The organism is Xanthomonas hortorum, from assembly GCF_011305375.1.
Taxonomy (GTDB): domain Bacteria; phylum Pseudomonadota; class Gammaproteobacteria; order Xanthomonadales; family Xanthomonadaceae; genus Xanthomonas; species Xanthomonas hortorum_E.
In genome coordinates this window covers 251,388-309,058 of the sequence record NZ_VCME01000001.1, presented here as the reverse complement: position 1 = coordinate 309,058, position 57,671 = coordinate 251,388, and the positions used below count along the sequence as shown (strand labels likewise).

Sequence of the window (57,671 nt, the reverse complement as noted above, 5' to 3'; positions counted from 1 at the left end):
GTGACACCGGTACCCATACCGCTATCGCATAGATACCGCGTCACCTGCCGATGCTGGCCACCGACATATTCCACACCTTCCCGATCGCCGTCGGTGCGGTACGACCACACGAATGGCGTCATGCGCCGCGTTGCGCGCTGCTGAACAGGGTCATGTTGGTAGTAACCGTGCTCGCACCAGACATGCCGCATGTCGCCCGGCGCGTTGCGCTGCATGAACACCGATGGCGTGATCAGCGCGCCCTCCATACTCAACGGGACCGGGGCGTAGTCGTAAACCAGCGACTGGAAACCAAACGCACAGACGTCGCGAAACACCCGATCCAGGCAGGCATTGAGCGTATGCAGCGCCTGCAAATCTCGGCCCAGGCTGGCCAGCGTGTCGAACATGGTGGGTCCTTCGATGACAGCAGGTGCCGCTGGACGACATCCAGCATGGAAAACCTAGCACTTTTACCAATGGATGGGCTTGCCGGCCGCATTATCGTCACAATGCCGGTCAGCTAGCTGCAACGCAGCATTCACGTACAAGCACTCAATCGCGCCTGTCGTGCGACCCGGCATTCCTTTCAGCGGACACCTGCATGACCGACACACCACGCCGCGACGACGCGGCCGCGCTGGAACGCTTTGGCTACACCCAGGAGCTCAAGCGACAGCTCACGCTCAAGGATCTGCTGATCTACGGGCTGGTGTTCATGGTGCCGACCGCGCCGTTTTCCATCTTCGGCGGCGTATTCGATATCAGCGCCGGGATGGTGCCGCTGACCTACCTGGTCGGCTTCGTAGCGATGCTGTTCACCGCCTTGAGCTACCAGCAGATGTCGCAGGCGTTTCCGGTGGCCGGCTCGGTGTATGCCTATGTCGGGCGCGGATTGAGCAGCGGCATGGGGTTTCTCGCCGGCTGGGCGATCCTGCTCGATTACCTATTGGTGCCGACCCTGCTCTACGTGGTCGGCGCCAACGCCATGCACAACGTGTTGCCGGCAGTGCCGCAGCCGGCGTGGATCGCGTTCTTCGTGGTGCTCAATACGGTGGTCAATCTGCGTGGTATCGAAACCACTGCGCGGGCCAATCGTTTCTTTCTGTATGCGCAGTTGCTGGTGCTGGCGGTGTTTGTGGTGCTGGCGAGCCTGGCGATCCAGCGCGGCGTCAACGGTGCGCACTGGAACCTGCGTCCGTTCTACAACCCGCAGGCATTTTCGCCGCAACTGATCTTTAGTGCGTTGTCGGTGGCGGTGGTGTCGTTTCTGGGCTTCGATGCGATCTCCACGCTGTCGGAAGAAACCCGTGGCGGCAACCGTGTGGTCGGGCGCGCCACCTTGATGGCGCTGCTGATGGTGGCCGGCCTGTTCGTGCTGCAGACCTGGCTGGCGGCGCTGCTGCAGCCGAACCTGCAGCGCTACCCCAGTGCACAGGCCTCCAACGATGCGTTCTTCGAGATCGGCCGGCTCATCGCCGGGCCGTGGCTGCAGATCGTCATCGCGCTCACGGTGGCAATCAGCGCCGCGATTGCCAATTCGCTGGTTGCACAGGCGGCCACCTCGCGCCTGTTGTTCGCCATGGCACGCGACCGTCAGCTGCCGGGGTTCTTGCGCTACATCCATCCGCGTACCGGCGTGCCGCAGCGCGCCATCCTGCTGGTGGCGGGTTTGAGCATGGTGTTGGGCGAAGTGTTCGTGGGCCAGATCGCGTTGCTGTCCTCGTTGTGCAACGTCGGTGCGCTCACCGCCTTCATCCTGCTGCACGTTGCGGTGCTGTGGCACTTCCGTGGGCAAGGCCGCAGCCTGCTGTTGCATGGTGCGACGCCGTTGATCGGCATCGTGATCCTTGGCTACGTGTTGATCAATGCCGACCGGCACGCGCAACTCGGCGGTACCGCGTGGATGGCGGTGGGGCTGTTGGTGTTGGCGTTTCTGAAAGTCAGCGGTCGTTCCACCGAGTTTCGCGCCAGCGACGCGTTGGAATAAGCGCTGCTGCCGGTGTCGCTGTGCAGCAATGCGTTGCTGTGCAGTCGCTCGTCGGCAATCGACCTTGAGCATCGGGTCGTGCAGCGCGCATGGGTCTGCACGCTATTGGCCTTGCGCTGCCGCGCCGCGCCGTGCTGAATGCTTGCGCATGCCTCGTTTACCCCACCAGTTCGATGACACCTTGCAGGCGCATCGCGTCACACGGTGCGTGCGTGATGAAACGGAGCGACGCTCCCGAAAGCGATGATCTTTTTATCGATTGCCGACCTCTGAACGAGATTTTCAGCACATATTCAGATGTAAACATTCGCTAGTCTCGTTCGGCGCCACTGATGGCGCCCGCACGCTGCGGCCCCCGCCGCAGCCTGTCGTTCCCTGACGAGTAAGGACTACCCATGAATCGCAAGAATGCGTTGTACCTGGCGCTGTTTTCCGCAGTTTCCGGCTCCGCACTGGCAGCGCCGCCAACCGAGATGGACGCAGCGCCGGTCAGCACTGCGCCGCAAGCGGCCAAACTCGGCGCGGCAACATTGCAATCGGCAAGTCTGCGTGGCGGCATCCTGCCTACGCGCGTGGTGCAACTCACTGCGCCCACCAGCACCGAGATCGGTCGCGTGCGTGAGCGCCGCATTGCACAGGTCAAACATGGGCAGCCCTTGCAGATCGGTTTTTCGCGTGCGGTTGCCAAACCTTTGGTGAATCTGCGCACGCTCGATTGGCAGATGGCAGGCGATGGATCGCGCGTTGCGACCCTGAAGGTCAGCTCTGCACAGGCGGCCTCCTTGCGTGCATCGCTGACGCTGCGTGGTGCCGGCGCAACGCCGGGCGATCCATCCAAGGTGACGCTGCGCTTTGCCGGCGACGACGGCCGCGTGTTCGAGCAATCCGGTGCAAGCTTCGCCGCTGGCGGCAGCGACATCGGCTGGTCGCCGACCGTGAGCGGCGAGAACCTGTTGATCGAGCTGTCGCTGCCGGCCGGCCAGTATCCGGAGAACTTCAGCCTGAGCATTCCGCAGCTCTCGCATCTGGACATCAGCCCCACCGCCAGCGCACGCGACATGATGACCATTGCCATTGGCGAGAGCGATTCCTGCCAGAACGATATCGTCTGCCGTGCCAACCCCACCGCCGGCTTCACCAGTGCGGCAAAAGCGGTGGCACGCATGGTGTTCACCACCAGCGAGGGCTCGTTCTACTGCACCGGCACCTTGCTCAACAACACCAACTCGCCCAAGCGCAATCTGTTCTGGACTGCGGCGCACTGCATCAGCACGCAGACGGTTGCCAACTCGTTGCAGACCTACTGGTTCTACGATGCGGCCAGCTGCAACGGCAACACCGCCAGTTCGCAGGCGACCACATTGACCGGCGGTGCGTTCCTGCGTCACGCCAATACCACCCGTGACACCGCGTTGCTGGAACTGAAGACCGCACCGCCGAGCGGCGCGTTCTACGCGGCCTGGAACAGCGCGGCGATCGGTGCGACCGGTACCGCGATTGTCGGCATCCATCACCCAGCCGGCGACGTCAAGAAGTATTCGCTGGGCAGCGTGAATGGGCTGAGCACCTCCATCGACGGCAAGAGCCCGCTGTACCGCGTGGTCTGGAACGATGGTGTGACCGAAGGCGGCTCGTCCGGCTCGGGCCTGTTCACCGTCGCCAGCGGTGGTGCCTACCAGCTGCGCGGCGGCCTGTATGGCGGCTACTCGTTCTGCAGCGCGCAGACCGATCCGGACTACTACTCGCGCTTCTCGGACGTGTATTCCAGCATCTCCACCTACTTCGGCCCGTAAGCGGTTGCTGCACGTGGCAGGCGGTGCCTCGCCTGCCACGTGCCACTGCGCTTGGCCTGCGTGCAGCACTTCATCTGCATCGGCTTGATGATGCAGACTTGGCAGATCGTCCTTCACCTGGATCGGCATGCCCGTTCAACGCAATCGCCCTCTCATCGCCGCACTTGCACTGGCGACCTTGTCGCTGCAGGTCACCGCCAGCGCAGCCGGCAAGCCCGCCAATCGCGAAGAGGTCAAGGCATACGCGCTGCAGCTGTGCCTGGACAACAACTACGAGCGCAGCGGCAAATACAGCTCTGATCAGCTACGCGATCGCTCGTATCTGCTGACGACCTATGCGCTGGACAATGCCAAGGCCGGCGCCACCGACCGCCTGCATCGCTATGTCGCCGAGCAGACGGCAGACTTCTATCGCGCCGAAGTGCCGATGAAGGACGAAGCGCGCCGAGGCCCGTTCAACAGGATCTTTGCGCAATGCATGGGCTTCTATCGTTCGCCTGCACTGAGCGAGTTCATCGCGCAAAAACTCTGACTGATAGTGCGTATTCGCACGCCTGACGGGCTGGCGCGAGTCTGATACAGCGCCAGCACACTTACTCGATGCGTCGACAGGAGCCGCAATGCCCGCACCTTCTACACGCCGTTCCCGTCGCGAGGTGCTGCGCATCGCGCTGGCTGCTGGCACGCTGAGCGTGGCAAGCCAGCTCGGTGCTGCACTACGCAGCGAGCCGAAGGAAGAAGTTCCGTCATCTGACTTGGCATCGCCAGCGCCCTTCCCGGCCAACCGCAGCGTGCTGGTCCTGCTCGGCACCAAGGGCGGCCCGACGCCCTCACCGCTGCGCGCGGCAGCCGCCAATGCGCTGGTCATCGACAGGCAGCCTTACCTGATCGATTGCGGCAATGGGGTTGCCCAGCAACTGGCCAAAGCCGGCATCCGCCTGCCTGCGTTGCGCGACATCTTCCTGACCCATCACCATTCCGATCACAACGCCGACCTGCTCAACGTGGTGTGGCTGGCGTGGGCGAGCGGGCTGCAGACGCCGGTGCATCTGTATGGCCCGCCCGGCATCGCGAAGATGGTGGATGCGTTTGTCGACATGAATGCCATCGACATCGAGGCGCGCATCCGCGAAGAAGGCCGCCCGCCGTTCAAGCAGCTGATCCACGTGCACGAGTTCGACCAACCCGGCACGGTGCTGCAGAACGATCAGGTCACCGTCACCGCCACGCTGGTGGATCACTACACGCTCAAGCCGGCGTTCGCGTATCGCTTCGAAGCGCGCGACCGCACGGTGGTGTTCTCCGGCGATACGCGCTATCTGCACGCGTTGGCCGAGTTCGCGAAGAACACCGACATCCTGGTGCACGAGGTGATGTACTTGCCCGCGCTGGAAAAGATGCTCAAGACCAACGACAACGCGCCGACCTTGCTCGACCATCTGCTCAAGAGCCATTCCACCAGCGAAGAGGTGGGCAAGATCGCTGCAGCGGCCGGCGCAAAGATGCTCGTGCTCAATCATTTCGTCCCCGGCGGCGACCCGACGATTACCGATTCGATGTGGAGCGAGGGCGCGCGCAAGCACTATGCGGGGCCGATCGTGGTCGGCAAGGATTTGATGCGGTTGTAGCTGGCCAGATGGGCACTACGCCACCACCGGGCTGCGCAGCCCCCACGCGCTTGCGCCAGCTTTGCAGTACGCATCGATAAACGCCTGCTGCGATGGCATCTGTTGCACCGCGCGTTGGATCGGCTGCGCGATGCCGTCCAGCAGGCGATGCAGATCGCGATCGGACACTGCGCGCGCCAGCGGGTGATGCTGCGCAGGGATGATGCCCTGCCCCATCAACACGTGGGTCCAGGAGTCGACGCGAAACAATTCATCGGCAGCTTGCCAGGCATGCGCGCGTTCGCGCCAGGCGCGCAGGCGCAAGGCGAGCGATTCGGGCAGCTCCATCTCACGGCACTGGCGCCATAGCGGTTCGTCGCGCTGGGTGGCGTGGTAATGCAGGATGATGAAGTCACGCACATGTTCCATTTCGGCGCGGCTGATGTCATTGAACAGTTGCACCTGCGAGGGTGCGATGCCGTCTGCGGGGAACAAGCTGATCAAGCGCACCACCGCGGCGATGGTGAGATGGATGCTGGTGGATTCCAGCGGTTCGATGAAGCCGCTGGCCAGGCCCAGCGACACCACGTTCTTGTTCCAGGCCTTGCGCCGGCGGCCGGTGCGGAACGGCACCAACCAGGGATCCTTGAGCGCAGGCGCAGCCGCGTCGCGCAGCAGCTTGGCGTGGGCTTCGTCATCGGAGAGATGGCGGCTTGAAAACACCAGGCCGTTGCCGACACGATGCTGCAGCGGGATATGCCAGCGCCAGCCGGCCTCGTGCGCGATGGCGCGGGTGTACGGCACTGGCGGACCGACGGCTTCTGTCTGCACCGCCACCGCTCGGTCGCACGGCAACCAGTGGCTCCAGTCTTCGTAACCGGTGTGCAACGCCTGCTCGATCAGCAAGCCGCGAAAGCCGCTGCAATCGATAAACAGATCGCCATCGAGCACCTGCCCGTCTTCCAGCACCAGCGTGGCGACGTCACCACTGTCCGGTTGCACCGTCACTTGCTGGATCTTGCCTTCGATGCGCTTGACGCCAAACGCTTCGCTGCGTGCGCGCAGAAACTTGGCATACAACGCCGCGTCGAGATGGTAGGCGTAATTGACCGCAGGCTCGCGCAACAGTGCGAAGCGATCCACGCGCGAGGCCACGGTTTCCAGACAGTAATCGCCGAACGTGCCAGGCATGCCACGCCGCTGACTTTCCAGCCATAGATGGTGAAAGGCGCACACCAGCGTACTTTGCCCGGTGATACCGAACGGATGGATATAGCGCTCGCCCTGGCGACGCCAATGCTCGAAGGAGATCGACAATTTGAAGGTGCCGGCCACTGCGCGCAGAAACTCCTGCTCGTCGATCTGCAGGAAGCGATGAAAGGTACGGATCGGCGGCACCGTGGACTCGCCCACGCCCACGGTGCCGATCTGCTCGGACTCGACCAGGGTGATCTCGAGCAGCTCGCGGAACTGGTGCGATAGCGCGCAGGCAGCGATCCAGCCGGCAGTGCCGCCACCGACGATGACGACCTTGCGAATCCGGGCCTGGGTCACTGCGCACTCCTGTGGGATGGGCTTGGGGCGGTATCGATCATCAGCGATTTAGCCTGCCGATCAGCATCGCGCGCAGTTGTCGCGCGAGCGTGGGATCGATTGGGCCCAACGCATGTCGCGCCTGTTCGGGCAGGTGTTCGCCAGCACGCTCGGCAGGACCGAAGACGTAGTAATCGAACAACGCGCGCCAGGCGTCTTTTTCGGATGCGGGCCGGTCGCGAATCGCCCATAGCGCGTGATACAGCGCAGGCATCGGCGCCGGCAACTGCGCGGGTGCGCTGCTCCACCAGTAGTTGACCAGCACATTGAACGGCTGCAGCGATTGCACGTGATGCCACCACATGCTGGGAATGAACAACGCATCGCCCGGTTTCAGCACGGTGGTGCGCGCACGCGCCAGCGCAGCGGCAAATCGCGGATAACGCTGCAGATCCGGATTGGCAATATCCACCATGCTCACTACCTGCCCGCCCGGCGTGGGATCCAGCGGACCGGGATACAGGTTGGCCACCTGCTCTGGCGGAAACAGCGTAAAGCGGCGCTGCCCCACTGCGCAGCAAGCCAGGTTGTTGGGCGCGTCGTAATGACACGAGGCGATGACGCGATTGCCGATCCAGATGCTTGGCTGTACGCCGATGCCGCTGGCGGCAAAATCCAGATCGTTGCTGGCGCGCAAGCCCGGCAGGTTGTCGTCGACCGGCAACGACGCCAGATAGTACGTCGGCGGCTGCGGGTTATCGCGATGCGCGGCGATGGCATCCAATAGCGTGTTCAAGGTGCCGCGTTGCACATCGAAATTCAGCGCGCTGCAGTCCTCGGTGTAGAACGGGCGGCTGGCGATTTCCGGGCCGCCGTGGGAATACTGCAAGGCACGTCCGTTATCGTGCGCGCGCAACAGCGCCATCGCCTCGTCGGGGCTGCGTAGCCCTGCCTGCACGAGCGACCAGTCGCGTGCGATGCCGCGCAGCACCACCGGCTCGGCGGCGTCGCAGAGCGCGGCAAGCGTCAGTGCGTCGGGATGGCAATCGCTACGCTCTGCGATGGGCGCAATTGCGGCGATTGAAGACATGATGGAGGCGCTCACAGCCATGCGCTCAGGCATACGCTTCAGTAGCGGGCGCGGCCTGCATCTGCTGCAGTCGGCGCTGTTTCTCTGCCATCAACCGGCGCACGTTGTGCAGCGATGCCAGCATCAAGAATGCGCCTTCCAGATAACCGGCCTGGTGCAGTTGATGCAGCGCCTGCGCATCGAGTGCAGCCAGTCGATCGCGGTCGATCGCGAACAGGCCTTGCAGATGGGTGGCGTGGGCGGCATCCAGCGTCACGTCCAGTTGCACTGGCTGAATCAGCCCCAGCGCATCGAAGGCGGCCGCCATCGCCTGACCGGCATCCACACCGTCGCGAATGCCACGCAGCACACTGATGATGTGCTCCAGATACGGGCTATGACCGCCTTGTGGCAGAAACACCGCTTCGCCCTCGTCGCGGCTGACGCGCGGGTGCTCCAGATCGACATGGATCACCGGCTCCTGCACCAAGGCGCCATCGATGCGCTGCTCCTGGAAGCCGATCAGGAACGGGCCTTTGGCGACGATGCCCGGCAGATAACCGGCAGTCCAGCGGCCATCCTGCAGAAACAGGTTCTCGTCGTGCGCAAAGCCCAGCAGCGCCACCGACTGATAGCCGCCGGTGGCAGGGTCATTGCGAAAAAACAGCGGGTATTCGCGTTGCAGCTCGGCGAATTCGGTGACGAAGGCCGGCACCAGGCCGAGCGCATCGCCGAACTCGGCGCCAAAGCGCAGGATGACTCGGATGTCGTGATGCGCCACGTTGTTGAGCACTGCATATCGCGTCATCTAGAACTCCAGCGATGATCGGCGATGGATCACCGCATTACGGGGGTATGAGTCGGTCAGGCGGCAACATGCCGTGCCTGCCGGTGTCGAGCATTGCCAAAAAGCAGGGGGCCGGCAAGCGGCACAGCAGCATTGGTGGCAGACCTGCAGAACCAGCGTCGCGGTGATGCCCTAGCCACCATCGTGCTGGTTGCAGTTTGCGTGTCGGCGATCGCAGCGGATGCGTCTGGGCATCCGGCCCGGCAGTGCGGTCGCGGCCGCCAGCCGGATCGGTGGCCGCGCAGGCATCACGACTTAACTCATCTGCGCGGAGCGGCCAACCAACTCCAATGCGCTACCGTCGGAGCGCACGAACGGTGCGCTCTGAGCAGCATACGCGCAGGCATTTCCACCCCGCTGCACACCGGCCAACGCGCACCTGAGGTGCGCGCAGCGGCTTGTCAGTCGCTCTCAAAACGCATAACGCACACCCAGCGTGTAACGCGGTTGCTGGTCGATCAGGCGGATCATCTGCTTGTCAGAACGCCCATGCCAACGCACGTCTTCGCCGGTCAGGTTGATCGCCTCAAAGCCCACCGACAGCTGCTTGCTGAAGCTGTAACTCAGGCTCAGGTCCCATTGCTGGTAGGCCTCCACGTAGTACGGGTTGCGATTGGCATTGTCCTGATTGGCGGCGATCAGATACTCGTCGCGCCAGTTCCAGGCCAGGCGCGCGCTCCAGCCGTATTTTTCGTACATCAGCATGACGTTGGCGGTGTCGCTCAAGCCGAGCAGTGCGAACTGGTCGCGATCGATCACGGTGTTGTCGAAGCCCACATCACCTTCGACGATGGTGTAGTTGGCGTAGATACCGAAGCCAGTGGTGTCGAAGAAGTACTGCCCGCCGAGTTCCCAGCCATGGATGTTGGCCTTGTTCTGGTTGACCGGCCGCGACACATCGAATTGATACAGCGGGTCGGAGGCATTGCCAACGATGTCGTACGCATTCTCCAGGGCCAGGCTCTGCGCAGAGCTGCCGTTGTAGGCGGCCAATCCGCCGGTGGCCGCGGCGTTGCGCAACAACGCCATCGCCGCGAACAGCGAGGTGTCGTTGGCCGAGCAGGCGCCTGCAACGTCGTTGCCGGAGGCGCCAACCTGCGCAGCGCAGGCACCGCTTTGCAGGAACGCCAGCGCGGACTGCGCATCCGGCCCCGAGGTGGGATCGGTCAATCCGTACAGGGATTCGCGCGAGACCGTGTTGCCGATGAAGTTGCTGACGCGCTTGTTCCAGAACGTGGCCGAGATGTAGCTGGCGTCGGCGAAGTACCACTCCAGCGCCAGATCGAGATTGTCCGATTCCAGCGGGTCCAGCTGCGGATTCTGCGAGCTGCCACCGGCGCGGTTGGACGGGTTGATCAGGATCGATCCATTGGGTGTATTCGGTGTCGGCCCGGCGATCAGGTTGTTGTAGGGCGCACGCGCAATCGTCTGACCAAACGAAGCGCGTCCTTTCAGCTGATCGGTGATGTCGATGCTGAAATCGAGGTTGGGCAGGATGTAGTTGTAGCTAGTCTTTTCGCTGAAGGGCTGCAGCTCGGTGGAGCGCAACAACTGGAAGTCGTTGTTGGCCTGCCAGAGCAACGCAGTGGGCGTGGCCACCTGCGAGGTGGATTCCACATCGGTGCGCTCGTAACGCAAGCCCAGCCGTGTGTTGGTGGTCATACCGGAGATATCGCCCTTCAATTCCAGCTGCACGTAGGCGGCGCGGGTCTTCTCTTCCACTTGATTGTCGGCGCTGTAGTTCGGGTTGTAGCGAGTGGTGGCGCCGTACTGGCTGCCACCCCACAGGGCCAGCTGATCGGCATCGCCGCGCCACGCATTGGGCGCCGCACCGTTGGCGTTGAAGTCCTTGAACATGCCGGTAATGCTCACCGGCCGCAGCAACGCCTGCATGCCGGGCTCGTTGCCGGCATTGGCCACACTCCAGTCGCCAAGCGTCGAGTTGGTGTCGCTGGTGAGCCGGTTCATGGTGGTGTTGGCGCTGCTCACGCCGAACTGAAAGCGGCCGTCGTCGAAGTCGAAGGTGCCATCCATGCGCCCTTCCTTGATCTCGGTCACCTGCGATTGATAGTAGATACGCAGCACCTGCGAGCCGAGCTCGGCGGGGGTGAAGTCCGGATTGAGCACACCGTTGGTGCCAGCCAGGGAATCGGCAGCGGTGGGATACCAGGTGCGTGCGCCGATCGGCAGCCCGTTGTTGAAGCTCAACTCCTGCCCCCACTGCCCGCCGCAGGACGGGCCGTTGACGCAGTTGTTGGTGCCGGCGAAGCTGAAGTAGGTGGCACTGCCGCCGGTGACCGGGTCGTTGGGCATGCTCTTGGTTTTCGAGTTATGCGCATCGAACGACAACTGGAAGCGGTCGCTCACCTGCCAATCGGCATTGAAGCCGAGCGAGCCCAGCGTGTACTTCTGCTCGTTGCGCTGCTGCTCCATGCCGAAGTCCTTGGCACCGTTGGGCACATCGCGCAGATAGATCGGCGTTGCCACTGCCTGGCCGGTATCGAAGGTCAGATCGGTGAAGCTGTTGGCGCGTTGCAACCAGATGCCCTGCTCGCCGCGCTCTTCGCGGATTTCATTGGACGAATAGGTGTAATCCAGGGTCAAGGTCAGGCTGTCGCTGGGTGCGAACTGCACCACTGCCTGGCCGTTCATGCGCTCGCGCTGGAAGTCGGCGAACGCATAACGCAGGTCGTTGGGCATGCCGTACAACTGGCCGATCGCCGGTGCGTTGGTCACCACCGCATCCGGGCGCAGCGCCGGGTCGGTCCCGGTCCAGCGCTGGATGTTCCAGGTGTTTTCGGTGGCCTGCACCGAGCCGCCATGGCGCTTTTGATAACTGCCGCTCAAGCCGATACCGAAGGTCTTGTCGGGATTGGTATAGCTGAAAATGCCCGACACTTCCGGGGTGAGCGAATCGCCGAACGGCTGCGAACGGTCGGAGACCATCTTGGCGCCGGCATTGGCCACCACACCGGAGTGATTGAACGGCTTGTCGGTCTGGATATTGATGGTGGCGCCGATACCGCCGCTGGGCGCGGTGGCGCGGCTGGTCTTGTAGACCTCGATCCCAGTGATGGCCTCGGAGGCGAGCTGGGCGAAGTTGAAGGCGCGCGTGCCCACATCCACGCCGCCGATTGGCGTCTGGCCGGGTGCGCCAAATGCGTCGGCACCGGGAATCAGCCGGCCGTTGAGCGTGACCGTATTGAACTGCGGGCCGAAGCCGCGCGCGGTGACCTGCGCGCCTTCGCCATCGCGGCGTTCGATCGAGATACCGGTGATGCGTTGCAACGACTCGGCCAGGTTGGTATCGGGAAATTTGCCGATGTCTTCGGCGCTGATCGCATCCACCACACCGGCGGCATCGCGCTTGATGCCCATCGATTGATCCAGGCTGCTGCGAATGCCGGTCACGTTGACCGCATCGAGCGTGGTGGCGGTTTGCGCGCTGGATTGCGGCGGCGGCACTGGCGGCGCGGGAACGTCCTGCGCAAAGGCCGGATTGATGACCAACAGGCCACCGACGAAGGTGAACATGGCCTTGGACTTGAAATTGCTCAACGTATGACGCATCGATCTATCCTCGGGTCTGGAGTCCAACACCCACGGCCGTGGTCGCGGAATGCGACGCGGCGATTGTCTGGCCACGCGCCTTGCACGGCACGCGACATACCTTCCGTTGCAGAACGTCATCTGATCCCCCGCATCGAACCAACGGCGGATCCCCCTGATGCCAACCGTGCGCGTGCCACGTCCATGACGGACGCTGCCTGCGACGATCTGTACAGCACGTGCGACTGCCTTCCCTACCCTTGGATCTATTGCCGCCGCAGCCCCTGTGTGCCACGGCGTTCAATCGGCTGCTACCGCTCCATCAAGCGTGATAGCGCTACCACGCGGCGCAGACTAGTCATGCGTGTCGGTGCTTGTCACCCTGCGTTGCAACAAACACGCGGTGACACATCCAGGCACTCAACAACACGCGCGCTTGAGCCCGTACGGCATACGCAGACCTGCCGTGGCTGTAAGCGTTATCAGCAGCGGCTGCAGTGATTGCGCTTTGGTATTGGCGCTTCAGGTCGGGGCGATGATCGCCACAACGCCGCTGTCAAAAGTTGCGCAAAGTGTTATTGCGATCGCACTACGCAAGCGCGGAAAAACGGCACTGTTGACGCTGCAAGGCGACACCATCGCGCAACCATGCGAGCACATCCGTTACAGCAACGCGCGGCTTCGATGGCCATGCAAGCAGATACAAAAACGGCGCAATCGCTGAAATCGATTGCGCCGTTATTCGGTACGCGTCTGTCGTGTGCTGCACTTCGCGCATCCGCGCCATTGCAGCGCGGACGATTGCATCGGCGCCGCTAGCCGATCACGTCCAACTGGTTGTCGCCCCGCTGTGCATCGGGCAACACGTGATCCGGATCCAGTCGCACATGCAGCACTTTCTGTGTGGTCGGCAGCGTCAGCGTGGGTGCGGTGTTCTGCAGCCAGGTTTCCACCGGCACGCGCCGGTCCAGGTGGCTGCCGTCGGCCAAATCCACGCGCACGGTGACCGGCATCACCAGTTTCTGACTGCTGCGCAGCGTGAGTTGCACGCCCTTGGCAGGATCGTGATCGACGTAGTGCGCCTCGCTGATGCCCATATCCAGCTGCCAGTTGTTGAGATACCAACCGCGCCACCACCAGGCCAGATCTTCGCCGCTTTCGCTTTCCATCAACCGGAAGAAATCCGACGGTGTGGGATGTTTATAGGCCCAGGTGGCGATGTACTTGCGAAAGGCCGGATCGAAGCGTTCCGGCCCCAGGATCTGCTCGCGCAACAGCACCAACCCCAACGCGCCCTTGAAATAGGTCAACGAATGACGGTAGGTCTCGCTGGTGGAATCGGCGTTGTCCATCAGCGTCGGCGCGCTGGTGTCGGCCAGCAACGGCAGGATTTCGTCGACCGGGTTTCCGCCCTTGGGCGCATATTCCGAATCGCGCTTGGGCGCGTATTCGCCCTTGTTGAAGGCATCCGATGCGTACACGTCGATAAAGGTATTGAAGCCTTCATCCATGAACGCATGCCGCCGCTCGTTGGAGCCGACGATCATCGGGAACCAGGTATGGCCGATCTCGTGCGCTGTGATCCAGAACAACTCCTTGCCGCTGTCTTCGAAACCATCGAAGACGATGCCCGGATACTCCATGCCCGCGCCGTACCCGCCCAGGTTGATCGCGGCCGGCCACGGATACGGGTACCACTGCGAGAAATGTTCGATCGCGCCTTTGACGTATTCGGTGGAGCGGTTCCACTTGTCCGCGCCCACACCTTCCAGCGGATACACCGACATCGCCAGCGACTGCTTGCCACCCGGCAGCTTGATGCGCGCGGCATCCCACACAAACGCAGGCGATGCAGCAAACGCCACGTCACGGGTGTTGTCCATATGGAAGCGCCAGGTCTGCGTGCCCTTGCCCGTCGGCTTGGCCGCACGTGCAGTCACTTCGGCAGGCGTGCGGATCAGCACCGTGCGATCGCTGCCGCGTGCCTGTTCCAGGCGTTGCTGCTCGGTGCGGCTGAGCACCTCGGCCGGATTGGTCAGCGCACCGGAGCCGGCGACCAGAAAGCCCTCCGGCACGGTCACCGCATAATCGAAGTCGCCGTATTCCAGATAGAACTCCGAGCCCAGATACGGCTGCGTGTCCCAGCCGCGCAGATCGTCATACACCGCCATGCGCGGATACCACTGCGCAATCTCGTAGATCTCGCCCTGCTTGCTGGCACTGAACGCGGTACGCCCGCCCCAGGTACCGGGAATCGTGTAGCGGTAGCGGATATGCACGGTCAGCGCCTTGCCCTGCCCGGCCAGCGGCTGCGGCAGGTCCACGCGCAGACGGGTGTCGTCGACGACGAAGTGGGCCGGCTGGCGGCGCCCGCCATCGTCGATCTCGATGCTGGCGATCTGCATGCCGTCGGTGAACTGGGTGCGCCGCGATGGCCGGCTGGCGGCAGCGCGCGCATCGGCGCGATAGATGTTCTGATCCAGCTGCAGCCACAGTACGTCCAGCGTGTCGGGGCTGCGGTTGGTGTAACGGATCGCCGCCTCGCCGGTGAGCGTGTGGGTCGTCGGGTCGATGCTGGCGGTGAGATCGTAATCGGCACGGTTCTGCCAGAACAGCGGGCCGGGCACGCCGCTGCCGCTGCGGTAGGCGTTGGGTGCATCGGGCAGTTGCAGTGGCGCGAACAAGGCCAGCGGATCGAAAGGGCTGGCCGGAGCGGGTGCTGCGGTTGTGGAACTGGCTGGTGCGGGAGCGGCAAGTGCGGGCGCGGCAACGCACGCCAGTGACAGTGCAACGGTAAGCGATCGGCGCACGGTGGGGGTCATGCGAAATCCTGCGGCGTGGGGGACTCCCATCCTACGGCGCGCCTCGCCGCGCGCGGGAATGCCATTGGTCCCGGATGGCGCTACACGATTCCGCGGCGGCAACGCTCCGCTCGACGATCTGCGCGACAGGCATGCCGGTGATGCTGAGAGCGGCTACCAAAGCTAACCCACGCCTGCCTACCGCAGGGCGGCTGGTCTGTTGATTGGCTGCGGGGCCCTTGCCCGCCCACCATCGCGGGACACGCCGCAAGTACGTCCATGTAGGCTCTTACGCGGCATCCATGCCGCGTAAGGTCCCGCGACAGTGGGCGGGCAAGGACCAGGGGAGATGGTCGGTGTGCATGTTTTCAACAAAGCAGCCGACTCACTCTCTGGTGCGGTGTCCTCGCCGATTGCGGGACCGTGTGGCGGCATGGATGCCACCACCCAGCCCCCAGGGACGGGTTCACGGCGTGTCCCGCGAGCAGCGAGGGCGCCGCGCCCTCGATCCACTCAGCGTTTGACCTGGACTTCTGACGGCATCCACCAAGACGCGGCCGACAACACCAGACTCACCGCCAGGCGCCCGCTCGCTACGTTTTGTTAGCCACTCTTATTCCGCAATCAAGCTGCCCAGTCGCAAAGCCCCATCACCGTCGTGGCCCAGGGTGTCGCCCGGATTGCTCAGCCGGCAGCGGCGCAACGACAGACATCCGCAGCCGATGCAGTCGGTAAGCTGGTCGCGCAGCGCCTGTAGTTCGCTAATGCGCGCATCCAGTTGCCCGCGCCAGCGCGCCGACATGCGCGCCCACTCCGCACGTGTGGGGGTGCGCTGCTCCGGCAACACCGAGAACGCCTCCAGCACCTGCTGCAAGGGCACGCCAAGCCGCTGCGCCACGCGGATCACCGCAATCCGCCGCAACACATCGCGCGCGTAGCGACGTTGGTTGCCTGCGGTGCGCAGGCTGCGGATCAAGCCCTTGCGCTCGTAGAAATGCAATGCCGACACCGCCACGCCACTGCGCTTGGCCACTTCGCCCACGGACAACTCACGCTGCATTGCCTTGACCTCAACCTTGGTTGAGGCAGGATGCTGCGCGGCCATGACCGGTGCAAGTACCGATGTCATGGCTGTGCTCACGCTCGTTCCTGGATCTTCGATGCCCACCGACATGCCTACCGCAATCACCACGCCCGCCACGCCACTGGGCGCCACGCAACCCACTTCCATTCTCGCCGCGCCGTATCGCGCCGCAACGCTGGGCATGGTCGCGCTGGTATCGCTCAATGCCTTCGAGTCGCTGGCGGTTGCCGCCGCCATGCCGACCGTGGCGCGCGAATTGAACGGGCTGCCGCTATACGCGCTGGCCTTCGGCGGCACCTTGGCGACCAGCGTGGTCGGCATGACCGCCGCCGGGCGCTGGAGCGACCGGCGCGGCCCGGGCGGCGCATTGGGTGCGGGACTGCTGGGCTTTGTGATCGGGCTGTTGATCGCCGGGTTGGCGCCAAGCATGCCGCTACTCATCGCAGGCCGCTTGCTGCAAGGCCTTGGCGCCGGCGCGTATTCGGTGGCGCTGTACGTCATCGTCGGGCGGCTGTATCCGGAAGCGTTGCGGCCGCGCGTGTTTGCCGCGTTTTCGGCCGGCTGGGTGGTGCCCTCGTTGATCGGGCCAGGCATCAGCGGGCTGATCGTGCAGCATCTGGGTTGGCGCTGGGTATTTCTGTCGGTGCCGCTGCTGGCGATTCCGGCCGGGCTGATGTTGTGGCCGGCCATCCGCGGGCGCGCATGGTCGGGCGAACCGTCAGCCGACTCCAACGCCGCGTTCGGCTGGGCGATCGGTGCGGCTTTGGGCGTGCTCGGCGTGTATCTGGGCGGGCAGCTGCACGGCGCGCTGGCGTTGCTTGCGATGACGCCAGCGCTATTGCTGACGCTGTTCTGCGCCTGGCACCTGTTGCCGGGCGGCACGCTGCGGCTGGCGCGTGGCCTGCCCAGCGTGATCGCGCTGCGCGGCATTGCGGCGGCGGCCTTCTTCGGGTTCGAGGCGTTTCTGCCGTTGCTGCTGTCGCGCGAACGCGGCCTCTCGCCGCTGCTGGCCGGCGTGGCGCTCAGCGTGGGTGCGCTGGGGTGGTTCAGCGGCTCGTGGTATCAGGGTCATAGCCGCGCCGGTTGGTCGCGCGCACGCCTGCTCAAGATCGGTGCGTTGTTGATGTCGCTGGGCATCGTGATCAGCGCGGGCGCGGTGTGGCCGCTCATTCCGGTGCCAGTGGCGATTGCCGGCTGGGCGCTGGCAGGCCTGGGCATGGGCCTGCTGTATCCGAGTCTGTCGGTGTTGACGTTGTCGTTGTCGCCACCGGCGCAACAAGGCGCGCACAGTTCGGCGCTGCAGTTGAGCGAAGCGATTGCGGTGGCCGGCATGCTGGCGCTGGCCGGCGCGTTGTTCGCCGCGCTGCTGGCTTCCGCGACGTTGGCCGCGTACCTGAGCGTGTTCGCATTGGCGTGGCTGCTGGCGGTGGCGAGCTTTTTCGTGGCGCGGCGAGTGTGATGGCTGTGCAGCCGGCTTTGCCGATCCTGCCGGGATCGTTCAAATCTCGACTGGAAAACCATCGCCGCGAGCGGTTGGTCATTTTTTCGCCACCCATCTTGACAGCGTTGCAGGCCGCGGCCTGCGCTCACTTGTCCACAGCCTTGTGCAACTTCCATCCACAGGGGGTGTGGAAAACCTGCGCTGCTCGGCCTGCAGTGAAGGGCTTGCGCTCCACCAAGGCGTGTGTAAGGCGATGAAGCGCGTTGTCTGCGCTGTGCAGGGCGGGACCATTGCGCAGAGCGCAGCCACGTAGCCGGCAAACCTCACGAACGGCCACAGGTGAGGCAATCGCAATACGCAACACCGCCACCTTGCGGTGGCGATGCGCACTCACTACTGCATCAATCCACGATCACGTGCGGTACGAAGCGCGAGGTGTCGCGGGTGATCGGGCCATCGTCGTCGCGCATGCCCAGCCCGGCGGGGCGATCGGCCACCACCCAACTGCCCAACAGCGCATGCCGCCCGTCGAACACCGGCAGCGGATGGTGCGCCTGCAAAATCGCCGGCCCATCCACATACGGCCCATCGGTCTGCGCAGCATTGCCCTGTGCGGTGACCAGAGAGATATTGGCGCCCTCGCGCGAGAGCAGCGGCTTGCGCACCCAGCCTGCCGTCGGCGCTTCGCCGGCTTGCGCAAAGCGTGCAGGCAGCAGATTGGGATGGCCTTGATGGCGCTCCCACAGCAGCGGCAGGATGCCCTTGTTGCTCAGCACCGATTTCCATGCCGGCTCGATCAGGCGCACACGGTTGGCAATCAATGCCGGCCCGAAGCGCTCTTCCATCATGAATTCCAGCGGGTAAAGCTTGAACAGCGTGTGGATCACCCGGTCCTGCTCATCGGTGAACCAGCCATCGGCGCTCAGGCCGATGTCTTCGATGGCCACTTCCTCGGTGCTGATGCCCACCTGATGCGCGCAATCGCGCAGATACCGCACCGTGGCGCGATCCTCCAGCGAATCGCGTACCGCCGAAAAATGCATTTGCGGGCCGATCGCGCCATCCACCGCCAGCGCGCCCAGCGTTTCGCACAGCAGATCCTGGATCAGGTTGTACTGGTCGGTGCCCTTGGGCAGCACGCCGGCGGCGATCTGCTGCTCCAGCCACAACCACTGGAAATACGCCGATTCGTACAGCGAGGTGGGCGTGTCGTAATTGAGTTCGTACAACTTGGCCGGGCCGTCGCCGGCATACGCCAGATCCATGCGGCCGTACAGGTGCGGGTCGCGGTCTTTCCACGAATTGGCAATCCAGTCCCAGTAGAACGGCGGGATCGCCAGCTGCGTCATCAGTTGTTCCGAGCCGACCACCTCGTCCACCAACTGCATCGCCATATCGTGCAGGTCCTGGGTGGGCGCCTCGATGTCGTCCTCGATCTGGCGCAGCGAGAACGCGTAATACGCGCTTTCGTCCCAATACGGTTCGCCGTCGATGGTGTGGAAATGGAAGCCGAGCGACTCGGCCTGGTCGCGCCAATCGGTACGTTCTGCAATTGCGATCCGTTGCATGTCAGCCGCCGTATCCGGAACTGCGCCCGCCGCTGCCGAACGAACTGCGCGCCGCCGCACTGGAGCCGAAACCCGAGCGCGAGACGGTGATCGCACGCGACGGCATGTCGATGGCGCCACTGCGCCCGCGCACGGTGCCGATACGGTTGCTGGCCAGATCGCCATTGGGTTTGTAGTAACCGCCGCTGCGGTAATCGCGATACAGCGGCATCGCGCCGCCGTAGCGGTAGCCGCCGCCACCGCTCATGTTGCCCAGCGCATAGCCCAGCAGGAAACCGCCCATCGGCGGAATCCAGCTGTGCTGGCCCTGGGTCTGCCCCGGCACCTCGGTGCAGCTGCCGAACTGCGCATCACACTCGTAGCGCGAATTGAAGCGCGGCGCGGCCTGCTGATGCTTGGCCACCGCCTCGTCGTAAGCCTTGAGGCATTGCTGGATGTCGGTCTGTTCCTGCTTGATCTGGTAGCAGTCGGAGGCCGACTGCAGCACCACACCTGTCTCTGGTTCAGAACCACAACCGGTGACGAGGGCGGCCGGCAAGGCGGCCATCAAGGTGAGCTTGAGATTGCGTGAGCGCTTCATGCCTGTACTCCGTTACGGCGTGATCGCCGCAGCATTGATCAGCCCGACCGCGATCGACACCCCGGCCGAAAAAATGCCCGCCGCAGCGACGTTGTCGGTGATCTGCCGCGAGATGCGCCCGGCCACCACGTTGGCCAGCAGATACGCCACGATCTGAATCCCGCAGGCGACCGCGCCCCAGATCAGCGCATCGACCAGGCTCACCGAATGGGTGATGGCCGAATGCAGCGGCAATGCCACACCGATGAAGTTGCCGGCCAGTGCGGTGGCCGCAGCCACGTTGCCCTGCCGCAGCAGGGTGAAATCCTTGTGCGGGGTGACCAGGGTCACCAGCACCACCGCGACGATCAACACGCCCAGACCGGTGCCGAAGTAGGAAAGAAACGCGAGAAAACTCTGCAGGTTGATCGGGTTCATGACAGGACCAAGGTAAGTGGAAGACGAGCGCGCGCGCTCAGGTGATATCCAGATCGGCGACAGTGACATCGATGCCGACCGCATAGGTGACGCAGAATTCGTTGGGGCCGGAATCTTCGCCAGTGACCAGCAGGAATTCTTCACGCTGCAGCTCCGGCACGTCGCGGCTGTAGAGCATGGCGTAGTGGGTCAGATCGCCGTCGCGGCGCGGCGGCTGATAGCGGTACAGCACTTCGTCGTAGGCGATCGGCGGGATCCGCGCGGCATCGTCGGTGGACTGGGTGGCACGCTCCCAGCGTTTGCCGGCGTAGTCGATCTGCGCCGCACCCAGATGCGGATGCTGCATCACGAACTCCTGAAACGCCTGCTTGCTGGGCGGGTTGACCGTCTCGCAATACACGAACGCCTTCATCGCTTCCAGATCGCCGCCCACGGTGGTGACCTGCAAGAACGCATCATCGTCCAGGTAGAACCGATGCAGGGAATAGCCATCGCCCAGATTGACGTGGCCATAGCACGGGATACCTTGATGGCCGCCTGGCAATTCGGCAGTCATGGCCTCCGGCGCCATGCGATACAGGGTGGTGTCGATCTCCACCTGGCCACCGACACGCAAGCCCAGCGGCAGTGTGTGGCCGATCGCGCCGGTGCCGGACGTGGGCGCCGCGGGCGGTTGTGGTTGACCGAACAACTTGCTGAAAAAACTCATCGTCATGCACCTTGTGGCGATGGGGAATGGGGAACGGCGGCAGTGCGCAGGGCGTGCCATGCGATGGCGTGCGCAGGCACGCGCTGCTCGGCCAGGTAATACAGCATGGCACCGGCCGCCACAGCGGTGTGTGCGGGCGGGTTCAACCGCAACGCACCATCGGGCGCGCGCAGACCCAGCAACAAGGCGTCGCGCTGGCTGAAGTCGGCGGCCACGACGCAGTAATCCAGCGGGCCTACATCGGCCGGAACCGCAAGACTGAACTGGGTGGGGCCATCGTCCACCGACAGCAACTCCGCCGTGATCGCCGCACTGCCCGGATCCTGCGCAGCGCGCGCCAGGATCTCGGCGGTCATCGGGCGGGTGCATTCGATGGCCGGATAGTGGCAATTGACCAGCCGCGCGGCGCTGCCCGAATCGAAGTGCGCCACGATGTGCGCACGCGGCGCATGCGCCATCAGCGCGAACACCGCCGCCAGGGTCTGATCGTCAGATGGCGGGTTGACGATCACCCGCGCCGCGCCGGCGATGCCCGCACGCAGATACACGTCCGTGTGCGTATACGACTCGGCGGCGATGAACCGCATGTGGTCTGGCATCGGGTTCTCGGCTACGCCCTCGGCGATCAGCACCACGCCTTCGTCGTCGGTGGCGGTGTCCGAGAGCAACAGTTCCAGCAAACGCGCGGAGGCGGCGCCCTGCCAGCCGATCAGAATGGTGTGCCCGCGCAGATCGGCGTAAGCCATCTTGCCCATGTAGTGGCGCCTCCAGAAAGTGATGAGCACGCCGCTGGTCTTGGCCAGCACCGTGGCGAACAGCGCCACCGCGCCCGGCATCAACACGAACGCGGCGATATAGCGCCCGGCCACCGAGCCCGGCGACAGGTCGCCATAGCCGATGGTGGTGGCGGTGGTCATGTAGTAGTACGGAAACGCGTCCAGGCCGACGAGCTTGTGCTCGCCAGCCATCAACAACAACGCCCAACTCACGCCCATGTGGGCCAGCAGCGCCAGCGCCACCAGGCCCCAGCTGACGCGGCGCACATGGCGCCGCAGTACCCGGAACAACCGTCCGACAATGATCATGGCGCGTCCTGTGCCGTGCGGTGGATCAGCTGTCGCTGCGCGGAACCTGCTGCACGTCGCGCACCTGGCCGATCAGCGGCGCAGTGCCGCTGGCGGTGTCGTGGCCGAGTTGGGCCGGCTTCTTGAAGCGTGCCAGCACTGCGGCAGCGTTGGACTCGCCTTCCATCAGGCCGGCTGCGGCCAGACGCCGGTTCAGATCGCCGTCGCCGCTGGACGATTCGAGTTCTTCGGCCGATTCGATGCGTGCGGAAGTCTCGGCCTGACGCGCCTTGATCCGCTCCAGCGATTCCAGCGCCGAGCCCATCTTGCTGCTGGCACCGGAATGCCGCGCGGCAATCGCCGCCTGCGCCTTTTGCACCGCGTCGGTGGCCTTGACCGTGTCGATCTGCTGGCGCATGCCGCGCAGCTGATTTTCGGTCTTCTGGATGGTGGCCTTGAGCGTCACCACCGACTGGTCCAGCGCCGTCTTGGAGGCCTTGTCGCCGGCGTCTTCGCTTTCCAGCGCGGCGAGCTTTGTCGCCACATCGTGGGCCAGCGATTCGTCGCCCTTGGCCAGCGCACCTTCGATATAACGCGTGTATTCGGCCATCTTGCCGGCGCGCGCGTCGATCTTCTGCTGGGCCAGCTTGCTCTGTGCCATCAGCTTGGTCAGCTCTTCGCGCGAACGCGTGAGCTGGGCGCCGGCATCGCGCATTTCCTGGTCCAGGATGCGCAGCGCATTGGCGTCGACCGCCTTCTGGCCGGTTTCGTGTGCAGTGCCACGCAGCAGCGTGATCAGCTTTGAAAAGATACTCATGACAACACGCCTTTAGGAAAAGTACGGCTTGAGAGATTCGGCGGCATCCAGCGTATTGGCCGCCAGGGTCTGGATTTCCTCGTCGATCTGGTCGAGCGTGGACGACGCCGACAGCTCGCCGAAGACCACATACGCGTCCTTGCCGTCGACCTGCACCAGACCCAGATTGGACAAGGGATTGAGCGGATTGAGCCGCAGGCAGGCGTCGTTGAAGGCCGCGCGGTCGCTGACCTGGTCGGCATTGGCCAGCAGCGTGGACACGAACACCTGCGAGCCGGAGGCGGCGACCTGGATCTGCATGTCGCCGTGGTCGGCCAGGGTGAGGTTGATGGCCGGTTCCAGCCCGTCGATCAGCTCGACCTCAATCGGCTGGTCGCGGTAGCGCTCGGCCAGCAGGCCGTGCAATTCGACAGTGGTGTACTGCGTCATACGATGTCCTGTCCTTTGGTCATGCAGCGGTGGTCGAGCAATGACCGGACATACTACAGACTGTCCGCGACCGGCAGAAAGGGCCGGAAGTCAGTCAATCAGGCCGACGGCGGGCGGAAGCAAACCATCCGTTCAGGTGGCTCGAAGCCACACGCCGGCAGGCGCACTCACGGATACAGCATCCGCTTGCTCCAGCGGCTGGCCGCATCGGCCTCGTAGCGCCAGCGCTCGTGCAGGCGAAACTTGGCGCCGTACCAGAACTCGAACGCCTGCGGCACCACCCGGAACCCGCCCCAGCCATCCGGGCGCGGCACCGCGCGGCCTTCGAAGGTGGCCTCGACCTTGGCGATGGCCGCGTCGAACTCCTCGCGCGAGCCCAGCGTCTGCGACTGCAGCGAGGCCCAGGCGCCGATCTGGCTCATGCGCGGGCGCGAGGCGAAGTAGGCATCGGATTCGTCCGCACTCACCAACTGCACGCCACCTTCGATGCGCACCTGAATGCCGGCCTCGCGCAGGCTGCGCCACAGGAACAGCAGCGCCGCCTGCGGATGGGTCTGCAAATCGCGGCCCTTTGCGCTGTCCAGATGGGTGTAGAACACGAAGCCGCGCGCATCGAAGGCCTTGAGCAACACAGTGCGCGCGCTCGGCCGGCCGTCCACGCTGGCGGTAGCCACGGTCATCGCGCTGGCTTCCAGTTCGGCGCTGTTCTGTGCCTCGGCATACAACGCGGTGAAGGTGGCAAGGGCTTCTGCGTACAGATCGGTCATGACGGTGCGTGGGCAGCAAGATTGGCGCCTATTGTGGGCGCATCGCGTGTGCTTCGCCTATGTCCGCACTGTCGCAGCCATTGATCTGCCCGCGGCGGCGGCAGGTGTCGCTGCCGAGGCACGCAGTCGCAGGTCACACCGCACGAATGGTTTCAGGCCGCGCCGATCGGCCCGGCGCGCGGGCGTGAATGCTACGATCCCTGCGCATGAACCCCGCTCCCAATCTCGTGATGGTCGGCCCGATGGGCGCCGGAAAAAGCTGCATCGGCCGTCGCCTGGCCGAGCGCTTCGGGCTGGATTTTGTCGATGTGGATCAGGCCATCGTCGAGCAGGCGGGCAAGAGCATTCCGGCCATTTTCGAACAGCACGGCGAAGCGCGGTTTCGGCAACATGAAGCCGAGACCTTGCAAACACTGCTGGAGCAGGACAACAAACTGATTTCCACCGGCGGCGGCGCGGTGCTGGATCCGCTCAACCGCCAGCGCATCCGCGAGCGCGGGTTTGTGGTGTACCTGCACGTGAGCGTGCCGGCACAACTGACCCGTTTGGCACGCGATCGCAATCGCCCGCTGTTGCAACGCGCCGACCGCGAGCAAGTGCTGCACGCGATGGCCGAGCACCGCACTCCGCTGTACCAGGAGGTCGCCGACCTCAGCCTGGAAACCGATCACTTCTCCCCCGCCGAGGCCACCGCGCAGCTGGTGCTGCGCCTGGCCGCGCAATGGCGCATGTCGAGTACCCCCGCATGACACTCCCCCGTTCCTCGCGCAGCGTCGATGTCGACGGCGCACAGCCGTACACCATCACCATTGCCCCCGGCCTGCTGGCGGACGGCGCGCATCTGGCCAGCCATGTGCGCGGCCGCCATGTGCTGCTGCTCAGCGACTCGCAGGTGGCCCCGCATTACGCGGCCGGAGTGCGCACTGCCCTGTTGCAGGCGCGCCCGGACCTGCAGCTGGGCGAGCTGGTGATCGCCGCCGGCGAAGCCTCCAAGACGCTGGACAATTTCGGCGCAGCGATCGCCGCATTGGCCGAATTGGGCGCCACCCGCGATGCCTGCGTATTCGCGCTGGGCGGCGGCGTGGTCGGCGACCTGGCCGGCTTCGCAGCGGCCTGTTGGATGCGCGGGGTGGATTGCGTGCAGTTGCCCACGAGCTTGCTGGCGATGGTGGATTCCTCGGTCGGCGGCAAGACCGCAGTGGACATCCCGCAGGGCAAGAATCTGGTCGGCGCGTTCCATCCGCCGCGCGCGGTGATCGCCGACACCGACACCTTGCGCACCCTGCCCGCGCGCGAGCTACGCGCCGGCCTGGCCGAGGTGATCAAGTACGGCGCCATCCGCGACCCGCTGTTCTTCCAATGGCTGCATGCCGAACGCCGCGCGCTGCTGGACAGCGACGCTGCCGCACTGGCGCAGGCCATCGCGCGCAGCTGCGAGCACAAGGCCGAGATCGTGGCGCGCGATCCACTGGAAAAAGGCGAGCGCGCCCTGCTCAACCTGGGCCACACCTTCGGCCACGCGATCGAGACCGAACAAGGCTACGGCGCGCCCGGCAACGACAACCTCAACCATGGCGAAGCGGTGGCGGTGGGCATGGTGCTGGCCGCTCGGCTCTCGGCCGCGCTGGGCATGAGCACTGCGCAGGACACCGAGGCGCTGCGCGCGCTGCTGCGCGACTTCGACCTGCCCACCGAGATCCCGCCCGGCCTGTCACCGGAAGCCCTGCTGGAGCGCATGCGGCTGGACAAGAAGAACATCGCCGGCCGCCTGCGCCTGGTGTTGTGGCGCGGCATCGGCAAGGCCGAGGTGGTGCCCGATGTCGACGAGGCCGCGGTGCTGGAGATTCTGGCGGGCTGAGGCCTGCCAGCAGGCTAGACGGCTGCGCAACGCCGCCGCTCACTGTCTCCAGCGCATTCGTAGGAGCGCCCCCGGGCGCGACAGGTCTTCTCGATAAATCCCATCGCGCCCAGGTGCGCTCCTACGCACTGCCTGCTTGCCAACATCTGCGCGGGCGGGACGTGACGTCGCTCGGGAACGCACTGGCAGACGAGGGCGCCTGCCAACTCGTGCTTCGCAACCGGAGCAACCCGGCGCGCCCACTGCTCCCAGCCTTCAGCACCGCCCGGCTACAATCGGCGCCATGCGTATCCACTTGCAACACGATCCCGGCGGCAATGCGCCGCTGCGTTATGTCCAGCTGACCCTGCAACCGGATCTGTTCGGTGGCTGGGAGCTGCTGCGCGAGAGCGGCGAGATCGGTGGACGCTCGCAGCTGCGACGCGACCAATACCTGCTGCAGGATGAGGCGGACCGGGCCTTCGACAAGGCACGCGACACCCACCTCAAACGCGGCTTCCAACTCATCACCGGCGGCGCCGACGCGCCGCGCTGAGGAACACCATGCTCAAGAACGATCGCCTGTTGCGTGCCCTGAACCGCCAGCCCGTCGACCGCACCCCCGTGTGGCTGATGCGCCAGGCCGGTCGGTATCTGCCGGAATACCGCGCCACCCGCGCGCGCGCCGGCAGCTTTTTGGGCATGGCCAAGAACCCCGAGATTGCCTGCGAAGTGACGCTGCAACCGCTGCAGCGCTTTCCGCTGGACGCGGCGATCCTGTTCTCCGACATCCTGACAATTCCCGATGCGATGGGCCTGGAGCTGTACTTCGTCGAAGGCGAAGGCCCCAAGTTCCGCCATCCGGTGCGCGATGCGGCCGCGATCCATCGGCTGGGCGTGCCGGACATGGAAACCGAGCTGCGTTACGTGATGGATGCGGTGCGCCTGATCCGCCGCGAGCTGGATGGTGCGGTGCCGCTGATCGGTTTCTCCGGCAGCCCGTGGACGCTGGCCTGCTACATGATCGAAGGCGGCGGCAGCAAGGAATACGCGCGCATCAAGGCGATGGCCTTCAACGCGCCGGAGGTGCTGCATCACCTGCTCAGCACCGTCACCGATGCAGTGATCGCCTATCTGTCGGCACAACGCGCGGCCGGCGCGCAGGCGCTGCAGGTGTTCGACACCTGGGGCGGCGTGTTGTCGCCGGCGATGTACCGCGAATTCTCGCTGCCCTATCTCACCCGTATCGCGCGTGAGCTGGAGCGTGGCGACGGCGCCGAGCGCACCCCGCTGGTGTTGTTCGGCAAGGGCAACGGCGCCTACGTGAGCGAACTGGCCGCCAGCGGCGCCGAAGCGGTGGGCGTGGACTGGACCATCTCGCTGGCCGACGCCGCACAGCGCGCTGGCGGCCGCGTCGCCCTGCAGGGCAACCTGGACCCGGCCACCCTGTACGGTTCGCCCGAGGCGATCCGCGCCGAGGTCGGCAAGACCCTGGACAGCTACGCCCAAGGCAACGGCGGCTCGCGCGAAGGCCACGTCTTCAACCTCGGCCACGGCATGTCGCCGGATATGAATCCCGAACATGTTGGGGTGTTGGTGGAAGCGGTGCAGACGCTGAGCAAGCGCTGATCCAGGCGCGATCGACAGCGCGCGAGTAGCGCTGTCGATGGCTCGCTCAGAAGCCGATCAGTCAACCAGACGCCGCTCTCTTTCCTACAGCCACCGGCAACAACCGGTGGTGCTTGCATGCGTACCGGCGTGGGACCTTATGCGGCATGGATGCCGCAGAAGAGCCTACAGGGATTTACTTGCGGCGTGTCCCACGCCGGCACGCGTGCAAGCACCCTTAGTAACCGAGCATTTCGCACACAACCGGCAGACTTCATGTGCGCGGTCGATCGGAGCGCGGTGCCGTATCCGGTGTCGGGACACGCCGTGAATCCGTCCATGGAGGCTCAGTGGCGGCATCCATGCCGCCACATGGTCCCGCCCCCGGATACGGCACCGCGCCTTCAATATTCGCGGCCGCTGCTCGAAAAGCGATGCATTCAACCGGCGTCACGCCTGCGGATTCCAAAGTAAAACCTGGCACGCGTGCAAGCGCCCTCAGTGGCCAATCAACCGCGTACGTTTTTCTGAGTTCGTGCACATCAGCGCGGGGATAATGCGTTGTCCCTTCGACCGCGATCACCATGTCTCAGCCCGTTCCCGTCTTACGTGACTACGACAGCATCAAGCCGTTGCTGTGGCTGGTGTCGCTGGCGATCTTCATGCAGATGCTGGATGCGACCATCGTCAACACCGCGTTGCCGTCGATGGCAGCGAGCCTGCATGAAAGCCCGCTACAGATGCAGTCGGTGGTCTTCAGTTATGCGTTGGCGGTGGCGATGTTCATCCCCGCATCGGGCTGGATTGCGGATCGCTTCGGCACGCGGCGCACCTTCCTTGCCGCGATCATCGTGTTCACGCTGGGTTCGCTGCTGTGCGCGGCCGCGCAACAGTTGCCGCAGCTGGTAGCAGCACGCGTGGTGCAGGGCATCGGTGGCGCGATGTTACTGCCGGTGGGCCGCCTGGCGGTGCTCAAGACGGTGGCGCGCGCCGACTTCCTGCGTGCGATGAGTTTCATCGCGATTCCGGCACTGATCGGTCCGCTGATCGGCCCCACCTTGGGCGGATATCTGGTCGAAGTCGCCTCCTGGCACTGGGTGTTCTTGATCAATCTGCCGATCGGCGTGATCGGGTTTATCGCTGCACTCAAGATCATGCCGGATCACTATGGCGATGCGCGCAAACGCTTCGATCTCATCGGCTATCTGATGCTGGCATTCGGCATGGTGGCGCTGTCGTTGGCCTTGGACGGCATCTCCGAACTCGGCCTGCGCCACGCCTTCGTGATGCTGCTGGCGATCGGCGGACTGGCTGCGTTGGCCGGTTACTGGCTGCATGCGGCCAGCGCGCCGGCGGCGTTGTTTCCGCTGGCCTTGTTCAAGGTGGCCAGCTTTCGCATCGGTATTTTGGGCAATCTGTTTGCGCGTGTCGGCAGCGGCTCGATGCCGTTCCTGATTCCGCTGTTATTGCAGGTGGGCCTGGGCATGAGCCCGATGCATGCCGGGCTGATGATGGTGCCGGTGGCGCTGGCCGGCATGGCCGCCAAACGCGCCGCCGTCAAGTTGGTGGGCCGCTTCGGTTACCGCCGCATCCTGATGCTCAACACCGTATTGGTGGGACTGGCGATGGCCAGCTTTGCCTTGATCGATGTCGGTCAACCGCTCTGGCTGCGCTTGCTGCAGCTGGCGTGCTTTGGCGCGGTGAATTCGCTGCAATTTACCGTCATGAATACCGTGACCCTGCGTGATCTGGACCGCGAACAGGCAAGTCCCGGCAACAGTTTGCTGTCGATGGTGATGATGTTGGCCACCGGCTTCGGCGCGGCGGCTGCGGGCAGTCTGCTGGCCGCGTTCAACACGCATCTGGGCGACAGCCATGGCGCCACCGCAGCGCTGCATGCCACCTTCCTGTGCGTGGGCGGCATCACCTTGTCGTCGACATTGATCTTCTGGCAGCTGGCCGAGACGCGGCCGCATCCCAAACATGTGGAAGAAGTTGCCGAGTAGCCATGCGTGTGCGGCAGTACCTGGTGCAGTACGTGAGCGAATCACCACCCGGGATTTCAAGCGCGGCAATAGTTCTTAAATCTCCTCGCGCGGGCGCTTGCTTCGCAACGCCTCGGCGATGGTGTCGGCGAGCATGTCGCCGGTGAGTGGCTTGCGCAGGAAACTGTCGAATCCGGCTTGCTCCGCAGTAGGCTCGGCTGCTTCATCAGAACGCGCGGTGACTGCAATCAGCGGCATGTCGTAGCCGAACACGCGCAGCTGCCGCGCCAGCGCAAAGCCATCCAGGCCCGGCAGATCCAGATCGAGCAACGCCAGGTCGAAGGTGTTGTCGGCCGCTTCGGTCAGCGCGGCCAGCCCGTGCGGTGCGTGCACCACCGAGTGGCCTTGCGAACGCAACAGGCCAACGATGACCTCGGCGATGGTGGGGTCGTCTTCCACCAGCAGGATGCGCTGCGGGGCGACCGCTCCACCGGCACGCGCCACCTCGCCGCCGAGCGTGGCGTTGGAGGCGACCCAACGCAGCGGTAGATCGACGACAAAGCGCGTGCCGGCGCCGAGGCGACTGATCACTTCGATATGCCCCCCCATCGCCATTGCCAGTTCCTGGCAGATCGCCAGACCCAGGCCGCTGCCACCGTAGCGCGAGGTGGTCCTGGCGCCGTCGCCTTGTTCGAAACGCTGGAACAGACGCGCCTTTTGCTCGGCATTGATGCCCGGCCCGGTATCGGCCACCTCGAAACGCAGGCCTTGATACGAGCCCAGCGTGGTCAGCTTAAGGCCGACAACGCCGCGCTCGGTGAACTTGATCGCGTTGCTGAGCAGATTGAGCAGAATCTGGCGGATGCGGGTGACATCGCCGCTGGCGGTGATGTCGCCGAGCAGGCCCACTTCCAGGCTGAAACGCAGGCCGCGCTCCTGCGCCAGCGGTGACATCAAGCCTTCCACTTCGGCCACCAATTGGCGCACCGAAAAGGGCTCCAGATCCAGTTCCAGGCGCCCGGATTCGATCCGCGCCAGATCCAGCGCATCGTTGACCAACCGCAGCAGATGCGCGCCGGCACGCCGGATCGATTCGGTATAGCTGCGCTGTTTGTTGTCCAACGAGGTCTTGAGCAACAACTCGCTCATGCCCAGCACACCGGTCATCGGCGTGCGTACTTCGTGGCCGAGCGTGGCCAGGAAACGTGTCTTGGCGAGCGAGGCCTGCTCGGCAATTTCCTGCTTGTGCACCGCCAATTGCCAGGCATTCAAGCGACGCAGGCGACGGCGATACAACAACACCGTCGCGGCGATGACGCATAGCGCGAGCAGACCCAAAAAGACCAATCCCCAGGGCGCCAGCCACCACGGCGGCAGCACCTGGAAGCGTAGCGTCTGACTCGCCGACCAGATGCCCTCGGCGGTGCGCCCTTGAATTTCCAGCGTGTAGTGGCCCGGCGACAAACGCGAAAACTGCCGCTCGCCACTGGGCCCGACGTCGATCCAGTCCGGGTCGTAGCCGCTGAGGCGGAAGCGGTAACTATTGGACTCGGAATCAGCCAGGCTGAGCAGGCGCGCAACGATGTGAAGATCGCGATCGGCGTCCTGCATTGTGAGCGGCTCCTGTCCTGTGATATCCAGCCCACGCTCCCCGCGCCGCAAGCCCACTCGCTCGATAATCAATGGCGGCCTGCGTGTGCTGGGTCGCATCGTGGCCGGATCGAACACCACCACGCCATCAGGCGCCGCGCCAACGATCTGCCCGCTGCCCGCCTGCACCAGTGTGTTGATTAGCAACTGCTGATTGGGGAGCCCATCGTGCACCCCATACACACGCACCAATCTGCTGCCAGGATCGATCCGGATCAGGCCGCGCTGACTGGACACCCAGGCCACTCCCCTGGCATCGACCACCATTCCATTGGGCGCCACCATCGGAAACTCCTGGTCTTTTCCAACGGTATCCAGGTGCTTGAGCTGCTTTCCATCCCACAGATATCGGCGTATCTCGCCCGCCAACCCGGTCCAGACCACGCCGCCCTCGCCAAGCCGGAAAAGATAGGTCGGCACGGATGGCGCACCGTCGACGGGGATAAATCGGTCGGCAGTGGGGTCCCAGCGCCTTAGACCGGCATTATTGCTCAGCCATATCTGACCGTCGGGACCAAGGCGTATGTCCAGAATGGTCAATGCTTCCAGTCCATGACTGCCATTGACGATGGTCCGGAGCAACTGTCCATCTTCGTTCCGGATTTGAAGACCATGCTCCAGCACAGTCACCCACAGTCGGCCCTGCGCGTCCTCTGCCATCCAACTCGGTCGGTCCGCAGCACCGTCGGGATCGGGTTCCACATCTTCCCGCAGTTGCCAGCGTTTGACTTGTCGCGTCCGCGGGTCGTAGCGGACCAACGATCCTTGTACACCGATCCAGACGAACCCGCGCCTGCTTTCGAGCATGGCGTCTGGCGGACGAGCTCCGTCGATTTTGGCCAGATGCTTCTGCAGTTGGCCGGTGGTCGGATCGAGATATTCCAGCACGCCCCGGCTACCAGCTAACCAGGCACCGCCCGAAGACGAAGGCGCTGTCGACAGCACGGAGGGATTGGCCAGCGACTGTGGATCATCGCTGTGGTGCGCCAGCACCGCAAAGGTGTCCCAATGCGGAGGCAGGTGCCACAGACCGCCTTCAAGCGCCGCAAACCACAGCCCGCCCTCCCGATCTTCGTAAGCTGTGATCCAGTTTCGCCTGACCAGACCATGCGCCGACAAGCTGTAGATCGGCACGCTGCTGAAGTCGGTTCCTGCAGAAGACAGGGCGATGCCGCCGTTAGTGTCCAGCCAGTAACGCCCGCCACGATCATGCAGCAGGATACCCAGGACACGCTGCTTGCTGACCGCGTTTTTCCATGGCTGAAGACTGACCTGGCCGTTGGCGTTTATGCTAAACGCATCACCTGCGATATCCGAGATCCAAAGCGTGTCGCCACTGCGCTCCATGTACAACCGATTGACGGCTTGCGTGGTTCCAGGAAGCGGCACTCGCTCGAAATGCGCACCATCCCAGCGAGCCAGCCCTCCAGGGGTGCCAATCCACAAGGTCCCGTCGGGCGCGACCTCGAACCCGTTCACGCTGTCGGACGGCAGACTGGCGGAGTCGCCGGGCACGTTGGAAAATCGCTGCATGCTGCCGTCGGGACGTCGCCGGTACAGTCCGTGGGCAGCGGTGCCAAGCCAGATGTCGCCGTTCGGAGTCTGTGCCAGCGCCCACACCGTAATTTCGGCCAACTCTGGGAATTGCGCATTCTGCAGGCGTGTGAAAGCGCGTGTTTTGGCGTCCAGAAAGCCGGCACCGCCATTCTCGAAACCCATCCACACCCGATTGTCGCCATCGACGCAAATGGTCCAGATCGCGTTGCTGGTCAGCCCGTCTTCCATCCGCCAGATGCGATAGTTGCGTCCATCAAATCTAGCTAGTCCGTCATCGCTGGCGAGCCAGAGATAGCCCTGCTTGTCTTCGGCAAGTTCACTGATGGTGTCCGACGGCAGCCCGTCGGCGACCGTGACCTGGCTGGGTACCGGCGTAAGCAGCGCACGTGTATTCGCCAGTGCAGGTCGCACTGCCACGCACAGACACAGCGACACTGCCGCGATTAGCCAATAGGAAAAACACAAAAAAAGGCGCACTGGATACGTTTCACGACAAGTCGCCGCATAGTGCGGGCCAAGCGCGGTGCGGGCAAGCCCGGGCACTCATCGTGCCGCTCATCCATTCTCACTCCACTGGGATTCGGCCGCCGGCATTGCCCGAACTGCGCGCCCCTTGCGCGCAGCCGCAATCGCTCCGACCAACATATCGGCGGTGACCGGCTTGCGCAGGAATCCATCGAAATCTGCTGCTTGCGCCTGGCGCTCCGCATCGCCGTCGGCACGCGCGGTGACTGCGAGCAGTGGGAACCCATGCCCGAGCCGGCGCAGTTGCGATGCCAGCGCAAATCCATCCAGGCCGGGGAGATCCAGATCCAGCAGCGCGATGTCGAAGCCGCCATCGACCGCCTCCGACAGCGCCGCCAACCCGTGCGCGGCATGCACCACCCGATGGCCGCGGCCCATCAGCAGGCCGGAGATCACCTCGGCCACGGTCGGCTCGTCTTCCACCAGCAAGATGCGCAACGACTCACCGGCCACCGCGCCCAGCTCGCCAGAAGCGATGCGCACGCCGGAGCGATCGATCGGCAACGGCAGGTCCACGCTGAACTGGGTGCCGACGCCAAGCCTGCTGCGCACGCGAATCGTGCCCTTCATCGCCACGGTGAGTTCCTGGCAGATCGCCAGCCCCAGCCCGCTGCCGCCGTAGCGAGCGCTGGTGCGCGCGCCGTCGGCTTGTTCGAATCGCTGAAACAAGCGCTTCTGCTGCTCCGGCCCGATGCCCGGCCCGGAATCGCGCACCTTGAAACGCAGCACCTCGCCATGCCGACTGACCGTGAGAGAGACCTCGCCGCGTTCGGAAAACTTGATCGCGTTGCCGAGCAGATTGATCAGGATCTGGCGTACCCGCGTCGCGTCGCCCAGCACCACCAACTGCGCAGGCAATTGATTGCGATAGTGAAAGCGCAATCCGCGCGCTTCGCTGATCGGATGCATGAAATCGGCCAGTTCCTGGGTCAGTTGCGCCGGGTCGAACGGCTGCTGCACCAGCTCCAGTTTGCCGGCTTCGATACGCGCCAGATCCAGTGCATCGTTGACCAACCGCAGCAGATGCGCACCGGCCTTGCGGATTGCGTCGACGTGACTGCGCTGCTTGGCATCCAGTGGCGTGGCCAGTAGCAGTTCGCTCATGCCGAGCACACCGGTCATCGGCGTGCGTACTTCATGTCCCAGGTTGGCAAGAAAGTTCGATTTGGCCACCGAGGCCTGCTCGGCAAGCTGTTGGCGTTGTTGTGCCAGCACCCATTCCTGCTGGCGTCGCACCCGGCGCCGCCAGGCCCACACACCCAGGCATGACAGCAACACGCACAGCAACGCGGCCACCAGCTGCGCCGGTGTGCTCAGCCACCACGGCGGGCGCACTTCCAGCTGCAACGTGGGCGCAGCGACCCAGTCGCCCTCTCCGGCACGCGCCTGCACTTCGATACGGTAGTCGCCGGGCGGCAAGCGCGAAATCACACGTTCGCCGCCGGCGCCCTGCTCCACCCAACGTTCGTCGTAGCCGTCGATGCGGTAACGATAATGCGCAGAGGCCGGATCGACGAACGACAGCAATCGCGCACTGATACGCAGATCGCGATCGCGCGCCTGCAGCACCATCGGCACCTTGTGAGAGACCGGTTGCGAGCGCTCGGCATCGTTACGGCGCACCTGCACCGATTCGATCACCAGCCGTGCCGATGGCGCAGCGGAAAACGGCCGCGATGGGTCGAACAGCACGATGCCGCTGGTGGTCAGTGCCAACACTTGTCCCGTGGGGCCGGTGACCGGTGGACGCATCGAGAATTCGCTGTCGGGCAGACCATCGCGTTGGCCGAACATGTGGATCCGCGGCTGCCCGCGCCGATAGGCGAGCAGGCCACGTGAGGTAGTGGCCCACACTGTGTCCGTACCGCCCAATGCCAAGCCACGGATATCGGTTGCCGGAATCCCCTGCGCGCGCCCGATGCGCTCCAGTAGCCGCGCCTGCGATCCATCCCAGCTGTAGCGCTCCAACGCGCCAGAGCGCCCCGCCCAGAACTCGTGTGGCGATACAAAAGCTAGTGCATAGACCTCATGTCCATCGCCGATTACCTTGCGAAAGCGTTCGCCCTGCCAGACCCACAGTCCATAGCCGGTCGCCGCCCATGCACTCCCATCCGGCCGCACCAACAGCTGCTGCACCATGTCGTCGTCCATGCCCAGATCGGTGCCGAAACGGAATGTCGCCAACACATGTCCATCCGCCGCACGTCGCTGCACGCCGCCCTGCACGATCGATAGCCAGAACTCGCCATCGATACCGGCTGCCATCAGCTCCACGCGGTGGATATCGGGCGTGCCGACATCCACAGGAAAGTCGCGGCGCGCACCCGTGGCAGGGGTATAGCGCGTGATGTCCTCGCGCATTGCGATCCACAGACTGTCATCGCTTGCCGGCAGCACCGATTGCACCGAACCGCCACCCAGCGCATCGCTATGCACCACCGGCACTACTGCACCGTCTTCGCTGACCCGATACACCCCCTCGCCCGTGGTCACCAGAAAACGCTCACCATCTGCGGCAACGTTCACCAGATACAGGCTTTCCAGAGGTTTCCCCTGTGTTTCGAAGAATGTCGAGAAGCGCTGCCAATCCGGCGGCAGGTACGCCATGCCTTGCGAGATCATCCCTAGCCACAGGCCGCCCTGGCGGTCCTGCATGACATCGAGCACACCGCTGTGCGCGGTAAGAAACCCACTACCACGATCGCCTTCCATCACTCGCAGCGCAGTTTCGCCGGGTGCTACTCGAAAAAAACCATCGGCTGCGCCGACCCAGTAACCGCCATGGACATCGTGCACCACAGTGCCGGCACGTACCGCGGCCGACCCGGACCAGGGCGCCGGCTCCAGCACACCTTCAGTTGTCACGCGGTACAAACCCTTGCTGCTGCCTACCCACAGCGTGCCGTCGGGATCCTTGCTCAGCTTGAGCACGGCCGTGCTCAATTGCGTCGGCGCAATGCGCACGAAACGCTCGCCGTCGCGCATCACCAGACCGCTGGCCGTGGCAATCCAGAGCCGGCCGCGCGCGTCGGTCACCATGCTCAGAATGGTATCGCTGGGCAGACCGTCCGGCGAGTCGGGCGTTGCGCGGAACGCGGTAACCCGGCCGTTTTCTTCGCGGCGGCATAAGCCGCCATCGCTGGTGCCGATCCAGATCGCCCCCTGCGCCTGCGCCAACGACCACACCTGCCCTACGCAGGTTTCGGTGATCTCCGGAAACTGCGCAAAATCCTTGCGCCCTGCGTCCAGCATACCCACCGGCGAGCCATTGGCGCCGATCCAGACCCGGTCGCGATCATCGACAAGCAGCGTTTCCACCTGGTTGCCGGGAATCGATCGCGGATCGGCCGGATCATGCCGCCACACCTGCAGGCCGATGCCGTCATAGCGCGCCAGACCATCGCTGGTGGCCGCCCAGATATAACCCTGCCGGTCCTGCGCCAAGGCCAGCACCATGCGCGAAGGCAGGCCTTCGACCGGCCCGAACCGGCGCATGCGCGGGGTCTCGATCTGGTTCACCGCCAACGCATCCACACCGATCAGCAGCAACAAGACCGCAAGCAACGACAGCAGCACCTTCTTCATCTTCATCCTTGTCCCCATCGCCACCTGCACGCTTGCGCGCGCTCCCTGGCGGGACTGCACTGTACCTGCTTCGCTACGGCCGCCCCTAGTCGGCAACCGGGTCTTCCTGTACGTCGCTGGCGTCAGCAAGCGCGCGCGCCAGTGCCTGCGCGAGCAAGTCGCCGGTGACCGGCTTGCGTAAGAATCCATTGCATCCGGCCGCCATCGCCTGCGGTTCTGCATCGGCGTCGGCGCGTGCGGTCACCGCAACGATCGGAAAGCGCACGCCGCGCGCGCGCAACTGTGCCACCAGTGCCGCGCCGTCGATGCCGGGCAAATCCAGGTCGCATAGCCCCGCATCGAAGCTGCGCGTGCTCACCTCGGCCAGTGCCGCAAGACCATGCAATACATGCGTGACCTGATGCCCGCGCGTCTGCAGCAGGCCGACAATCACCTGCGCCACGGTGGGGTCGTCTTCGACCAGCAGCAGCTGCAGCGGCGCCTGATCGTGAAGCGGCGTTGTGCGTGCCACATTCGGCGTCACTGCGGGTAACGCAGCCACCCAGCGCAACGGTAGCTCGACCACGAAACACGCGCCCTGCCCCAGTTCGCTGCTGACCGTCACTTCACCGCCCATGGCCGCTGCCAATTCGCGGCAGATCGCCAGCCCCAGGCCGCTGCCGCCATGCCGCGCAAGCGTGAGCGCGCCTTCGGCCTGCTCGAAGCGCTGGAACAAGCGCCCGCGCTGTTCTGCACTCATGCCGGGGCCGGTATCGCGCACCTCCATCCGGATGCCTTGCTTGTGGCCTTGCGGCAGCACTGAGACACGCAAACTCACACTGCCGCGCTCAGTGAACTTGACCGCGTTGAACAACAGATTGAGCAGGATCTGCTGCACCCGGCTGGCATCGCCGTGCAATGCCGGCGGCAGCGCATCCTCCAGTTCGCACTCGAAGACCAACTGCTTCTGCTCGGCAGTCGGGCGCACCAGCTCGGCCACTTGCCTGATCAGCTGGCGCAAATCGAAATCGCGGTAATCCAGTGGCAGCTTGCCGGCCTCGATCCGCGCCAGATCCAACGCATCGTTGACCAGCCGCAGCAGATGCTTGCCCGCCGACTGGATCGCGCTGGCATAGCCCTGCTGACGTCCATCCAACGGTGTCTGCAGCAGCAACTCGCTCATCCCCAGCACACCGGTCATCGGCGTACGCACCTCGTGCCCCAGGGTCGCAAGAAACCGCGTCTTGGCCTGCGACGCCTGCTCGGCAAGTTCGCGTTTGTGCTGCGCAAGTTGCCATTGCGCACGCATGCGCACACGCCGGCGATAGGCGGCGGCAAGCAATGCGCTCAGCAGCAATCCAAGCAGGCAGATCAGCGCGATACCGAGGTCGCTGCGCCACCAGGGTGGATTGACCGAGAACTGCAGCGATTGCACCTGCGATGCATTGCCGAGTGGATCGATCCCCTGCATCTCCAACACGTAATTGCCAGGCGGCAGCGACGAAAATTCGCGCATTCCCGCAGCACCGTGTTCCATCCACTGCGTCTCGAAGCCTTTCAGACGCGTGCGGTAACGGTTGGCCATCGGGTCGACGAACGACAGTAGCCGCATGTTGATCCGCAACTGGCGATCACTTGGTGCAAGCGAAAACCCGCCGGTGATCGGCAATGCGCGGCGGCGATCCGCAAGCTGGACACTCACTGCCTCCAGACGCATCTCCGGGCTAAACGAAGGCACGTCCGGCGCCTTGGTATCGATCAGCAGCGTGTACCCGTCCGCGGTCCCGCCGACCAAGACGCCATCGCGCGTCATCAACAGGCAGCGGCGACTGAACTCCTGGCTGGTCAATCCATCACGTGCGCTGAAACTGCGGATCTTTGCGCGCGCGGTGCGTGGATCGATGCGCCACAGCCCGCGCGGACCGGACATCCACACGCGCCCAAGATCATCGAGCTCCAGACCATAGGCATCCATTGCCGGAAACCCTTCTGCCGCACGAATCCGGCGCACGCGCTTCCATGCGTCGCCCTCCTTCTGCCAACGGTCCAGTCGGCCGGCGCCGTAAAACCAGAGATGGGTCTGATCCTCGAATACAAAGCGCTGGATGGGATCGATCTGCAGGCCTGGCACCGGCACGAAGCGATGTAATGAGGACTGCCAGACATATAAGCCACCGACGGCGCTGAGCCACAGACGCCCATCCGGCCCCACGCTAAGCTGACCGGGAAGTACCTCTTTCAAGCCATGTGGGTCGGCCGGGGAAATCGTCTCCAATACCCGCCCTGTCACCAGATCGCGGCGCTGGATCACCTGCTCGTAAGCGGTCCACAGCGAGCCATCGCCAGATTCGCCCAACCAGATGACCGCCTCCGCAGGGCCGTCACCGCTGAAATGCGCAAGCGCCCCCGTTTTCAGGTCCAGCCGCGACAGCCGATGCTCTCCATTGCCAAGCCAGAGCTGCCCCCGGCTGTCCTCCAGGGTCGTCATAATCTCTATGTCGCGCAGGTCGGGATGTTGGAACCCGGTCTGCGTGAGTGCTCCGGTGGACGTGTCGTAACGCAACAGCCGCCCACTGCTGTCGAACTGCCAGAGGCCGCCCGATCGATTGGCTGGCGCAAGGCTGCATGCGATGCCCTTGCCCTGGTCGTTTGTCTGCTTGAATGCTGCAGTGCGGCGCCAGTCTTCGCGCAGATAGGCAAGCCCGCGTCCATGCAGCGGCACCCAGATTCCGCCGTGTGGGCTGCGCCAGATGGTGGTCACGTGGCGATTGGAAACCAGCGGGGCATCGCCGTTGTTGACCGGCGTTGGCGGGTGATCTGGACGGGTATGCCATAGCCCCTGTTCGGTACCCAACCAGAATTCGCCATCGCCTGCATCGGCCACCGCCCAGACCCGGTTGCCGGCGGCAAACATCGGTGCCCAGGAGGGCGTATGCCACGCCCCGGAAGAATCCATGTACCGCAGCCCGGTATCCATTGAGGCCCACAGGCGTTGTCCCACCCACTGCAATGCGTTGATCCCGCTTTCGTCCCCGTCCGGCCGCACACGGTGCAATGCCAGACCGTCGTAATAGGCCAGCCCGCCCAGCGTGCCAATCCACATCCGGTCGCGATCATCCAGCGCAAGCGCATAGATGGGACTGGGCGTCAGCGGGTCCTCCATCTTTGCCAGATCGAAGGAGCTGAACCGCCCATTCGCATCCAGACGCAAGACATCGCCTGTCGACATCCCAAACCAGATGTCGTCGCCACGCCCGGCAATCGCGTAGACATCTCCCAGTGCCAACTCCGGAACCTCGTCGGGAAGATACGCGGTCAACTTGCTGCGATCGGCACTCAGCATCGCCACTCCGGCGCCACCCAACGCCAACCAGATGCGATCCTGATCGTCGATATACAGCGCCTGCAGCGCATTGCTTCGCAGCGAATGCCGATCAGTGGGTTCGTTACGCCAGACCTTGAACTCGGCACCGTCGTACCGGACCAACCCGTCGGTGGTGGTCATCCATAGATAGCCGGCGCGGTCCTGCGCAATGGCGGTGATCATGGTCGAGGGAAGTCCCTCGGCCGCGCCGACGATGCGGAAGCGTGGAATCGCCGGAACGCCCGCCAGTGCCGGAAACGCGGTCAGGGCGGCGAGCAGCACGAATAGCAGGTAACGCATGTGGGCATCCTTTCCACGTCCAGCCCGCATGCTCGCAACGGATCGTTGCGAGCGCAAGCCGAGCGAAGCGCAGCGGGAATGCCTAGAATCCGCCCATGACAATCCTCGCCCGCCTGTTGCTGCTTCCCGCCCTGGTCGCGACCAGCCTTGCCGCAACCGCCGCGCCGGTGCGTTACGCGCTGGATCCGGTGCACACGCGGGTGCTGTTCGCAGTCGAACATGCCGGGTTTTCCAAGGCGTTGGGCACCATTTCCGGAAGTAGCGGCACGCTGGTGTTCGACCCGGACGACTGGGCCTCCGCACGGCTGGATGTCACCGTGCCGCTGCACCGCGCCGACCTGGGCGATGCCAAGTGGAACGAGGCCACGCTGGCGCGCAACCTGCTCGACGCCGAGCGGTTTCCCGACGCGCATTTCGTCTCCACGCAGGTGGTCGCAAACGGCGAAAACCACGCCAAGGTCACTGGAAATCTGACCCTGCACGGCGTCACCCGCCCGGTCACCCTAGACGTCACCCTCAACGCGCTCAAACGCCATCCGCTGCCGCCGTTCCGGCGCACTGCCGGTTTCTCGGCCACCGCCACGCTGAGCCGTGCCGAGTTCGGAATCGACGCGTGGAAGTCGATGATCGGCGACTCGGTGGAACTGCGCATCGAAGCCGAAGCCGTACGCGAGGGCCGCGCCGAAGACGACGCACCGCAACCGCAGAACACACCCGCCGCCCCTGACGCTGCCACCAGCCCGGAATCCTGAGCATGAGCCTGAAGAACATCGAACGCTGGGGCGGTGTCAGCCAGACCCTGCATTGGCTGATCGCACTGCTGATTCTGGCGTTGGGCGTGGTTGGCCTGATCATGGGCGACCTGCCCAAGACCCCGAAATATTTCTGGGTCTACACCGCGCACAAGTCGGTGGGCCTGACCGTGCTGGCACTGGTGATCGTGCGGCTGGGCTGGCGCATCTATGCAGGCGCGCCGCCGCCGGTAAGCGGTACTCCACGCTGGCAGGAACGCATTGCCGGGCTCACCCACTGGCTGCTGTACGCCATGATCTTCGCCATGCCGCTGTCGGGCTGGCTGTACGACTCCACCAGCGGCCTGCGCCCGTTCCGTTGGTTCGGCTTGTTTGCCGTCCCCAAGCTCAGCCCGCCGGACGAACAACTGCGCGCGATTGCGCATTTCATCCACGAGTGGGGCTTCTGGTTGTTGATTGCGGTGGTGCTGGCGCATGCCGGCGCCGCGCTCTATCACCACCTGTTCCAGCGTGACGCCACCTTGGTGCGGATGTTGCCGCGCGGTTGGCTTTCTTCCAAACCCTAAAGGATTCCCCATGTCGTCCAGGTTGTTCGCCTCTCCCCTGCTGGTCGCTGCCTCCCTGGTGGCCACGTTCGCTGCCACCCCGGTCCTCGCTGCCGATTACGTGCAGGCGCCCGGCTCGTCGCTGGTGTTTGCCAGCAAGTACGATGGTGAAGTCTTTACCGGCAAGTTCCCCGGTTTCGACACCACGCTGAGTTTCGATCCGGCCAATCTTGCCGGTGCCAAGCTCGACGTGCGCATCCCGCTGGCAGGTGCCGTCAGCGGCAATGGCGACCGTGATTCGACCCTGCAGGGGCCGGACTTCTTCAACGTGGCCAAGTTCGCCACCGCGCGTTACCGCGCCGACAAATTCCGCGCACTCGGCGGCAACCAGTACGCCGCCGACGGCACACTGGAACTGCGCGGTATCAGCAAGCCGGTCACGCTGACCTTCACCTGGACCCCCGGCGCGCAGCCGGTGCTGGCCGGCAAGGCATTGGTGAAGCGGCTGGACTTCGGCGTGGGCGGCGGCGATTGGGCCGACACCAAGACCATCCCCAACGAAACCGCGATCAGCACCAAGGTCGTGTTCAAGGCGAAGTAACGCCACCGGCCGCAACCGGAAGCGGCCACTAAACGGCGGACTACCTCGTCGGGTCCGCCGTTTTTTTATGCCTGGCAGTTGGATGACACCGCGCGACAGTTAGACTCGGCAATCATCCAAAGGACGCCGACGATGCGCACACACGGAACGTTGACCCGCTGGAATACCGATCGCGGCTTCGGCTTCATTACCCCTGCTCAGCCGGGCGATGAGGTGTTCGTGCATATTTCCGCGTTTCCCAAAAGCCCGGATGCGCCGCGTATCGGCGAGCTGATTTCCTTCGAGATCGAACCAGGCAAGGATGGGAGGCAGCAAGCGGTGCGCGTGATGCGCGCCGGAGCGCGTGCACCCGAGCGCAGCCCACGCCGGCAACATGCAGCAGCGCGATCAACATCGGCTCATGGCCCCGTCGGGCTTGGCAAAGTCATGTTGCTCTTGCTGGTGGCAGGCGCTGGCGGCTATGCGTATCTCAATCGGGGCACGCTGATGCCAGACCCAGCTCTTCCTCAAACTTCGTCAGCGTCAGCGGCACCGGCACGAGCACAGGCAGGCAGGACGCTGCCAGATCGCGCAACAGCTCAGAGCTCGCCTGCGGTAACGGCACCTGCATCGGCAAGCAGAACGTCCGCCACGCCCGCTCCCACACCGCGCTACAGCTGCGGCGGGCGCAGGCATTGCTCGCAGATGACCTCCTGTGACGATGCCACTTACGTGCTACAGAACTGCCCCAACACCGCAATGGACGGCGACCACGATGGCGTGCCCTGCGAGCAGCAATGGTGCCGTTGAATCAATGCGGATGACGTCTTGAACGGGCGGCCGACAAGAATCGTTTGTTCGCCGCACCTTGTTGGATGCAGGCAAACACCCAGGTCAAACGCTGAGTCGGTCGAGGGCGCGGTGCCCTTGCCGCCACACGGTCCCGCAAGCGGTGAGGACACCGCACCAGACAGTTTGCTGGCTGTTTTATTGAAAGCTACGCACACCGATCAACTCGACTGGTCCTTGCCCGCCCACCGTCGCGGGACCTTACGCGGCATGGATGCCGCGTAAGAGCTTACAAGGACGTACTTGCAGCGTGTCCCGCGATGGTGGGCGGGCAAGGGCCCTGCAGTAAACCCGCAGATCGGCCGCCCTGCAGCGAAGGCCCAGATCATCCGCTCCGCACCAAACCGGCGTGAAGTCGTTTTCAGCCGCTCTAAATCCAAAATCTGGCGCGTACCGCGTGCACGAGCGCCACATCAGCGCGTGCCGGTATTCAACCACTCCCGCAAAAGCCGGATATCGAACGGCCACCCCAACTCGCGCCCACCCGCATCGCGCAATACCGGCACACGCTCACCATAAGCAGACTCAAGCACTGCATCGCCATCAATGAACACGCTCCTGAACTCGCCCGCGCGCGCCTGCGCCAGCACCTCCACGGCCTGGTCGCACAGGTGGCAATCGTCGCGTTGGTACAGGATCAAAGCCATCGCAAAGCTCTCAATGCTGCGCTGCAGCCGTGCCGGAATCGCCGAAAGACTAGAATAGCCGCCTTTACGCTCACCTCTCCGGCAAGCATGGCTGTCAGCACGTTCGACCTGTTCAAGATCGGCATCGGTCCGAGTTCCTCCCATACCGTGGGGCCGATGCGCGCCGCCGAACGCTTCGTGCATCGCTGGCTGCTCGACGCCGGACGCCTGCAGGACGTGGTGCGCATCCGTGCCGAGGTCTTCGGCTCGCTGGCCCTGACCGGTCGCGGCCATGGCACCGACAAGGCCGTGCTGCTCGGCCTGGAAGGCCACCGCCCCAACCTGATCGACCCGGACATCATCCCCGCTACGCTAGAGCGCATCCGCGCCAGCAAGCGCATCAATTTGATGGGCCAGCACACCATCGCCTTCGACGAAAAACGCGACCTGCCGATGAACAAGCGGCAGAAGCTGCCGTATCACACCAATGGAATGCGCTTCACCGCCTACGACGCCAATGAGACCGTGATCGCCACCCGCGACTACTACTCCGTCGGTGGCGGCTTTGTGGTCAATCAGGACGATGCCGCCGACGACCGCATCGTCGCCGACGAGACGCCGCTGCCCTACCCGTTTCTCAGTGGCGACGAACTGCTGGCGCAATGCGCACGCAGCGGCCTGACCATCGCAGCACTGATGTTCGAAAACGAAAAGAGCTGGCGCAGCGAAGACGAAATTCGCGCCGGCCTGCGCGAACTCTGGGCCGCGATGCAGTCGTGCGTGGAGCGCGGCATCCGCCAGGAAGGCACACTGCCGGGCGGCTTGAACGTCTCGCGACGCGCACCGGCGTTGTATCGCGAACTGTCGTCCAAACCGGAAGCGGCGATGCGCGATCCGCTGACCACGCTGGACTGGGTCAATCTGTACGCACTGGCGGTCAACGAAGAGAACGCTGCGGGCGGCCGCGTGGTTACCGCACCCACCAATGGTGCGGCTGGCATCATTCCCTCGGTGCTGCATTACTTCGATCGCTTCTGCCCCGGCGCATCCGAGCAGCGCATCTTCGACTTCCTGCTCACCGCTGCGGCCATCGGCATTCTCTACAAGGAAAACGCCTCCATTTCCGGCGCCGAAGTCGGTTGCCAGGGCGAAGTGGGCGTGGCCTGTTCGATGGCCGCCGGCGGCCTGGTCGCCGCGCTCGGCGGCAACCCGGGGCAGATCGAAAACGCTGCGGAAATCGGCATGGAACATAACCTGGGCCTCACCTGCGACCCGATCGGCGGCCTGGTGCAGATCCCGTGCATCGAACGTAATGCGATGGGCGCAGTGAAGGCGATCAATGCCAGCCGCATGGCCATGCGCGGCGACGGCAAGCACAAGGTCTCGCTGGACAAGGTCATCAAGACCATGCGCGACACCGGCCGCGACATGCAGGACAAGTACAAGGAAACCAGCCGCGGCGGCCTGGCGGTGAACGTCATCGAATGCTGAGCGGTGGCGGGTCCTGCTCGGCTGCATTGGCAGGCAACTGCGCGCGATCGTGAAGGTGCGCCTGAGTGCGATGAGGCGTTAGCTGCCATGCCTCATCGTCTGCAATAAGAGATTTGCGGCCACCCCGCGCGCCTGGTGCATCGCACGAGAAAATCAGACGCAGCGAACTGATCCGACACAGCAGGCGTTCTCGCACGCGGGTTGCCACGTTGAACGCAATCACCACATGCACGTGTGTACCGTCCAGGACTGAATTCCGACGGAGATCGCGATGCGACAGCTTGTCTGCACTTTCGCCCTGGCCCTGGCCTGCGGCCCATTGATGGCGCAGGAAACCAGCTACGGCCCGCGCCTGGAAGGCTTCGACTACCCCTATCCGGTCAAGACCTTTGCGTTCACCTCGCAACAGCAGCCGCTGGAAATGGCGTACCTGGATGTCGCGCCCACCGGCAAGCCCAACGGACGCACCGCCGTGCTGCTGCATGGCAAGAACTTCTGCGCCGCCACCTGGGAGCAGACCATCGCCGCGTTGAGCAAGTCCGGCTACCGCGTCATCGCGCCGGACCAGGTGGGGTTTTGCAAATCCAGCAAGCCGGCGGCCTATCAATTTTCCTTCGCGCAATTGGCCGACAACACGCAGGCGCTACTGAAAAAATTGGGTATCGAACGTGCCGTGGTGGTCGGTCATTCGATGGGCGGCATGCTCGCCATCCGCTATGCGCTGATGTATCCGCAGGCCACCGAGCATCTGGCCCTGATCGACCCGATCGGCCTGGAAGACTGGAAGGCCGAAGGCATTCCGTGGCGCAGCGTCGATGCCTGGTACGACAACGAACTGAAGATCAGTTTCGAGCGGATCAAGAAATATCAGATGGAGGTCTACTACGCCGGCCAATGGAAGCCCGAGTTCGAACGCTGGGCGCGCATGCAGGCCGGCATGTCGCTGGGCAACGGCAAGCAGGCCGTGGCCTGGAACCAGGCACTGACCTACGACATGGTCTTGAATCAACCGGTGGTCTACGAACTGCCCAAAGTCGCGGTGCCGACCACGCTGTTCATCGGCCTCAAGGACCGCACCGCGATCGGCAAGGACACCGCACCGCCTGAGGTCAAGGCGCGTGTAGGCGATTACACCAAGCTGGGCAAGCGTGCCGCAGAGGCGATTCCGAATGCGAAGCTGATCGAGTTCGCCGATCTGGGGCATTCGCCGCAGGTGCAGGACCCGAAGCGCTTCAATGCTGCGTTATTGAAGGCGATTGCGCAGTAAGCGGCGGGCCGGCGGCACGGTGTCGCCTGACCTACGCTGATCTGAACGCCGCGGCTCGCTGACATGCGAGCCGCGGCTGGATGCCCGTCTATGGTTACTCTGAATGGCGCATCTCATTACACGATTGCCAGGCAGTTGGCGTGCCGCAACCTGATCGAGCCAGAGGCTTGACCTGTGCGATGCTTCAAGCAGCAACGATCACCCGATCAACCCGCCACAATCCGCAGCACGTCATCCAGCAACGCCGCCGCAGTCACTTCCGCACCTGCGCCCGGGCCCTGGATCAACAACGGTTGCTCGCGATAGCGATCGCTGCTGATCGCAACGCGGTTATCGGTGCCGGCGCCACCGGCCAGCGGATGATCCAGCGCCAACTCGCGCAGGCCGACGCCGGCGCCATGCGCATCCACACGCCCCACGAAACGCAGGCAACGCCCTGCGGCACGCGCCTGCTGCCAACGCGCGCCCACGACCTCATCCAGCGCGCCTAACTGCGCATCCAAGGCGTCAAGCGGCACCCGCGCAATGCTTGCGGGCACCAGCGATTCCACATGCACCTGCTCGGCTTCCAGCTGCCAGCCCGCCGCACGCGCCAGGATCAGCAACTTGCGCCGCACATCCTCGCCGGACAGATCGATGCGCGGATCCGGCTCGGTGTAACCGGCCGCCATCGCCTCGCGCACGCAATCGGAAAACGCGCCGCTGCCGTCATAGCGATCAAACAGCCACGCCAACGATCCGGACAACACGCCTTCGATCGAATGGATATGGTCGCCGCCCGCCACCAGCGCACGCACGCTGCTGAGCACGGGCAGCCCCGCTCCCACCGTCGCGCTATCGCCATAATGCGCACCGCTGGCGTGACGCGCCGCGTGCAGCGCCTGCGCACGCGACAACGCGGTCCCCTGGCCCAACTTGTTGGCGGTGACCACATGCACACCACGCAACAGCCATTCCACATGCCAATCGGCCACCACGTCGCTGGCAGTGGCGTCCACCAGCACATCGCCGGCGCGCAACGCAGTGGTTTCCGCCCATGGCTGCAATACCGCCTGGCCGCGCGGCGCTGCATTGGCCTGCTGCAATGCCTGCTCCGCACTGGTGCCGCAATCGTGGGCAATACGCGAATTGGCCAGCCAATCGAAGCGCGGCAAGCGCAATTGCCGCTCCTGCAGCGCGGTGTAGCGCGTCACAAACGCACGCCCCACCGTGCCGGTGCCCAGCAAGGCCAGACGAGGCGTCGGTGTCACCGCGGCTGCCGACGCGCGACGCGAAGCAGCTAGCACAGTGCTCACGCGTCGACCTGTTTGCGGCTTGCGGTGGTCAACGTCGCTTCGGCACGTGCCAGGCCGGCGCGTAGATCGATCAACAGATCTTCGGCCGATTCGATCCCGATCGACAACCGCAGCAGCCCGTCGGAAATCCCGGCCGCAGCGCGGGCTTCGGCGGTCATCGCCGCATGCGTCATCGATGCCGGATGCGCGATCAGACTTTCCACACCGCCCAACGACTCGGCCAGCGTGAAGTAGCGCAAGCCATCGACAAACGCACGCACCGCAGCTTCGCCACCTTCCAGCTCAAAACTCATCATCGCGCCGAAGCCCTTCTGCTGGCGCGCCGCCAGGGCATGCCCCGGATGCGCCGCCAAGCCGGGGAAATACACCTGATTGACCGCGGCATGCCCATCCAGCAATGCAGCGATGGCGTCGGCATTTTCCTGATGCACGCGCAGACGCGCATCCAGCGTGCGCAGACCGCGCAGCGTGAGGAAGGCATCGAACGGCGAGCCGGTCAGGCCCAAGGCATTGGCCCACCACACCAACTGCTGATGCAGCTCTGCATCGCGCGCCACGACCGCACCGCCCACTACATCGCTATGGCCGTTGATGTACTTGGTGGTCGAATGCAGCACCAGATCCGCACCGAATTCCAGCGGCTTTTGCAGTGCCGGCGACAGGAAGGTGTTGTCCACCACCGTCAACGCGCCGACCTTCTTTGCGGCTTCGATCACGAAGCGCAGGTCGGTGATGCGCAGCAATGGATTGGATGGGGTTTCGATCAGCACCAGCTTGGGAGAGTGCGCCAATGCATCGGCCAGCGAACGCGGGTCGGTGAGGTCGGCGGTGATCAGCGCAAAGTGGCCTTTCTTGGCCAGCGCATTGAACAGCCGCCAGCTGCCGCCGTAGGCATCGTGCGGCACCACCAACGTATCGCCCGGTTGCAGCAGCGCGTTGAGCACCAGATTGATCGCGCCCATGCCGGTGGAGGTGATCACCCCGCCGGCGCCGCCTTCCAATTCTGCCAGCGCTTCGCCGAGCAGATCGCGGGTGGGATTGCCGCTGCGCGTGTAGTCGTACTGGCGCTTGTTGCCGAAACCATCGAAGGAGAAGTTCGACGACAGCACGATCGGCGGCGTTACCGCGCCATAGGCAGTGTCGCGATCGATACCGGCGCGGACAGCGGCAGTGGCAGCGGTACAAGGGGCGTCGGTGGGGTCACGAAAGCTCATGCGGTTTCTCCGGTGATGCGAAGGGCAGTGGTGAGGATCGCGTCGATGCGATCGATTTCTTTCAGGAAGGCGTCATGGCCATATGGCGAGCGCAGCACGCGCAGACTGCCGCGCTGGCCCAAGCCTTCGACCAGCGTGACCAGGTCGGCCAGCGGCACCAGGCGGTCGCCCTCCACCGCGACGACAACGGTGGGCACACGCACTTGCGCGGGGTCGATACGATGCAGGTCGATGGATTCGGACAACCGCAAATAGGCATTCACCGGCGTGCGCGCCACGTATTGCGCGCCAGCGGCGTCCAGATAGTCTTCGGCCGCCACACGCACGCGGCCATTGATCACTTCCGGCGGCGCGTCGAAGCGTTCGCTGAATTCTTCCGGCGTGCGGTAGCTGAGCATGGCGAACTGGCGTGCCAGTGCAAGCCCATGATTTTCTGCGCATTGCAGCTGGCCCAGCGCCACCGCGCGGCGCTGCAGTGCGCGCCATGCCGCAGCATACGGATGCGCGCGATGCGCACCGCTCACTGCGACCAACGTACCGACGCGGGCGGCATGGCGGGTGGCGAACTGCAGACCGACCAGGGCGCCATACGAGTAACCGACAAAACCATGCAGGCGCGCGATGCCCAGCGCATCCAGCAGCGCGGCAATCGCATCGGCCTGGTCAGCGGTATCGATCGGCGCATCCAGCGTGCCGTCGGCGCCGAGAAAGTCGAATGCCAACAGACGGCGCATTGCAGGATCCAGTGCGCGACCACTGCCGACCAGGCCATCCACCCAGCCCTTTTCGGGAAACAGGTCGCCAGCGGCCAGATGGCGATGCGCGGAAATACCGCCGGCCACGAACACCACCGGCGCATTGGCCGCGCCAATCAGCTCATAGCGCAGCCGCAGCTCGCGCATGCCGGCATGGCGCATCGGCAGCGCGATGACAAGATCGCCGCGCACGGCAATCGAGCCGTCATCGGTGGCGGCAGGCGTATAGGCGTAGTCGGTAGTAGAGGGCGATGCTGTATTCACGAGGCTCATGGCGATATCCGGGGTGGATCGGCCATCGAGCTTCGCGGGAGCTCGCGTTCGACGTGCACAAGGCACAAATCGAACCATCTTTCGGCGGACGCGCAGGTCCCCGCAGGATTTGGCACCAAACGCGGGCGCTTGCGCGCTCCGCTGGCTGCCCCGGCATCAAAGGGCCTGTCCCTCCGCCGGTCTCGATGGTGAGGCTAAGATGCCACCGCCTTTTTGCGATGTCAATCTCTTCATGCGGATGGAAAGATATATTTTCATCCGATACCACTGCCCCCTGTGATGGGCTGCATACTGACGCCTCTCCCGTTCGAGCCGATCGCGTGCCCCACCAGGTGTCTCGCACCGCCCTGCGCGTCTTTGCATCGGTCTCGATGACCCTGCTGCTGGCCTGCGCTGCACCTGCCAGCGCCCAGCAGCGCTGGCACTGGCCCGGCGCTGCGGCGGCAACCCCGTCTGGAACTTCGGCAACCCCGTCTGTACCTGACGCCGGCGACACAGGCCCATTGCTGCAGCTCGAATGGCAGGCGCCGGCCTATCTGACCTGGGTCAGCAACCCGCTGGCCGGACCTGCGCAGGTGCGACTGAGCGCACCGCCCAGCGAGGATTACCGCGCCGTGCCGGAGTTACCGTTGACGGTAGAACTGGCCGCACACGAACGCCGCCTGCTCACCTGGCTGTATCCAGCCAGCAATCAGCGCGCCCTGGGCGGGCTTGGACTCAAGCTCGATGTCGTGCCCGGCGACCCACAGGCACGCCCACAGCCCGTGCGCTACCAACTCCCGTTCCGCGATGTGCCGGTGCAGGTAGATCAAGGCTTCGGTGGGCATTTCAGCCACACCGATGCGCCCAACTGGTATGCGGTGGACTTCGCGCTGCCGCACGGCACGCCGGTGCTGGCAGCGCGCGAGGGCGTGGTCATGCAGGTGCAGCGCGACAGCACCGAAGACGGCCCGCATGGCCCGGCGGCTGGCGGCGGCAACCTGGTGCGGGTGCTGCATGCCGACGGCAGCATGGCGGTGTACGCGCACTTGGCACCCGATGGCGTGGCAGTGCGTGCCGGTCAGGTCGTGGCTGCCGGAGAGCGGCTGGGCAGCTCGGGCAATACCGGTTTCAGCACCGCCCCGCACCTGCATTTCGCGCTTCAGCGCAATGCCGGGATGCAGCTGATCTCGCTGCCGTTCCGGATGCTGGGCCCGCAAGGCGAGCTGCAATTTCCATCGCCGGCGCCCTGACCCGCAGGCGCCAGGATGGTGGCGTCGCCATGGCCGACTGGCTCGACCCGGTCATGAAAGGCGTGCCGGAGCGAAGCCGCTATAATCACCGGCTTCCTCAGTTTCCGCAGGCGTCCGACCGGGCGCGCTCAGCCCATGTCCGACGTCTCCAACGAAGCCGCGCGCCGCCGCACCTTCGCCATCATTTCCCACCCCGATGCGGGCAAGACCACGCTGACCGAAAAGCTGTTGCTGTTCGGCGGTGCGATCCAGATGGCCGGCTCGGTCAAGGGCCGCAAGGCCGCCCGCCATGCCACCTCGGACTGGATGGCGCTGGAAAAGGAGCGCGGCATCTCGGTGACCTCCTCGGTGATGCAGTTCCCGTACGAGGGCAAGGTGATCAATCTGCTCGACACCCCCGGCCACGCCGACTTCGGCGAGGACACCTATCGGGTGCTGACCGCAGTGGACTCGGCGCTGATGGTCATCGACGTCGCCAAGGGCGTGGAAGAACGCACCATCAAGTTGATGGAAGTCTGCCGGCTGCGCGACACCCCCATCATGACCTTCATCAACAAGCTTGATCGCGAGGGCAAGAACCCGATCGATCTGCTGGATGAAGTCGAAACCGTGCTCGGCATCCAGTGCGCGCCGGTGACCTGGCCGATCGGCATGGGCCAGCGCCTGAAGGGCGTGGTGCATCTGATCACCGGCGAGGTGCACCTGTACGAACAGGGCCGCAACTTCACCCGCCAGGATTCGACCATCTTTCCGTCGGTGGATGCGCCGGGCCTGGTCGAGAAGATCGGCACGCAGATGCTGGCCGAGCTGCGCGACGAACTGGACCTGGTGCAAGGCGCCAGCAATCCGTTCGATCTGCAGGCGTATCGCGCCGGCAAGCAGACCCCGGTGTTCTTCGGTTCGGGCGTCAACAACTTCGGCGTGCAACCGCTGCTGGATTTCTTCATCGAACACGCCCCGCCGCCGCAGGCACGCGACACCACCGGCCGTCGCGTCGAGGCGACCGAAGCCAAGCTCAGCGGCTTCGTCTTCAAGATCCAGGCCAACATGGACCCGCAGCATCGCGACCGCGTCGCCTTCATGCGCGTGTGCTCGGGCAAGTTCACCGCCGGCATGAAAACGCTGCACGTGCGCAGCGGCAAAGACGTCAAGCTGGCCAACGCGCTGACCTTCATGGCCTCCGATCGCGAGATCGCAGCCGAAGCCTGGCCGGGCGATGTCATCGGTATCCATAACCACGGCACCATCTCCATCGGCGACACCTTCACCGAGGGCGAATCGCTGTCGTTTACCGGCATCCCCAACTTCGCACCGGAGCTGTTCCGCCGCGCGCGCCTGCGCGACCCGCTCAAGCTCAAGCAGCTGCAAAAGGGTCTGGCGCAGCTATCCGAGGAAGGCGCCACGCAGTTTTTCCGCCCGCTGATGAGCAACGATCTGATCCTCGGTGCGGTGGGCGTGCTGCAGTTCGACGTGGTGGCCTACCGGCTCAAGGACGAATACGGCGTGGATGCGATCTTCGAACCGGTGGGCGTCACTACCGCGCGTTGGGTGCATTGCGCCAACCCGAAGAAGCTGGAAGAGTTCCGCGAGAAAAATGCCGGCAATCTGGGCATCGATGCGGCCGGCCAGCTGGTCTATCTGGCACCGACCCGGGTGAATCTGCAGCTGGCCCAGGAACGCGCGCCGGACGTGCGCTTTTCCGCAACGCGCGAACATGCGCATGCCAAGGCGATCGATTGACCGCTGCTTGAACCGACGCATGAAAATGCAACTGCTGGCGATGCGAATTGCTCGCAGTTACGGTACATTTTTGGCATGAACGCAGACGCCTCCCCCTCGACCGACCTGCGCGACGAGATAGCCAGTGCCGTGACCCACGGCCTGGGCGCAATTGCCGCATTGGCCGGCGGTTCGGTGCTGATCACGCTGGCCGCCATTTATGGCGACGGCTGGCAGTTGGCCACTTCCATCGTCTTCAGCGCCACCCTGGTGCTGCTCTACGTCGCCTCTACCTTGTTCCATGCCATCCCGCATCCGGGTGCCAAAGCACGGCTGCAGATACTGGATCACTGCGCGATCTATCTATTGATCGCCGGCACCTATACGCCGTTTACGCTGATCAATCTGCGCGACTCCTGGGGTTGGGGATTGTTCGCCGCCATCTGGACGATTGCCGCCGCCGGGGTGATCTTCAAACTGTTTTTCACCGGACGCTTTCGCTTGTTGTCCACGGTGCTGTATCTGGCGATGGGCTGGCTGATCCTGGTCGCGATCCAGCCCTTATTGCGCTCGGTCGACACTTGGTCGCTGTGCTGGCTACTGGCCGGCGGGCTCTTCTATACCTTGGGTACGTATTTCTATCAGCGCGACACCCAACGCTATTTCCATGCGATCTGGCATCTGTTCGTGCTTGCCGGCAGCGCTTGCCACTTTGTCGCGGTGATCGCGCAAGTGGTGTGATCTGTGCAGGTGCTGTGATAGACGATTGATCGCGCGTTCGCGCGCCGTGCACGAGGCATCGCCAACCATGGCCCGCGTGAACACTGTGACCAACACCTCTGCTACGCCCCCTCCCCGCACATCACGTCGTCGACGCTGGTTGATCGGGTTCGGCATCGCCGCCGTGCTTGTGGTGATCTTCGTGCTGCTGTTCGAGTGGAACTGGCTACGTGGCCCGGTCGAGCGCGTGGTCAGTGCCAAGACCGGTCGCGAATTTCATCTGGGCTATCTGGATGTGAAACTAGGCCGCACCACCACCGTGCGTGGTAACCGGCTGAGCCTGGCCAATGCGCAGTGGTCCAAGCGCGGCCCGATGGCCGAACTGAATTCGGCCGAGATCGATGTCGAGTTGTGGCCATTGCTGCGCGGCAATGTGCGCTTGCCGGAAATTCGCCTGGATCATCCGAAGGTACTGCTGGAAGCGGGCGACGACACGCATCCGGGCAACTGGGTGTTCGATCAGGACGATGGCGACGGCACAATGCCACGACTTGGGCGCTTGCTGGTCAACAACGGGCGGCTGCAATATATCGATGCCGCCAACCGCTCGGATGTGGATGTGGCGATCAACAGTCTCGCACCGCCCAGCAGCGATCAGCGTGCAGCACCGATCGGCATCGACGGCAAAGGCCGCTGGAAGGGCTACCCCTTCACGCTCAAGGGCGACACCGCGTCGCCGCTGGAGCTGAGCCAGAGCGAGCATCCCTTCCGCATCGATCTGCGCGGCAGCGCTGGCGCCACCCGTACGCACGTCCGCGGCACGCTGACGAACCCCTTCCAGTTCCAGGTCTTCGATCTGCAGATGGCGCTCAGCGGCCAGGACATGCAGGACCTGTATCCGCTGACCGGTGTCGCCATGCCGTCGACGCCGCCGTACAAACTCGACGGACATCTGCGCCGCAACGGCGAGATCTGGCGCTACGAAAAGTTCACCGGCACCGCTGGCGACAGCGATCTTGCCGGCACTGCCGAAGTGGATCTACGCAACAAGCGTCCGTTCCTGCGCGCGGATCTGGCCTCGAAACGCCTGGATTTCGACGATCTGGCTGGCTTCATCGGCGCGCCACCAAAGACCGGCACGAATGAATCGGCAAATGCCGAACAGAAAAAACAGGCTGCACAACTTGCCGCCAGTGCGCGTGTGTTGCCCAGCACGCCCTATGACTTGTCCAAACTGCGCGCGATGGATGCGCAGGTGCGTTGGCGCGCACAGCGCATCAACGCACCATCGTGGCCGCTGGACGACATGGATGCCTCGCTGACGTTGAAGGATGGCCTGTTGCAACTGGACCCACTCAACTTCGGCGTTGCCGGCGGCGATATCCGCTCCACCATCCGCATGGATGCGCGCAACGAAGTGATCACCACGCAACTCAAGGCAGGCCTTCGCGGTATTCGGCTGGATCAGCTATTCCCCGACACCGCGCTAGCAAAACAAGCTTCGGGCGCCATCGGTGGCGAGTTCGGTCTGCGTGGTCGCGGCAACTCGATCGCCGCGATGCTCGGCAGCGCCGATGGCACGATCGGCGTTGGCATGGGCCGGGGTCATGTGGGCAATCTGATCATGGAACTGGCCGGCCTGGACATTGCCGAGTCGCTCAAATATCTGTTCACCAAGGATCGTCAGATTCCGGTGCGCTGCATTTTCGGCGACTTCGGTGTGCAAGACGGCCTGATGCAATCGCGCGCCCTGGCCTTCGATAGCACCGACACCATCATCATTGGCGAAGGCAGCATCAGCCTCAAAGACGAAACGCTGGATCTGCTGCTTCGTCCACGTCCGAAGGACCGCAGCATCCTGAGCCTGCGCTCGCCGCTGCGAATCGGCGGCACCTTCAAAGACCCCAGCTTCCGGCCGGACTTCAAAGCATTGGGACTACGCGGCGCGCTTGCCGTCGGCCTGGGCATGATCGCCCCGCCCGCCGCATTGCTCGCGACCTTCGAACCGGGCCCCGGCAAGGACAGCGACTGCGGCGGCAAGTTCGCAAAGTAGCCCAACTGCGCGTCTTGAAGTGGCTAACAAAATGGCTCGATCGCTGTATCCATTGCGGCAGAATCTTCGCCGCACTCGCCTTCGTTGACGAGTGAAGTGATGTCGGGAATGGCAGCGACATTATTTGGATCAAACTGCGCTGAGCTGAGCTGATCACACCGCACCTCGGCGGACGCACGCGCAGCGTGCACCAATCGCAACCACGCACACCGACCATCTCCACTGGTCCTTGCCCGTCCACCGTCGCGGGACCTTACGCGGCATGGATGCCGCGTAAGAGCCTACACGGACGTACTTGCGGCGTGTCCCGCGAGGGTGGGCGGGCAAGGGCCCTGCAACCAACTCGCAGATCATCCGCTCTACAACCCAAAGCATCCACACCATTCAGTAAAATATCAAGGCAACCGAACGGCTTCTGCTAGCGCGGCGTTAGCTGGCGATATAACGCTGCAACTGATCGATATCGCGCTGCTGGTTCTCGATCACCGCCTTGACCAGATCGCCGATAGAAATCACCCCGTGCACCCGGCCGTTTTCGACCACCGGCAGATGCCGGAAGCGTCCATCGGTCATCAATTGCATGCAACGCTCTACCGTGTCCGATGGCGATACTGTCACCACTTCGGTGCTCATGATCTCGGCAACGCTGGTGGTCGATGAGGCGCGCTCGCGCAATACCACTTTGCGCGCGTAATCGCGCTCGGAAACGATGCCAATCAGGCGCGGCCCGTCCATCACCAACACCGCACCAATGCCCTTCTCGGCCATCAAGCGGATCGCCTCGATCACTGCGGCGTCGGCCGCAACCGCAAATACCTCAACCTGTTTGGTCCCCAACAGCTGTCGTACGGTCTGCATGGCCCGCTCCGCGCTTGGTCTGGTGATCGCAGACTACTCCCACCGCGCCGCAGTGGGTATCGACCAGATACAGCGGGCGCTGCTTGGCCTCGTCATACAGCCGGCCAAGGTATTCACCGATCAAGCCCAACGCAATCAGCTGGATCCCGCCCAGAAACAGGATCACCGACATCATGGTCGGCCAACCCGCCACCGGGTCGCCCAGCAAGGCCGCCTTGATCACCACCCAGCCACCGAACAGGAACGCCACCAGTGCGGTCAGCAAACCGAGATAGGTCGCCGCGCGCAACGGCACCGTGGAAAAACTGGTGATGCCATCCAGCGCGAAATTCCACAACCGCCACACCGTGAACTTGCTGCGCCCCGACAGCCGCGGCGCACGCCGGTACGGCAATGCCAACTGGCGAAACCCGACCCAGCCGAACAGGCCTTTCATGAAACGGTGGCGCTCGCGCAGCTGCTGCAAGGCCTGCACCACACGCGGCGACAACAACCGGAAATCCCCCGTATCGGCCGGAATCGGCGTGCGCGACAACTGCCGGATCACCCGATAGAACGCATGCGCCGCACTGCGCTTCAACCAGCTCTCGCCCTCGCGGAAAATCCGCGTGCCGAAAATGTTGTCGTAACCGGCACGCCACAGCGCAACGAACTCCGGGATCAACTCCGGCGGGTCCTGCCCATCGGCATCGAGCAGCACCACCGCACCGGGCAACACATGATCCAGCCCCGCAGAAATGGCAACTTCTTTGCCGAAATTGCGCGACAGCCGCACCGCGCTCACCTGCGCATCGGCCTCGGCAAGCGCCTGCAACACAGTCCAGGTGCCATCGCTGCTGCCATCGTCGACATACAGCACGTGCGTGTGCAATCCGCTCAATCCCGCGAGCACCGCGCACAGACGCGAATGCAGCAACGGAATGCTAGTTTCTTCGTTGTAGGCCGCAATCACCACCGTGAGGCGATCTGTTGCAGCCGGCAGTTGCGCTGTTTCGAACGCGCTCATGC

General features: G+C 64.2%; 44 protein-coding genes, 1 pseudogene and 1 riboswitch (1 of these 46 only partly in view). Of the genes and pseudogenes, 21 read left to right on the top strand and 24 right to left on the bottom strand.

Annotated elements, in window-relative coordinates:
* Nucleotides 1–389, bottom strand: partial view of a LuxR family transcriptional regulator gene (locus FFY45_RS01150; RefSeq protein ID WP_176339017.1) — the 5' portion only. Its footprint begins 376 nt before the window's first position; only the first 389 of its 765 coding nucleotides appear in the window; it begins with the start codon at nucleotides 387–389; its stop codon lies beyond the left edge, outside the window.
* Nucleotides 390–583: 194 nt separating this feature from the next.
* Here FFY45_RS01150 and FFY45_RS01145 point away from each other — a divergent pair, with 194 nt between their 5' ends.
* The 4 genes from FFY45_RS01145 to FFY45_RS01130 all read left to right on the top strand — a co-directional run bounded on the left by FFY45_RS01145 (nucleotide 584) and on the right by FFY45_RS01130 (nucleotide 5,390).
* Nucleotides 584–1,969: an APC family permease gene (locus FFY45_RS01145; protein WP_176339016.1), complete on the top strand. Its 1,386-nt coding sequence runs from the start codon at nucleotides 584–586 to the stop codon at nucleotides 1,967–1,969.
* A gap of 395 nt (nucleotides 1,970–2,364) precedes the next feature.
* On the top strand, nucleotides 2,365–3,762 hold the full coding sequence (locus tag FFY45_RS01140; RefSeq protein ID WP_176339015.1) for a trypsin-like serine peptidase: 1,398 nt from the start codon (nucleotides 2,365–2,367) through the stop codon (nucleotides 3,760–3,762).
* Nucleotides 3,763–3,889: 127 nt separating this feature from the next.
* Complete coding sequence (locus FFY45_RS01135; protein ID WP_176339014.1) at nucleotides 3,890–4,294, top strand: hypothetical protein; 405 nt, start codon at nucleotides 3,890–3,892, stop codon at nucleotides 4,292–4,294.
* Between the two features lie 88 nt (nucleotides 4,295–4,382).
* Nucleotides 4,383–5,390, top strand: coding sequence for an MBL fold metallo-hydrolase (locus FFY45_RS01130; protein WP_176339013.1), 1,008 nt, complete (start codon nucleotides 4,383–4,385; stop codon nucleotides 5,388–5,390).
* A 15-nt stretch (nucleotides 5,391–5,405) separates the two neighbouring features.
* Here the strand turns inward: FFY45_RS01130 and FFY45_RS01125 are convergent, their stop codons facing one another.
* The 4 genes from FFY45_RS01125 to FFY45_RS01110 form a co-directional block, all read right to left on the bottom strand.
* A complete protein-coding gene (locus FFY45_RS01125) occupies nucleotides 5,406–6,923 on the bottom strand; it encodes a tryptophan 7-halogenase (RefSeq protein ID WP_176339012.1) in 1,518 nt (505 codons plus the stop codon).
* A gap of 40 nt (nucleotides 6,924–6,963) precedes the next feature.
* Nucleotides 6,964–7,992 carry a cupin-like domain-containing protein gene (locus FFY45_RS01120; protein ID WP_176339011.1) on the bottom strand — a complete coding sequence of 343 codons (1,029 nt, stop codon included), beginning with the start codon at nucleotides 7,990–7,992 and terminating at the stop codon, nucleotides 6,964–6,966.
* A gap of 25 nt (nucleotides 7,993–8,017) precedes the next feature.
* Nucleotides 8,018–8,779 carry a SapC family protein gene (locus FFY45_RS01115; RefSeq protein ID WP_176339010.1) on the bottom strand — a complete coding sequence of 254 codons (762 nt, stop codon included), beginning with the start codon at nucleotides 8,777–8,779 and terminating at the stop codon, nucleotides 8,018–8,020.
* Between the two features lie 450 nt (nucleotides 8,780–9,229).
* Nucleotides 9,230–12,388, bottom strand: a complete 3,159-nt coding sequence (locus tag FFY45_RS01110) for a TonB-dependent receptor (RefSeq protein WP_176339009.1) — start codon at nucleotides 12,386–12,388, stop codon at nucleotides 9,230–9,232.
* Between the two features lie 445 nt (nucleotides 12,389–12,833).
* Here FFY45_RS01110 and FFY45_RS01105 point away from each other — a divergent pair, with 445 nt between their 5' ends.
* Nucleotides 12,834–13,091 (top strand): hypothetical protein, encoded by a 258-nt coding sequence (locus FFY45_RS01105; RefSeq protein ID WP_176339008.1) that lies wholly within the window; start codon nucleotides 12,834–12,836, stop codon nucleotides 13,089–13,091.
* 91 nt (nucleotides 13,092–13,182) lie between these two features.
* Here the strand turns inward: FFY45_RS01105 and FFY45_RS01100 are convergent, their stop codons facing one another.
* On the bottom strand, nucleotides 13,183–15,189 hold the full coding sequence (locus FFY45_RS01100) for a M1 family metallopeptidase (protein WP_176339007.1): 2,007 nt from the start codon (nucleotides 15,187–15,189) through the stop codon (nucleotides 13,183–13,185).
* 592 nt (nucleotides 15,190–15,781) lie between these two features.
* Nucleotides 15,782–16,228 (bottom strand): redox-sensitive transcriptional activator SoxR, encoded by a 447-nt coding sequence (gene soxR / locus FFY45_RS01095; RefSeq protein WP_115040714.1) that lies wholly within the window; start codon nucleotides 16,226–16,228, stop codon nucleotides 15,782–15,784.
* A gap of 112 nt (nucleotides 16,229–16,340) precedes the next feature.
* Between soxR and FFY45_RS01090 the strand changes: the two genes are divergently transcribed.
* Nucleotides 16,341–17,711: an MFS transporter gene (locus FFY45_RS01090; RefSeq protein WP_176339096.1), complete on the top strand. Its 1,371-nt coding sequence runs from the start codon at nucleotides 16,341–16,343 to the stop codon at nucleotides 17,709–17,711.
* Nucleotides 17,712–18,094: 383 nt separating this feature from the next.
* On the opposite strand, the gene FFY45_RS01085 is transcribed toward FFY45_RS01090, so the two are convergent.
* From FFY45_RS01085 to pdxH, 8 genes and pseudogenes are all read right to left on the bottom strand, one after another.
* The gene (locus tag FFY45_RS01085) at nucleotides 18,095–19,261 is read right to left on the bottom strand and encodes a glutathionylspermidine synthase family protein (RefSeq protein WP_176339006.1); all 1,167 of its coding nucleotides are present in this window, start codon (nucleotides 19,259–19,261) and stop codon (nucleotides 18,095–18,097) included.
* 1 nt (nucleotide 19,262) lies between these two features.
* Nucleotides 19,263–19,841, bottom strand: coding sequence for a DUF1190 domain-containing protein (locus FFY45_RS01080; RefSeq protein ID WP_006449069.1), 579 nt, complete (start codon nucleotides 19,839–19,841; stop codon nucleotides 19,263–19,265).
* Nucleotides 19,842–19,853: 12 nt separating this feature from the next.
* Complete coding sequence (locus FFY45_RS01075; RefSeq protein ID WP_006449070.1) at nucleotides 19,854–20,258, bottom strand: DUF350 domain-containing protein; 405 nt, start codon at nucleotides 20,256–20,258, stop codon at nucleotides 19,854–19,856.
* A gap of 37 nt (nucleotides 20,259–20,295) precedes the next feature.
* The gene (locus FFY45_RS01070; protein ID WP_006449071.1) at nucleotides 20,296–20,973 is read right to left on the bottom strand and encodes a YjfK family protein; all 678 of its coding nucleotides are present in this window, start codon (nucleotides 20,971–20,973) and stop codon (nucleotides 20,296–20,298) included.
* Nucleotides 20,970–22,052 carry a potassium channel family protein gene (locus tag FFY45_RS01065; protein ID WP_176339005.1) on the bottom strand — a complete coding sequence of 361 codons (1,083 nt, stop codon included), beginning with the start codon at nucleotides 22,050–22,052 and terminating at the stop codon, nucleotides 20,970–20,972. The genes FFY45_RS01070 and FFY45_RS01065 overlap by 4 nt, the downstream gene beginning before the upstream one ends.
* A gap of 25 nt (nucleotides 22,053–22,077) precedes the next feature.
* Nucleotides 22,078–22,848, bottom strand: a complete 771-nt coding sequence (locus FFY45_RS01060; RefSeq protein WP_023904670.1) for a PspA/IM30 family protein — start codon at nucleotides 22,846–22,848, stop codon at nucleotides 22,078–22,080.
* A 12-nt stretch (nucleotides 22,849–22,860) separates the two neighbouring features.
* Entirely contained in the window at nucleotides 22,861–23,277 is a 417-nt protein-coding gene (locus FFY45_RS01055) for a YjfI family protein (protein ID WP_055823342.1), read from the bottom strand.
* A gap of 167 nt (nucleotides 23,278–23,444) precedes the next feature.
* A pseudogene (pdxH, locus tag FFY45_RS01050) lies at nucleotides 23,445–24,068 on the bottom strand (pyridoxamine 5'-phosphate oxidase); the annotation flags it as partial.
* 182 nt (nucleotides 24,069–24,250) lie between these two features.
* On the opposite strand from pdxH, the gene FFY45_RS01045 reads away from it, so the two are divergent.
* From FFY45_RS01045 to mdtD, 5 genes are all read left to right on the top strand, one after another.
* The gene (locus tag FFY45_RS01045) at nucleotides 24,251–24,793 is read left to right on the top strand and encodes a shikimate kinase (protein ID WP_176339003.1); all 543 of its coding nucleotides are present in this window, start codon (nucleotides 24,251–24,253) and stop codon (nucleotides 24,791–24,793) included.
* Nucleotides 24,790–25,902 carry a 3-dehydroquinate synthase gene (aroB, locus tag FFY45_RS01040; protein WP_176339002.1) on the top strand — a complete coding sequence of 371 codons (1,113 nt, stop codon included), beginning with the start codon at nucleotides 24,790–24,792 and terminating at the stop codon, nucleotides 25,900–25,902. The genes FFY45_RS01045 and aroB overlap by 4 nt, the downstream gene beginning before the upstream one ends.
* 283 nt (nucleotides 25,903–26,185) lie before the next feature.
* Complete coding sequence (locus FFY45_RS01035; RefSeq protein ID WP_006449079.1) at nucleotides 26,186–26,437, top strand: WGR domain-containing protein; 252 nt, start codon at nucleotides 26,186–26,188, stop codon at nucleotides 26,435–26,437.
* 8 nt (nucleotides 26,438–26,445) lie between these two features.
* Entirely contained in the window at nucleotides 26,446–27,510 is a 1,065-nt protein-coding gene (gene hemE / locus FFY45_RS01030) for a uroporphyrinogen decarboxylase (protein WP_115040620.1), read from the top strand.
* 563 nt (nucleotides 27,511–28,073) lie between these two features.
* Entirely contained in the window at nucleotides 28,074–29,495 is a 1,422-nt protein-coding gene (gene mdtD, locus FFY45_RS01025; RefSeq protein ID WP_176339001.1) for a multidrug transporter subunit MdtD, read from the top strand.
* A gap of 75 nt (nucleotides 29,496–29,570) precedes the next feature.
* On the opposite strand, the gene FFY45_RS01020 is transcribed toward mdtD, so the two are convergent.
* The 3 genes from FFY45_RS01020 to FFY45_RS01010 form a co-directional block, all read right to left on the bottom strand.
* Nucleotides 29,571–33,098, bottom strand: coding sequence for a hybrid sensor histidine kinase/response regulator (locus tag FFY45_RS01020; RefSeq protein WP_343204082.1), 3,528 nt, complete (start codon nucleotides 33,096–33,098; stop codon nucleotides 29,571–29,573).
* A gap of 138 nt (nucleotides 33,099–33,236) precedes the next feature.
* Entirely contained in the window at nucleotides 33,237–36,797 is a 3,561-nt protein-coding gene (locus tag FFY45_RS01015; RefSeq protein WP_176338999.1) for a sensor histidine kinase, read from the bottom strand.
* Between the two features lie 79 nt (nucleotides 36,798–36,876).
* A complete protein-coding gene (locus tag FFY45_RS01010) occupies nucleotides 36,877–40,434 on the bottom strand; it encodes an ATP-binding protein (protein WP_176338998.1) in 3,558 nt (1,185 codons plus the stop codon).
* Nucleotides 40,435–40,529: 95 nt separating this feature from the next.
* Here FFY45_RS01010 and FFY45_RS01005 point away from each other — a divergent pair, with 95 nt between their 5' ends.
* From FFY45_RS01005 to FFY45_RS00990, 4 genes are all read left to right on the top strand, one after another.
* Nucleotides 40,530–41,186: a YceI family protein gene (locus FFY45_RS01005; RefSeq protein WP_176338997.1), complete on the top strand. Its 657-nt coding sequence runs from the start codon at nucleotides 40,530–40,532 to the stop codon at nucleotides 41,184–41,186.
* Between the two features lie 2 nt (nucleotides 41,187–41,188).
* Nucleotides 41,189–41,752, top strand: a complete 564-nt coding sequence (locus FFY45_RS01000; RefSeq protein ID WP_006450665.1) for a cytochrome b — start codon at nucleotides 41,189–41,191, stop codon at nucleotides 41,750–41,752.
* Between the two features lie 10 nt (nucleotides 41,753–41,762).
* Nucleotides 41,763–42,332 (top strand): YceI family protein, encoded by a 570-nt coding sequence (locus FFY45_RS00995; RefSeq protein WP_176338996.1) that lies wholly within the window; start codon nucleotides 41,763–41,765, stop codon nucleotides 42,330–42,332.
* Between the two features lie 132 nt (nucleotides 42,333–42,464).
* A complete protein-coding gene (locus FFY45_RS00990; RefSeq protein ID WP_176338995.1) occupies nucleotides 42,465–43,121 on the top strand; it encodes a cold shock domain-containing protein in 657 nt (218 codons plus the stop codon).
* 452 nt (nucleotides 43,122–43,573) lie between these two features.
* Here FFY45_RS00990 and FFY45_RS00985 read toward each other — a convergent pair whose 3' ends face one another.
* Nucleotides 43,574–43,807 carry a glutaredoxin family protein gene (locus FFY45_RS00985; protein WP_176338994.1) on the bottom strand — a complete coding sequence of 78 codons (234 nt, stop codon included), beginning with the start codon at nucleotides 43,805–43,807 and terminating at the stop codon, nucleotides 43,574–43,576.
* 87 nt (nucleotides 43,808–43,894) lie between these two features.
* On the opposite strand from FFY45_RS00985, the gene FFY45_RS00980 reads away from it, so the two are divergent.
* Together FFY45_RS00980 and FFY45_RS00975 are read left to right on the top strand one after the other, a co-directional pair.
* On the top strand, nucleotides 43,895–45,277 hold the full coding sequence (locus FFY45_RS00980) for an L-serine ammonia-lyase (protein ID WP_176338993.1): 1,383 nt from the start codon (nucleotides 43,895–43,897) through the stop codon (nucleotides 45,275–45,277).
* Between the two features lie 271 nt (nucleotides 45,278–45,548).
* On the top strand, nucleotides 45,549–46,544 hold the full coding sequence (locus FFY45_RS00975) for an alpha/beta fold hydrolase (RefSeq protein ID WP_176338992.1): 996 nt from the start codon (nucleotides 45,549–45,551) through the stop codon (nucleotides 46,542–46,544).
* Nucleotides 46,545–46,750: 206 nt separating this feature from the next.
* On the opposite strand, the gene FFY45_RS00970 is transcribed toward FFY45_RS00975, so the two are convergent.
* Genes FFY45_RS00970 through metX form a run of 3 tightly spaced genes read right to left on the bottom strand, consistent with a single transcriptional unit; the run spans nucleotide 46,751 to nucleotide 50,081 of the window.
* Nucleotides 46,751–47,839: a homoserine dehydrogenase family protein gene (locus tag FFY45_RS00970; RefSeq protein ID WP_176338991.1), complete on the bottom strand. Its 1,089-nt coding sequence runs from the start codon at nucleotides 47,837–47,839 to the stop codon at nucleotides 46,751–46,753.
* Entirely contained in the window at nucleotides 47,836–49,053 is a 1,218-nt protein-coding gene (locus FFY45_RS00965) for an O-succinylhomoserine (thiol)-lyase (RefSeq protein ID WP_176338990.1), read from the bottom strand. Before FFY45_RS00965 ends, FFY45_RS00970 begins: the two co-directional genes overlap by 4 nt.
* Nucleotides 49,050–50,081 carry a homoserine O-succinyltransferase MetX gene (gene metX, locus FFY45_RS00960; RefSeq protein ID WP_176338989.1) on the bottom strand — a complete coding sequence of 344 codons (1,032 nt, stop codon included), beginning with the start codon at nucleotides 50,079–50,081 and terminating at the stop codon, nucleotides 49,050–49,052. The genes FFY45_RS00965 and metX overlap by 4 nt, the downstream gene beginning before the upstream one ends.
* Before the next feature lie 71 nt (nucleotides 50,082–50,152).
* A riboswitch (SAM riboswitch) is annotated at nucleotides 50,153–50,273 on the bottom strand.
* A gap of 128 nt (nucleotides 50,274–50,401) precedes the next feature.
* Between metX and FFY45_RS00955 the strand changes: the two genes are divergently transcribed.
* From FFY45_RS00955 to FFY45_RS00940, 4 genes are all read left to right on the top strand, one after another.
* Nucleotides 50,402–51,313: a peptidoglycan DD-metalloendopeptidase family protein gene (locus FFY45_RS00955; RefSeq protein ID WP_176338988.1), complete on the top strand. Its 912-nt coding sequence runs from the start codon at nucleotides 50,402–50,404 to the stop codon at nucleotides 51,311–51,313.
* A gap of 135 nt (nucleotides 51,314–51,448) precedes the next feature.
* The gene (locus tag FFY45_RS00950; RefSeq protein ID WP_176338987.1) at nucleotides 51,449–53,053 is read left to right on the top strand and encodes a peptide chain release factor 3; all 1,605 of its coding nucleotides are present in this window, start codon (nucleotides 51,449–51,451) and stop codon (nucleotides 53,051–53,053) included.
* Between the two features lie 75 nt (nucleotides 53,054–53,128).
* Complete coding sequence (gene trhA / locus FFY45_RS00945; RefSeq protein ID WP_023904694.1) at nucleotides 53,129–53,773, top strand: PAQR family membrane homeostasis protein TrhA; 645 nt, start codon at nucleotides 53,129–53,131, stop codon at nucleotides 53,771–53,773.
* 67 nt (nucleotides 53,774–53,840) lie between these two features.
* Nucleotides 53,841–55,805: an AsmA family protein gene (locus tag FFY45_RS00940; protein ID WP_217902399.1), complete on the top strand. Its 1,965-nt coding sequence runs from the start codon at nucleotides 53,841–53,843 to the stop codon at nucleotides 55,803–55,805.
* Between the two features lie 429 nt (nucleotides 55,806–56,234).
* Here the strand turns inward: FFY45_RS00940 and FFY45_RS00935 are convergent, their stop codons facing one another.
* Both FFY45_RS00935 and FFY45_RS00930 read right to left on the bottom strand, forming a co-directional pair.
* Nucleotides 56,235–56,663 (bottom strand): CBS domain-containing protein, encoded by a 429-nt coding sequence (locus tag FFY45_RS00935; protein ID WP_176338985.1) that lies wholly within the window; start codon nucleotides 56,661–56,663, stop codon nucleotides 56,235–56,237.
* Nucleotides 56,623–57,669 carry a glycosyltransferase family 2 protein gene (locus FFY45_RS00930; protein WP_176338984.1) on the bottom strand — a complete coding sequence of 349 codons (1,047 nt, stop codon included), beginning with the start codon at nucleotides 57,667–57,669 and terminating at the stop codon, nucleotides 56,623–56,625. The genes FFY45_RS00935 and FFY45_RS00930 overlap by 41 nt, the downstream gene beginning before the upstream one ends.
* Nucleotides 57,670–57,671 lie beyond the last annotated feature (2 nt).

Excerpts from the sequence above, each read along its gene's own strand:
- FFY45_RS01000 (WP_006450665.1), top strand. The coding sequence starts at position 41,189 with ATGAGCCTGAAGAACATCGAACGCTGGGGCGGTGTCAGCCAGACCCTG.
- FFY45_RS00935 (WP_176338985.1), bottom strand. The coding sequence starts at position 56,663 with ATGCAGACCGTACGACAGCTGTTGGGGACCAAACAGGTTGAGGTATTT.
- FFY45_RS00995 (WP_176338996.1), top strand. The coding sequence starts at position 41,763 with ATGTCGTCCAGGTTGTTCGCCTCTCCCCTGCTGGTCGCTGCCTCCCTG.
- FFY45_RS01100 (WP_176339007.1), bottom strand. The coding sequence starts at position 15,189 with ATGACCCCCACCGTGCGCCGATCGCTTACCGTTGCACTGTCACTGGCG.
- FFY45_RS01140 (WP_176339015.1), top strand. The coding sequence starts at position 2,365 with ATGAATCGCAAGAATGCGTTGTACCTGGCGCTGTTTTCCGCAGTTTCC.
- FFY45_RS01090 (WP_176339096.1), top strand. The coding sequence starts at position 16,341 with ATGCCTACCGCAATCACCACGCCCGCCACGCCACTGGGCGCCACGCAA.
- FFY45_RS01120 (WP_176339011.1), bottom strand. The coding sequence starts at position 7,992 with ATGTCTTCAATCGCCGCAATTGCGCCCATCGCAGAGCGTAGCGATTGC.
- metX (WP_176338989.1), bottom strand. The coding sequence starts at position 50,081 with ATGAGCCTCGTGAATACAGCATCGCCCTCTACTACCGACTACGCCTAT.
- hemE (WP_115040620.1), top strand. The coding sequence starts at position 26,446 with ATGCTCAAGAACGATCGCCTGTTGCGTGCCCTGAACCGCCAGCCCGTC.
- FFY45_RS01145 (WP_176339016.1), top strand. The coding sequence starts at position 584 with ATGACCGACACACCACGCCGCGACGACGCGGCCGCGCTGGAACGCTTT.
- mdtD (WP_176339001.1), top strand. The coding sequence starts at position 28,074 with ATGTCTCAGCCCGTTCCCGTCTTACGTGACTACGACAGCATCAAGCCG.
- aroB (WP_176339002.1), top strand. The coding sequence starts at position 24,790 with ATGACACTCCCCCGTTCCTCGCGCAGCGTCGATGTCGACGGCGCACAG.
- FFY45_RS00930 (WP_176338984.1), bottom strand. The coding sequence starts at position 57,669 with ATGAGCGCGTTCGAAACAGCGCAACTGCCGGCTGCAACAGATCGCCTC.
- FFY45_RS00950 (WP_176338987.1), top strand. The coding sequence starts at position 51,449 with ATGTCCGACGTCTCCAACGAAGCCGCGCGCCGCCGCACCTTCGCCATC.
- FFY45_RS01005 (WP_176338997.1), top strand. The coding sequence starts at position 40,530 with ATGACAATCCTCGCCCGCCTGTTGCTGCTTCCCGCCCTGGTCGCGACC.
- FFY45_RS01055 (WP_055823342.1), bottom strand. The coding sequence starts at position 23,277 with ATGACGCAGTACACCACTGTCGAATTGCACGGCCTGCTGGCCGAGCGC.
- FFY45_RS00965 (WP_176338990.1), bottom strand. The coding sequence starts at position 49,053 with ATGAGCTTTCGTGACCCCACCGACGCCCCTTGTACCGCTGCCACTGCC.
- FFY45_RS01015 (WP_176338999.1), bottom strand. The coding sequence starts at position 36,797 with ATGAAGATGAAGAAGGTGCTGCTGTCGTTGCTTGCGGTCTTGTTGCTG.
- FFY45_RS01010 (WP_176338998.1), bottom strand. The coding sequence starts at position 40,434 with ATGCGTTACCTGCTATTCGTGCTGCTCGCCGCCCTGACCGCGTTTCCG.
- FFY45_RS00975 (WP_176338992.1), top strand. The coding sequence starts at position 45,549 with ATGCGACAGCTTGTCTGCACTTTCGCCCTGGCCCTGGCCTGCGGCCCA.
- FFY45_RS01065 (WP_176339005.1), bottom strand. The coding sequence starts at position 22,052 with ATGATCATTGTCGGACGGTTGTTCCGGGTACTGCGGCGCCATGTGCGC.
- FFY45_RS01075 (WP_006449070.1), bottom strand. The coding sequence starts at position 20,258 with ATGAACCCGATCAACCTGCAGAGTTTTCTCGCGTTTCTTTCCTACTTC.
- FFY45_RS01060 (WP_023904670.1), bottom strand. The coding sequence starts at position 22,848 with ATGAGTATCTTTTCAAAGCTGATCACGCTGCTGCGTGGCACTGCACAC.
- FFY45_RS00980 (WP_176338993.1), top strand. The coding sequence starts at position 43,895 with ATGGCTGTCAGCACGTTCGACCTGTTCAAGATCGGCATCGGTCCGAGT.
- soxR (WP_115040714.1), bottom strand. The coding sequence starts at position 16,228 with ATGCAGCGTGAGTTGTCCGTGGGCGAAGTGGCCAAGCGCAGTGGCGTG.
- FFY45_RS00985 (WP_176338994.1), bottom strand. The coding sequence starts at position 43,807 with ATGGCTTTGATCCTGTACCAACGCGACGATTGCCACCTGTGCGACCAG.
- FFY45_RS01070 (WP_006449071.1), bottom strand. The coding sequence starts at position 20,973 with ATGACGATGAGTTTTTTCAGCAAGTTGTTCGGTCAACCACAACCGCCC.
- FFY45_RS01130 (WP_176339013.1), top strand. The coding sequence starts at position 4,383 with ATGCCCGCACCTTCTACACGCCGTTCCCGTCGCGAGGTGCTGCGCATC.
- FFY45_RS01135 (WP_176339014.1), top strand. The coding sequence starts at position 3,890 with ATGCCCGTTCAACGCAATCGCCCTCTCATCGCCGCACTTGCACTGGCG.
- FFY45_RS01045 (WP_176339003.1), top strand. The coding sequence starts at position 24,251 with ATGAACCCCGCTCCCAATCTCGTGATGGTCGGCCCGATGGGCGCCGGA.
- trhA (WP_023904694.1), top strand. The coding sequence starts at position 53,129 with ATGAACGCAGACGCCTCCCCCTCGACCGACCTGCGCGACGAGATAGCC.
- FFY45_RS01110 (WP_176339009.1), bottom strand. The coding sequence starts at position 12,388 with ATGCGTCATACGTTGAGCAATTTCAAGTCCAAGGCCATGTTCACCTTC.
- FFY45_RS00940 (WP_217902399.1), top strand. The coding sequence starts at position 53,841 with ATGGCCCGCGTGAACACTGTGACCAACACCTCTGCTACGCCCCCTCCC.
- FFY45_RS00990 (WP_176338995.1), top strand. The coding sequence starts at position 42,465 with ATGCGCACACACGGAACGTTGACCCGCTGGAATACCGATCGCGGCTTC.
- FFY45_RS01115 (WP_176339010.1), bottom strand. The coding sequence starts at position 8,779 with ATGACGCGATATGCAGTGCTCAACAACGTGGCGCATCACGACATCCGA.
- FFY45_RS01085 (WP_176339006.1), bottom strand. The coding sequence starts at position 19,261 with ATGCAACGGATCGCAATTGCAGAACGTACCGATTGGCGCGACCAGGCC.
- FFY45_RS01035 (WP_006449079.1), top strand. The coding sequence starts at position 26,186 with ATGCGTATCCACTTGCAACACGATCCCGGCGGCAATGCGCCGCTGCGT.
- FFY45_RS01080 (WP_006449069.1), bottom strand. The coding sequence starts at position 19,841 with ATGAAGCGCTCACGCAATCTCAAGCTCACCTTGATGGCCGCCTTGCCG.